Annotated in this window: 44 protein-coding genes (2 of these 44 cut by a window edge); 30 read left to right on the top strand and 14 right to left on the bottom strand. The window is 48.2% G+C overall.

Annotated elements, in window-relative coordinates; translation table 11 throughout:
• Window positions 1-25, top strand: partial view of a malto-oligosyltrehalose synthase gene (treY, locus tag JUB14_RS22255; protein WP_207509034.1) — the end only. It extends 4,205 nt beyond the left edge of the window; the window shows 25 of its 4,230 coding nt (coding positions 4,206-4,230); the start codon falls outside the window, past its left edge; it ends in the stop codon at window positions 23-25.
• A 79-nt stretch (window positions 26-104) separates the two neighbouring features.
• Here the strand turns inward: treY and JUB14_RS22250 are convergent, their stop codons facing one another.
• Window positions 105-2,327, bottom strand: coding sequence for a sodium-translocating pyrophosphatase (locus tag JUB14_RS22250; protein ID WP_207509029.1), 2,223 nt, complete (start codon window positions 2,325-2,327; stop codon window positions 105-107).
• Between the two features lie 215 nt (window positions 2,328-2,542).
• Between JUB14_RS22250 and JUB14_RS22245 the strand changes: the two genes are divergently transcribed.
• The 3 genes from JUB14_RS22245 to JUB14_RS22235 are packed head-to-tail and all read left to right on the top strand — an operon-like array spanning window position 2,543 to window position 10,069.
• On the top strand, window positions 2,543-5,032 hold the full coding sequence (locus JUB14_RS22245; protein ID WP_207509027.1) for a PIG-L family deacetylase: 2,490 nt from the start codon (window positions 2,543-2,545) through the stop codon (window positions 5,030-5,032).
• 48 nt (window positions 5,033-5,080) lie between these two features.
• Window positions 5,081-8,848 carry a hydantoinase B/oxoprolinase family protein gene (locus JUB14_RS22240; RefSeq protein WP_229368131.1) on the top strand — a complete coding sequence of 1,256 codons (3,768 nt, stop codon included), beginning with the start codon at window positions 5,081-5,083 and terminating at the stop codon, window positions 8,846-8,848.
• A 39-nt stretch (window positions 8,849-8,887) separates the two neighbouring features.
• Window positions 8,888-10,069: an Nramp family divalent metal transporter gene (locus tag JUB14_RS22235; protein ID WP_207509026.1), complete on the top strand. Its 1,182-nt coding sequence runs from the start codon at window positions 8,888-8,890 to the stop codon at window positions 10,067-10,069.
• Between the two features lie 8 nt (window positions 10,070-10,077).
• On the opposite strand, the gene JUB14_RS22230 is transcribed toward JUB14_RS22235, so the two are convergent.
• Complete coding sequence (locus JUB14_RS22230; protein WP_207509025.1) at window positions 10,078-12,150, bottom strand: TonB-dependent receptor; 2,073 nt, start codon at window positions 12,148-12,150, stop codon at window positions 10,078-10,080.
• A 192-nt stretch (window positions 12,151-12,342) separates the two neighbouring features.
• On the opposite strand from JUB14_RS22230, the gene JUB14_RS22225 reads away from it, so the two are divergent.
• Window positions 12,343-13,053 (top strand): hypothetical protein, encoded by a 711-nt coding sequence (locus tag JUB14_RS22225; RefSeq protein ID WP_207509024.1) that lies wholly within the window; start codon window positions 12,343-12,345, stop codon window positions 13,051-13,053.
• A 163-nt stretch (window positions 13,054-13,216) separates the two neighbouring features.
• Window positions 13,217-13,930 (top strand): hypothetical protein, encoded by a 714-nt coding sequence (locus JUB14_RS22220; protein WP_207509023.1) that lies wholly within the window; start codon window positions 13,217-13,219, stop codon window positions 13,928-13,930.
• Between the two features lie 116 nt (window positions 13,931-14,046).
• On the opposite strand, the gene JUB14_RS22215 is transcribed toward JUB14_RS22220, so the two are convergent.
• Window positions 14,047-16,320, bottom strand: a complete 2,274-nt coding sequence (locus tag JUB14_RS22215) for an aconitate hydratase (protein ID WP_207509022.1) — start codon at window positions 16,318-16,320, stop codon at window positions 14,047-14,049.
• Between the two features lie 310 nt (window positions 16,321-16,630).
• Between JUB14_RS22215 and topA the strand changes: the two genes are divergently transcribed.
• Genes topA through JUB14_RS22195 form a run of 4 tightly spaced genes read left to right on the top strand, consistent with a single transcriptional unit; the run spans window position 16,631 to window position 21,481 of the window.
• A complete protein-coding gene (topA, locus tag JUB14_RS22210) occupies window positions 16,631-19,000 on the top strand; it encodes a type I DNA topoisomerase (protein WP_207509021.1) in 2,370 nt (789 codons plus the stop codon).
• A gap of 6 nt (window positions 19,001-19,006) precedes the next feature.
• Window positions 19,007-19,708: an SIR2 family NAD-dependent protein deacylase gene (locus JUB14_RS22205; protein WP_207509020.1), complete on the top strand. Its 702-nt coding sequence runs from the start codon at window positions 19,007-19,009 to the stop codon at window positions 19,706-19,708.
• 29 nt (window positions 19,709-19,737) lie between these two features.
• The gene (locus tag JUB14_RS22200; RefSeq protein WP_207509019.1) at window positions 19,738-20,553 is read left to right on the top strand and encodes an aldo/keto reductase; all 816 of its coding nucleotides are present in this window, start codon (window positions 19,738-19,740) and stop codon (window positions 20,551-20,553) included.
• A 46-nt stretch (window positions 20,554-20,599) separates the two neighbouring features.
• A complete protein-coding gene (locus tag JUB14_RS22195; protein WP_207509018.1) occupies window positions 20,600-21,481 on the top strand; it encodes a bifunctional 5,10-methylenetetrahydrofolate dehydrogenase/5,10-methenyltetrahydrofolate cyclohydrolase in 882 nt (293 codons plus the stop codon).
• Window positions 21,482-21,566: 85 nt separating this feature from the next.
• Here the strand turns inward: JUB14_RS22195 and JUB14_RS22190 are convergent, their stop codons facing one another.
• Window positions 21,567-22,997, bottom strand: a complete 1,431-nt coding sequence (locus JUB14_RS22190) for an aldehyde dehydrogenase family protein (RefSeq protein ID WP_207509017.1) — start codon at window positions 22,995-22,997, stop codon at window positions 21,567-21,569.
• A 135-nt stretch (window positions 22,998-23,132) separates the two neighbouring features.
• On the opposite strand from JUB14_RS22190, the gene JUB14_RS22185 reads away from it, so the two are divergent.
• Complete coding sequence (locus tag JUB14_RS22185) at window positions 23,133-24,134, top strand: helix-turn-helix transcriptional regulator (protein WP_207509016.1); 1,002 nt, start codon at window positions 23,133-23,135, stop codon at window positions 24,132-24,134.
• Here JUB14_RS22185 and JUB14_RS22180 read toward each other — a convergent pair.
• The gene (locus tag JUB14_RS22180; RefSeq protein WP_207509015.1) at window positions 24,111-24,896 is read right to left on the bottom strand and encodes a hypothetical protein; all 786 of its coding nucleotides are present in this window, start codon (window positions 24,894-24,896) and stop codon (window positions 24,111-24,113) included. The genes JUB14_RS22185 and JUB14_RS22180 overlap by 24 nt on opposite strands.
• A gap of 30 nt (window positions 24,897-24,926) precedes the next feature.
• The gene (locus JUB14_RS22175) at window positions 24,927-25,997 is read right to left on the bottom strand and encodes an AMP-binding protein (protein ID WP_207509014.1); all 1,071 of its coding nucleotides are present in this window, start codon (window positions 25,995-25,997) and stop codon (window positions 24,927-24,929) included.
• 201 nt (window positions 25,998-26,198) lie between these two features.
• Here JUB14_RS22175 and JUB14_RS22170 point away from each other — a divergent pair, with 201 nt between their 5' ends.
• From JUB14_RS22170 to JUB14_RS22110, 13 genes are all read left to right on the top strand, one after another.
• Entirely contained in the window at window positions 26,199-26,660 is a 462-nt protein-coding gene (locus tag JUB14_RS22170) for a DUF2452 domain-containing protein (RefSeq protein WP_207509013.1), read from the top strand.
• Window positions 26,661-26,734: 74 nt separating this feature from the next.
• Window positions 26,735-27,148: an EVE domain-containing protein gene (locus JUB14_RS22165; RefSeq protein WP_207509012.1), complete on the top strand. Its 414-nt coding sequence runs from the start codon at window positions 26,735-26,737 to the stop codon at window positions 27,146-27,148.
• Entirely contained in the window at window positions 27,135-28,733 is a 1,599-nt protein-coding gene (locus JUB14_RS22160; RefSeq protein WP_207509011.1) for a hypothetical protein, read from the top strand. The genes JUB14_RS22165 and JUB14_RS22160 overlap by 14 nt, the downstream gene beginning before the upstream one ends.
• A gap of 7 nt (window positions 28,734-28,740) precedes the next feature.
• Window positions 28,741-29,628 (top strand): class I SAM-dependent methyltransferase, encoded by an 888-nt coding sequence (locus JUB14_RS22155; RefSeq protein WP_207509010.1) that lies wholly within the window; start codon window positions 28,741-28,743, stop codon window positions 29,626-29,628.
• 49 nt (window positions 29,629-29,677) lie between these two features.
• Window positions 29,678-30,919 (top strand): tetratricopeptide repeat protein, encoded by a 1,242-nt coding sequence (locus tag JUB14_RS22150; protein ID WP_207509009.1) that lies wholly within the window; start codon window positions 29,678-29,680, stop codon window positions 30,917-30,919.
• Between the two features lie 27 nt (window positions 30,920-30,946).
• Window positions 30,947-32,902, top strand: coding sequence for a threonine--tRNA ligase (gene thrS / locus JUB14_RS22145; protein WP_207509008.1), 1,956 nt, complete (start codon window positions 30,947-30,949; stop codon window positions 32,900-32,902).
• Between the two features lie 99 nt (window positions 32,903-33,001).
• Window positions 33,002-33,553, top strand: coding sequence for a translation initiation factor IF-3 (gene infC, locus JUB14_RS22140; protein ID WP_207509007.1), 552 nt, complete (start codon window positions 33,002-33,004; stop codon window positions 33,551-33,553).
• Window positions 33,554-33,679: 126 nt separating this feature from the next.
• Window positions 33,680-33,877, top strand: coding sequence for a 50S ribosomal protein L35 (gene rpmI, locus JUB14_RS22135; protein ID WP_207509006.1), 198 nt, complete (start codon window positions 33,680-33,682; stop codon window positions 33,875-33,877).
• Between the two features lie 107 nt (window positions 33,878-33,984).
• On the top strand, window positions 33,985-34,329 hold the full coding sequence (gene rplT / locus JUB14_RS22130; protein ID WP_207509005.1) for a 50S ribosomal protein L20: 345 nt from the start codon (window positions 33,985-33,987) through the stop codon (window positions 34,327-34,329).
• A 145-nt stretch (window positions 34,330-34,474) separates the two neighbouring features.
• Window positions 34,475-35,104, top strand: a complete 630-nt coding sequence (locus tag JUB14_RS22125; RefSeq protein ID WP_207509004.1) for a hypothetical protein — start codon at window positions 34,475-34,477, stop codon at window positions 35,102-35,104.
• 427 nt (window positions 35,105-35,531) lie between these two features.
• A complete protein-coding gene (gene dnaK, locus JUB14_RS22120) occupies window positions 35,532-37,451 on the top strand; it encodes a molecular chaperone DnaK (RefSeq protein WP_207509003.1) in 1,920 nt (639 codons plus the stop codon).
• Window positions 37,452-37,614: 163 nt separating this feature from the next.
• The gene (locus tag JUB14_RS22115) at window positions 37,615-37,824 is read left to right on the top strand and encodes a hypothetical protein (protein WP_207509002.1); all 210 of its coding nucleotides are present in this window, start codon (window positions 37,615-37,617) and stop codon (window positions 37,822-37,824) included.
• A 2-nt stretch (window positions 37,825-37,826) separates the two neighbouring features.
• Window positions 37,827-38,651, top strand: coding sequence for an SDR family oxidoreductase (locus tag JUB14_RS22110; protein WP_207509001.1), 825 nt, complete (start codon window positions 37,827-37,829; stop codon window positions 38,649-38,651).
• Window positions 38,652-39,114: 463 nt separating this feature from the next.
• Here JUB14_RS22110 and JUB14_RS22105 read toward each other — a convergent pair whose 3' ends face one another.
• Together JUB14_RS22105 and JUB14_RS22100 are read right to left on the bottom strand one after the other, a co-directional pair.
• Window positions 39,115-39,807, bottom strand: a complete 693-nt coding sequence (locus tag JUB14_RS22105) for a YiaD family glycine zipper/OmpA-like lipoprotein (protein WP_207509000.1) — start codon at window positions 39,805-39,807, stop codon at window positions 39,115-39,117.
• A 36-nt stretch (window positions 39,808-39,843) separates the two neighbouring features.
• Entirely contained in the window at window positions 39,844-40,503 is a 660-nt protein-coding gene (locus tag JUB14_RS22100; RefSeq protein ID WP_207508999.1) for a porin family protein, read from the bottom strand.
• Window positions 40,504-40,816: 313 nt separating this feature from the next.
• Here JUB14_RS22100 and JUB14_RS22095 point away from each other — a divergent pair, with 313 nt between their 5' ends.
• On the top strand, window positions 40,817-41,677 hold the full coding sequence (locus tag JUB14_RS22095) for a TspO-related membrane protein (protein ID WP_207508998.1): 861 nt from the start codon (window positions 40,817-40,819) through the stop codon (window positions 41,675-41,677).
• Between the two features lie 5 nt (window positions 41,678-41,682).
• Here JUB14_RS22095 and JUB14_RS22090 read toward each other — a convergent pair whose 3' ends face one another.
• From JUB14_RS22090 to JUB14_RS22070, 5 genes are all read right to left on the bottom strand, one after another.
• Window positions 41,683-43,767, bottom strand: coding sequence for a tetratricopeptide repeat protein (locus tag JUB14_RS22090; RefSeq protein ID WP_229368129.1), 2,085 nt, complete (start codon window positions 43,765-43,767; stop codon window positions 41,683-41,685).
• A 357-nt stretch (window positions 43,768-44,124) separates the two neighbouring features.
• The gene (locus JUB14_RS22085; protein ID WP_207508997.1) at window positions 44,125-44,574 is read right to left on the bottom strand and encodes an RES family NAD+ phosphorylase; all 450 of its coding nucleotides are present in this window, start codon (window positions 44,572-44,574) and stop codon (window positions 44,125-44,127) included.
• Window positions 44,575-44,577: 3 nt separating this feature from the next.
• On the bottom strand, window positions 44,578-45,018 hold the full coding sequence (locus tag JUB14_RS22080) for an Xre family toxin-antitoxin system antitoxin (RefSeq protein WP_207508996.1): 441 nt from the start codon (window positions 45,016-45,018) through the stop codon (window positions 44,578-44,580).
• Between the two features lie 199 nt (window positions 45,019-45,217).
• Window positions 45,218-45,799, bottom strand: a complete 582-nt coding sequence (locus tag JUB14_RS22075) for a DinB family protein (protein WP_207508995.1) — start codon at window positions 45,797-45,799, stop codon at window positions 45,218-45,220.
• Between the two features lie 127 nt (window positions 45,800-45,926).
• Window positions 45,927-47,858 carry a glycoside hydrolase family 13 protein gene (locus JUB14_RS22070; protein ID WP_207508994.1) on the bottom strand — a complete coding sequence of 644 codons (1,932 nt, stop codon included), beginning with the start codon at window positions 47,856-47,858 and terminating at the stop codon, window positions 45,927-45,929.
• 194 nt (window positions 47,859-48,052) lie between these two features.
• Between JUB14_RS22070 and JUB14_RS22065 the strand changes: the two genes are divergently transcribed.
• The 5 genes from JUB14_RS22065 (at window position 48,053) to JUB14_RS22045 (ending at window position 56,074) form a co-directional block, all read left to right on the top strand.
• Window positions 48,053-49,798, top strand: a complete 1,746-nt coding sequence (locus JUB14_RS22065; protein ID WP_229368127.1) for an alpha-amylase family protein — start codon at window positions 48,053-48,055, stop codon at window positions 49,796-49,798.
• A 12-nt stretch (window positions 49,799-49,810) separates the two neighbouring features.
• The gene (locus tag JUB14_RS22060) at window positions 49,811-51,355 is read left to right on the top strand and encodes an MFS transporter (RefSeq protein WP_207508992.1); all 1,545 of its coding nucleotides are present in this window, start codon (window positions 49,811-49,813) and stop codon (window positions 51,353-51,355) included.
• Window positions 51,356-51,847: 492 nt separating this feature from the next.
• Window positions 51,848-54,088 (top strand): bifunctional alpha,alpha-trehalose-phosphate synthase (UDP-forming)/trehalose-phosphatase, encoded by a 2,241-nt coding sequence (locus JUB14_RS22055; RefSeq protein WP_207508991.1) that lies wholly within the window; start codon window positions 51,848-51,850, stop codon window positions 54,086-54,088.
• A gap of 79 nt (window positions 54,089-54,167) precedes the next feature.
• Window positions 54,168-54,968, top strand: a complete 801-nt coding sequence (locus JUB14_RS22050; RefSeq protein ID WP_229368125.1) for an N-acetylmuramoyl-L-alanine amidase-like domain-containing protein — start codon at window positions 54,168-54,170, stop codon at window positions 54,966-54,968.
• Window positions 54,969-54,988: 20 nt separating this feature from the next.
• A complete protein-coding gene (locus JUB14_RS22045) occupies window positions 54,989-56,074 on the top strand; it encodes a mechanosensitive ion channel family protein (RefSeq protein WP_207508989.1) in 1,086 nt (361 codons plus the stop codon).
• A gap of 351 nt (window positions 56,075-56,425) precedes the next feature.
• On the opposite strand, the gene JUB14_RS22040 is transcribed toward JUB14_RS22045, so the two are convergent.
• Window positions 56,426-57,671, bottom strand: the 3' portion of a protein-coding gene (locus JUB14_RS22040; RefSeq protein WP_207508988.1) for a sensor histidine kinase. The gene runs 122 nt beyond the window's last position; 1,246 of the gene's 1,368 nt are visible here — the last part of the coding sequence; its start codon lies beyond the right edge, outside the window; it ends in the stop codon at window positions 56,426-56,428.

Here is a 57,671-nt window from a genome sequence, read left to right as displayed (position 1 = left end):
GACTCAGATCTATAATCGTGATTAAGTATTGACAGATCAATAAATAAAAAGAGCGGCCTCACCGAATATATGGTGAGGCCGCTCTTTTTATTGGTAGTACTCATTTATCTAACTACATCCTTCCATTCTACCTGAGCAGAATTCTTTTCAGTAGCTGCCACCTTAGGGGCTTCTATTTTGATACTGCTGTCTTCAATAAATTCCTGATCGGTTACCTCCTCCACCGCTATATGCGGAGCTATTACCAGCGACACTATCGACATAAGCTTGATCAGGATGTTCATAGATGGACCAGACGTATCCTTGAAAGGGTCTCCTACGGTATCACCCGTAACGGCGGCCTTATGTGGCTCTGACTTTTTGTAGTACATCTGCCCGTTGATGAGTACGCCTTTCTCAAACGACTTCTTGGCGTTATCCCAGGCACCACCGGCGTTATTCTGGAAGATACCCATCAGTACGCCCGATACAGTCACACCGGCCAGCGTACCACCCAGTACCTCAGGTCCGAAGATAAATCCAACTACTACCGGTACAATCAGAGCAATCAGACCCGGTGCGACCATTTCACGGATGGAAGCCTGCGTGGAGATGGCTACACACTTCTCGTATTCTGGCCGAGCGGTACCTTCCATGATACCCGGTATCTCACGGAATTGGCGACGTACTTCTTCCACCATTTTCATGGCGGCACGTCCTACCGCAGCAATGGCCAGCGATGAGAAAATAAAGGGAATCATGGCCCCCACAAAGAGACCTGCCAGTACATTGGCCTTATAGATATCTATGGCATTAATACCGGCTACTCCGCAGAAGGCCGCGAAAAGTGCCAGAGAAGTAAGAGCGGCAGAAGCAATGGCAAAGCCTTTACCCGTAGCCGCAGTCGTGTTACCAACGGCATCGAGTACATCCGTACGGCCACGTACCTCTTCGGGAAGGTGCGCCATCTCGGCAATACCACCGGCGTTATCCGCGATAGGGCCGAAAGCATCGATTGCCAGCTGCATGGCCGTAGTAGCCATCATACCGGCCGCGGCGATCGCTACTCCGTAAAGACCTGCCAACTCGTAGCTGATAAATATACCGGCTGCCAGTACAAGAATGGGTATAACCGTCGACTCCATACCTACCGAAAGACCACCAATAATATTGGTAGCATGACCCGTAGATGACTGATTTACGATAGACTGGACCGGACGCTTACCCATAGCGGTATAGTACTCTGTAACGGCCGACATAATCGCTCCAACAATAGAACCCAATAGTATAGCCCAGAAAACATCCAGCGAAGTAAACTCTACCCCACGCAGCGTCAGACTATCTTCAGGTAACATCCATATTGTAAGCGGATAGGAAACGATCAGCGTAATGATAATAGATGCCCAGTTACCACGGTTCAGCGCTCCCTGTACATTTCCATTATCATCACCCACCCTTACCATCAACATACCGATTATAGAGGCCATCAGCCCTAATCCGGCTATTACCATCGGCAAAAGAATGGGTGCAATCCCACCGAAGTTATCGGGCTGCCGGGCTATGATTTCGCGTCCAAGTACCATCGTTGCCAGAATGGTTGCCACATATGATCCGAACAAGTCGGCTCCCATACCGGCCACGTCACCTACGTTATCCCCCACATTATCGGCAATGGTCGCCGGATTACGCGGGTCATCTTCGGGAATTCCGGCCTCGACCTTACCTACCAGGTCAGCACCAACGTCAGCGGCTTTGGTATAGATACCACCACCGACACGGGCAAAGAGCGCGATAGATTCGGCACCCAGTGAGAAGCCTGCCAGTACCTCAAGTACCGTTTCCATGGGCAAGCCATTTACATCGTTGCTGTCACCCACAAACATGTGGTATAACACGATGAACAGGACACTAAGGCCTAATACCGCCAGACTAGCTACACCGATACCCATTACCGAACCACCGGTGAATGATACCTCAAGCGCTTTGGTAAGGCTGGTACGAGCCGCCTGAGTTGTACGAACGTTAGACTTCGTGGCAATGTTCATTCCGATGTACCCGGCAAAGGCTGAAATAAACGCCCCGATAACGAATGCTATCCCAATGTACCAACTTGAATTTTCTACTAATGTACCCGACCAACCCAGCAGGATACTCACTATGATACCAAATACAATAAGTACCCGCCATTCGGCTTTAAGAAAGGCAAGGGCACCATCCGCAATGGCATCGGCAATCTCCTTCATTCGGGCATCACCGGCATCCTGCTTCACCACCCAGCCTCTTTTAAAAAACATAACCAGTAGACCAACCAGTCCTAATACTGGTACCAGATAAGTAATGTTACTCATGCGTTAATACGATTGGTTAAGTGTTTAAGAATCAAAATCATGTAAATATAGATTTTGCCATTTCATAAAAAAATGCTTTCAGAGCTCAAATAGATTATTTTTTATACTTTTTATGAAATATTTAAGAATCCAAAAATGATTATTGCATCTTTACCCTTATAGTCAGTAGATTACGTCTTTTTACCTCTAATTTGTCCTTACTACCCTTGTCCAGAATGAAAAGCATTTTTCGCAAATCATACCTTTTTTTCCTACTCCTACTTATTCCCAAAGCTTACTCTCAGTCACCCGCCGTACCTTCCAGCGAGATTCTTCAGAATCTTAAAAAGCTGAATATGCTGGGGTCTGTCCTGTACATAGCTGCTCATCCGGACGACGAGAACACGCTGATGCTGGCCTACTTATCCAAAGATCGCCTGGCCCGAACAGCATATTTATCCTTAACGCGGGGTGATGGCGGTCAGAACCTGATTGGAGCCGAGCAAGGCTATAATATTGGAATTATACGTACGCAGGAACTCCTGGCCGCACGTCGCATCGACGGGGCTGAGCAGTTCTTTTCCCGCGCCTATGATTTTGGCTATTCCAAGACCCAGGACGAAACGCTGAACTTCTGGGATCGTCAGAAAGTACTGGGTGATGTCGTATGGATGATCCGTAAGTACCAGCCCGACGTGGTCATTACCCGTTTCCCTCCTGATCCTCGTGCCGGTCACGGTCACCACCAAACGTCAGCCTTCCTGGCCGAAGAAGCATTTAAGCTGGCGGCCGATCCAAAATCATACCCGGATCAGTTGCAATATGTGAAGCCCTGGCAGGCCAAACGTATCGTATGGAACTCTTACAACCGGGGCTTTACCAACGAAGCACCTGCCGAAGAGAAAAGGCCTTACATAGCAGTGGAGCTTGGTGGCTTTAACCCACTACTAGGGAAATCATATACGGAAATAGCCGCCGAGAGCCGCAGCCAGCACAAAAGCCAGGGCTTCGGGTCCTCACCGGTACGTGACAATCGTACCGACTACCTGCTTCACACGGCCGGTGTACCCGCTCAGAATAATATGTTTGACGGAGTAGATACCAGCTGGGCCCGGGTACCAAATAGCGCAGCAGTAGCTCGTCTGGTCAAGGAAGCTATTACCAGTTTCAACCCCAGCAAGCCTGCCTCCTCCGTCCCTACGTTAGTTCGTATTCATAAAGAGTTGCAGAAGCTGGATCAGAAGAGTGTATTGGTACAAGCTAAGAAGCAGGAAGTAGAAAAACTGATCGAGCAGTGTCTGGGACTATGGTTTGAAACCAATCCTACGGAGTATTCGGCAGTACCGGGTACTCAGGTAGCTCTCAAAATAAATGTTGTTAAACGGGGAGAATACCCTGTAAAGCTGGTGGGACTACAATGGACGGGTCGACCTACTGATAGTACATTGAGTTCCAGTCTGGCCTTGAATAAAGCGGAGAATATCAGTATCATCGCCAAAATACCCGCCGATATAAAGATCAGCCAGCCGTATTGGGTAGAGAAACCTCTTCAGAAAGGAGTATTTCAAATAGATGACCAGCGCGCCATCGGCTTTCCTGAGAATACTTCCCAGACCGTTACCCAGTTTACATTTGAAATAGATGGACAGCGCCTGACTTATAGCCGTCCCTGGGTCTATAAGTTCACTGATCCGGTGGCCGGTGAGCAGTACCGCCCCTTTGAGATACGTCCTACGGTCACAACCAATCTGAATGAGCCGGTATACATTTTTACCAGCAGTGCTACTCAGAATGTACAGGTACTGGTAAAGGCGCAGAAAAAAGGAGTTAATGGGACTATAAAGTTACAGGTACCCTCCGGCTGGAAAGTAGAGCCTGCTTCTCAGAATTTCCAACTGGCGGACAAGTACCAGGAAGAAACGTTTACGTTCAGTATCACCCCTGCTAACCAGAACCAGGAAGTCATATTACGTGCGGTAGCCACGGTAGATGGTCAGAATTTCACTACCTCCCTCAAAACCATTCAGTACCCGCACATTCCTACGCAAACCATATTCCCTCCCGCCGAGGCCAGACTGGCTCGGGTGGATGTAAAGAACCTGGCTAAAAGGATTGGCTACATAGCAGGTGCCGGTGATGATGTACCGGCTGCTCTGCGCCAGATGGGTGCTACGGTGGTGATGCTGACCGAAGGTGAACTCAGCAAAGACCTGAGCGGCTACGATGCCATAGTAGTAGGTGTAAGAGCCTATAATACAGAGGAGCGGCTGCGCTATTATCAGGATAAGCTGATGAACTACGTAAAGAATGGTGGTACTATGGTAGTGCAGTACGCGACGCCATTCGGTCAGAAGGTAGCTCAGCTAGGCCCCTATCCATTCAAGCTGAGTCGCGACCGGGTATCGGAAGAAGATGCGGAAATGCGTATTCTCAACCCTAACCACCCCCTACTGAACTTCCCCAACAAGATCAGTCAGAAAGATTTTGATGGATGGATACAGGAGCGTGGACTTTACTTTGCGGAGGAATGGGCACCCGAGTTCCAACCTGTATTTTCAAGCAATGATACCGGTGAAACGCCTAAGGAAGGTAGTCTGATTTATGCGCCCTACGGCAAAGGTCACTTTATCTACACAGGGCTTTCTTTTTTCAGGGAGTTACCCGCCGGTGTAACAGGAGCGTATAGGCTGTTTGCCAATATAGTTTCGGCTGGTAAAAAGGAATAATACGCTCGCGCTCATTTACAAGATCAGGCACATTAAACTTGTGTACAATTGACTGCCACCCCCATACCCTGGAAAATCTGGATTGACACCGGAGGTACTTTTACTGATTGCCTGGCCATAGCCCCAACCGGGCAACGGCACCGGGCTAAGGTACTGAGCAGCGGCTGCCTGCGTGGCCGGATCATCCGTAAGATAGACGCCAACTACTACGAATTTGATGCCCCCTGGCAGTACCCTGACCACCTGCTGGAAGGCTACCATTTCCGCCTGCAGGGCAGCACCAACACCACAAAGTTGCTGTCTATTAACTACCGGAACAGGACAATTACATTAGAAGATAATCTAACGCCGTTATCAAATATAGATTTTGAACTTTTTACGGGGGAAGAGGCTCCTGTATTAGCTACCAGGCTTGTCACGGGTACTTCGCTCAAAGCGTTGTTCCCCCCCCTGCACATGCGACTGGGTACGACCAAGGGAACCAACGCCCTACTGGAACACAAGGGGGCTAAGACACTACTGCTCGTCACGCAGGGTTTTGAAGACCTCCTCCGGATCGGGACGCAGCAAAGGCCGCACCTGTTTCAGCTGGATATACCAGAGCCTACCTTACTATATGATGCAGTAGTAGGGATCAATGAAAGGCTTGAACCGGATGGATCAGTACATACTCCACTGACACAAGAAGTGCTGGAACGACTGAAAGAGTATTGCGTAGAGAATACGTTTGAATCAGTAGCAGTATCTCTGTTGCACTCCTATCGCAACCCGGCGCACGAAGAGCGTATAGCAGAGTACCTGGGAGCGGCTGGCATTCGCTATGTTTCCCAATCGGCCCAGCTATTCCCCGGTCTGCACTACCTGAGACGCACGCAGACGGCAGTGATCAATGCCTACTTATCTCCCGTACTGGACAACTATCTCCGACGTATCCGAAAATCACTGGGCGACGCTCAGCTTAAAGTGATGACAAGCGCCGGTGGTCTGGTGGGGGCTGGTACATTTCGTGCAAAAGACAGCCTGCTGAGTGGCCCCGCCGGTGGAATGGTAGCCGCTACCTCCTTGGCGCAGCGCCTGGGTTTTGATAAGGTACTTACCTTTGATATGGGTGGTACCAGTACTGACACCGCCCGCATAGCCGGTCGGCCGGATATAAACTACACAACCCGCATCAATACCCTCGAGATGCACAGCCCAGCCCTCGCTATCGAAACGGTGGCAGCCGGTGGTGGATCTGTTTGCTGGTACGACGGCTTCAGCCTGCGTGTAGGCCCGGAGAGTGCCGGAGCCAGCCCCGGCCCGGCCTGCTACGGTGCCGGAGGACCTTTGACCCTAACGGATGTTAATTTGCTCTTAGGTAAGATGGATGCCACCCGATTGGGCATACCTATTCATACTGAATATGCAGCTGAATCCCTACGAAAATTACAAGACGATATAACCTACAAGAGTGGCAGTAATCTGTCAAGTCAGGAGATCTTGTTAGGACTGGAACGGATTGGGAATGAAAAAATGGCTGATGCCATTCGTCGCATATCCGTAGCCAAGGGGGTTGATCCGAGGGAGTACGCCCTGCTAACCTTTGGTGGTGCCGGTGGTATGCACGGATGTCAACTGGCTGAGATACTAGATATACAGCAAGTGATCATTCCTTTTGACGCGGGACTATTCAGCGCCCTGGGAATGGGCGAAGCACAGGTAAGCCGGATCGTATCTGCGCAGGTTTTGCAGAAATGGCATAAAGCCATACTCCAACTCCCGGAAATTATTGAAGAACTACGAGCCAGAGGTACTGAGGAAATCCGACGAGAGTCTGTACTAGAGACTGAAACCGGATTTTGCTCCGCCTTCCTCCGGTACAGCGGTCAGGAAAGCAGTATCGAAATACCCTATCAGGGAGAAGGTACCCTTCAACTTTTTGAAAAACACTACAAGTCACAGTTTGGCTACCTGCCCCAGAACAAGGAGGTAGAAGTAGAGAGCATCCGGATGATGATCCGGGAGAAGAGTAAGGAACAGCATGTGGTTTCCCCTTCCCCCAGCTTCCAGGTTGTTCAGCCTAAGCTTAGAGTCTCCTCACCTTACATATCGGATACAGTGGTCGGAGTATACGATTGGGAAGAGCTCGCTCCCGGCGATATCATTACAGGTCCGGCCATCCTGCGTAATGTTACCTCCACCTCCTATATACCCGAAGGCTGGGAAGCTGTTACCCAATCAACGCGAGATATAATCGTCACCGATAAAAGAACTACCCCAGCGGCCACCACTCACCATACCCGCGAAGTAGAGCTGGAGCTATTTACCAATCGCTTCTCTGCCATCGCCGAAGAAATGGGTGCTCAACTGCAGCGTACGGCCTTTTCGGTCAATGTGAAGGAGCGGCTAGACTTCTCCTGCGCCCTGCTGGACCCGAATGGGGAGCTCCTGGTCAACGCGCCGCATATACCCGTCCATCTGGGTAGTCTGGGAATATGTACCCGGTTGGTAAAGGAGGTAGTAGAGATAGGATCGGGAGATGTAGTCATTACCAATCACCCCAAATACGGCGGTTCGCACTTGCCGGATGTCACACTCATAGCGGGAGTATTCACAGAAGATGACCAATGCGTAGGTTACGTTGTCAACCGGGCTCACCACGCCGAAATAGGTGGTAAAAGGCCGGGGTCCATGCCGCCCGATGCTACCCGGCTTCACGAAGAGGGGGTGGCCATTCTGCCGCAGTACCTCGTAAGGCGGGGCGAAATGCAGTGGGAAACGATAAAGAAGCTCTTTACTGAAAGCCCTTATCCTACCCGCATGTTGACGGAGAACGAAGCCGATATTATAGCCGCTCTGTCAGCCCTCCGGCGGGGACAAGAGGATCTGCTCAAACTGGTGCATGAGCATGGTATCCGGAAAGTAATCACCTACATGCAGTTGCTGAAAAGGAGTGCCACCCAGCAGGTAACGCAGTCGCTGAGACCATGGGTAGGCAAGCAGCTGAAAGCGGTGGAGTACATGGACGATGGACGTCGTATCGCTCTACAGGTAGCAGTTGAGCCAAACCGTGTACTCTTTGATTTTACGGGTACCTCCAAGGTTCACCCTCAAAATCTGAACGCCAATATTTCCATTATTTATAGCGCTATCCTCTATGTCCTGCGCATACTGGTAGGAAAAGAAATACCGTTAAACGATGGACTAATGAATCAGGTGGAACTGGTACTACCGGACGACTCCTTTCTTCACCCCCACTTCGAAGATGATCCCACACAATGCCCGGCCGTGGTAGGTGGCAATACCGAAGTAAGCCAACGACTGGTAGATACACTGCTAAAAGCGTTTGGTCTGGCGGCCTGTAGCCAGGGTACTATGAATAACTTCCTGTTTGGGAACGACCGCTTCGGGTACTACGAAACCATCGGTGGCGGAGCCGGAGCCGGACCGGGCTTTAACGGACGCTCGGGTGTACACCAGCATATGACCAATACCCGCATCACCGATCCGGAAGAACTGGAACGTCGCTACCCGGTGAGGCTATGCAGGTTTGGTATCCGTACAGGATCAGGCGGAGCGGGCAAATGGAAAGGCGGTGATGGAATCATCCGGGAACTGGAATTTCTTGAAGATCTGGACGTAACGCTTATTGGCCAGCACAACCATTTCTCCCCCTACGGACTGGAAGGAGGCGAAGCGGGTAAGGCCTCAGCCATTACCTTTGTACATTGGAAAAATGCGCAGGAAAAGTCTCCCGCTATCTGCAGCAAGCGCGTCTTAGCCGGTGAAAGAATCATTATAGAAACTCCCGGAGGCGGTGGATATGGTCAGGCCTAAAAGCAAAAAAAATAACCAGATAAACTCCCGCCTGATCACATGAAGTCTCTTTCCCTTCGCTCCGGCCTTTCTGGTCTGCTTTTCTGGTCGGTGATTTCAGCGGCCTTCATTGGCCCCGGCACCGTCACTACCTGCGGTCTGGCGGGAGCGTCGTATGGTACTTCCCTGCTGTGGGCACTGGTATTCTCTACGATTAGTACTATCCTGCTTCAGGAAGCCGCCGCCCGCATTACCATCGCATCGGGTAAGAACCTGGGAGAATTATTATCCATCAGGCACGGTAACCGGGGCAATACCATTAACTGGCTCCTGGCGGCTGGGGTCATAACCGGATGCGCGGCCTACGAAGCCGGTAACATTCTGGGAGCAGTAGCGGGATTACAACTACTCCTCGACGTCCCAGGGTGTATTATGACCCTACTGGTAAGTTTATTAGCCTTTCTCTTTTTATCCATCAAATCTACTACCCTGCTCTCCCGTGTCCTCGGCATGGTAGTCTTTCTGATGGGAATTGCCTTTGTGTGGGTAGGGTTTCAAAGTATATCTTCGGTCCCACGCCTGCTTCATGATGCTATTGTCCCCACCTTTCCTGCCGGCTCGGCCCTGGTCATTACCGGACTGGTAGGTACCACTATTGTTCCCTACAACCTTTTTCTGGCTTCGGGTATCGGTCAGGGACAGTCGGTACGAGAGATGAGGCAGGGAATCCTAATGGCTGTACTTATTGGAGGTATTATCTCCATAAGCATCTTGTTGGGCGGAACTCTGATCAAAGACACATTCAGCTTTGAAAGAGCCTCCGAAGTACTGGCTGCCCGATTTGGCCCTACGGGTAATATACTCTATGCCATTGGCTTGTTCGGAGCAGGATTTACATCCGTAGTGACGGCTCCATTCGCAGCAGCTATCACCGCCCGTACCTTATTAAAAAGTACACCCAGTCAAGCTGACTGGGTGTGGCGGGGTGTTATTCTAATTGGACTCTTTTTTGGGCTACTAAATATCAAACCCATTCCTATTTTCATTGCGGCTCAGGCTGCCAATGGGTTGCTGCTTCCGTTTGTGACCTGGCAGATCATCAGGACGATCAATGATCCTGAGCTGCTCCCGGCTGAGCACCGCAACTCTTGGGTCCAGAATCTGTTTCTCTACCTGATATTCCTTGTTACGGTACTGCTGGGCCTGAACAGCCTGATCAATTCTGTCAAAAACTTCCTGTAGACCCTACTCTACCAGCGCCAGCCGGCTTTAATACCCAGCCAGGCATTCTGCTTGGGAGTGGCATTGTAGTAGCGGCTACCAAAGGCATTCAGGTCAAAACCCAGGCTGTATAAATCCGCTTTTACCAGTTCGGCCGAAGCGGATAGATCCGTATAGAAGTGGCTGCCCCAGTTGCGTTTCCAGCTTCCCCGCACTACAAACTGATCATAAGGAGAAGCCTCCACCGTATTGGCATCATTCAGGTATACATTACCTCCGTGCTGGTAAGTCAGGTACAGCGAAAGACCATAAGCAGCCTCCACATCAAGACCCGTAGCATGACTTAGCCGGGGTATCCCCGGTAGTAGATTGCCAGATAGTTGCGCATCGCCCTGCTGAAAATCCACAAAGCGGTAATTGGTATAGGTACCATTGTGCCAGGCGCGGATGTTGTTAAGAGCTCCTACACTACTGGTATAAATATTATAACCTACCTGCCACTCTACCCCATTCTGACGGGTACGACCTGCATTGACGAAGTACTCAGATCCATCCTCGTTGGCGCGGCGTACGATAGCTTCCCGTAGACCAAATGAATATAGATTCACCTCACCCGATAGTCTGCGACCGGCCCGACGTATACCAATCTCCCGATTAATTCCCCGCTCCGCTGCCAGATCTGTGCGGAAGCCACCGGCCGAGGGACGAATCTCTTGTAGGGTGGGTGGCGAGAATCCCTGGCTATAACTGCCGAATACCGCCCAGTCGTCTCCAATCTTTTTCAGGATAGCCAGACGCGGCGCCAGCTCGGCTTTGAAGTTCTGTTGCTGGCTGTTGTAGGGAGCCGGAAAGAACTTACCAAAATCATAACGAAGGGTGTTATAGCTCAATCCTACGGTAGTGATCAATCCATCCAGGGGCTCAGCTTCCAGCTGTGTAAAAGCCGATAAGGTACCTGTCATGAGTTCTTCATCAGTCAACAGAGTACCGGTAGTACCTTTGATATTCTCAAACGTGCGCTGAATAGACTGCAGGTACTGAGCTTCGATCCCACTGGTCCAGGTAGCATTCCAGTTGCTATTGTCAAAGCTGTACCGCCACACATTTCTACCTCCCAGTCCCAGCTCAGTACGTTTCTCCTGATTACTGATGAATGGGTTCCTAAAATCATTGGTATTCAGGTACAGCGACAGGGTCTGAGTCCAGCGGGGCGACAACCGATAGTCGTAGCTTCCCCCCAACATGGCGTAGCGGGTGTATACACCTGCTTGTTGCTCACGGCTGCCGGGTAGTACCCGCGTGGGTTGTCGTGACATCTTAGGATCTATCTGGTACTGCTCCAGGGTGATACCGCCGGGGGTCTGGTAGTGGAGGTCGGAGTAAAGGCCTAGAAGAGACAATGATCCCCGCTCACTCAGCTGATTCGTTAGTGTAAACGTTACGGCATCGCGTACCATAGCGCTATGCTCCCGGTACCCTTCCTGTTGCTGGTGGCCATACAATACCGAAACACCTCCAGCCTGAACCATGGTGTTCCGGCTATGGAAGCCATATTTTCCAAAACCCACCTGTTGCTCAACCCGCTGAGTACCTGCATTGCCGGATGGTGTCGAGAGCAGCACCACTCCCCCGGTACCTGCGCCGTACAAGCTACTCCCGGGGCCTTTGATAATTTCCATCCGCTCCACCGAAGCAAAGTCCAGAACGTTGAGGGACGTGTTACCGCTTGCATCGGTAAAAGGTATTCCGTTCCAGTAAAACTTCACATTACGCACCCCGAATGGCGAACGCAGCAAGCTTCCACGTATAGAAAACCGGTAACTTCCGGGTGACCTTTCCTCCATTCTAACACCGGGAGTAGTATTAACAGCGTTAATCCAGGTCGTAGAGGCAAATCGCGTCATGAGTCGTGGCGTCACGACGTTGATAGCAGCCGGTGTTTCCAGCAGCGATCTTCTGGTTTCGTAGGCATTGACAGTAACCTCTTCCAGCTGATTCACCCGTAGCGTATCATTCTGCGCCTGGAGTGAATGACCTAATAGTAAAGTTGCCAGCAGTGTACCTGAGCAAAGTAAAGTACTAGTTTGATCGAATAAAGACATCGGTTTTGGTTTAGAAAAGTAAGGGGTCAAAGTTCATTAACTATTCCTAATCAAACAAATGTTATACCACCCCATAAGTACCCCGTTTTTTACTATCCGGTAAAGCCTGTTCTGGAAGATGATGGTACTTTTGTCCTAGTATATCGTTGAATCCAACCGGCCTGTACCGGGTAATTATTGTACCATTATATCATGCTCCCTTCTCAGTTCACTCTTAAAGTAGTTATTGCCAGTGCTCATTTAGTTATTGCCTGTTCCTCTGCCAGCCTTGCTCAGTCCCGTAATAACAGCGCGGACACCACTACAGTCAATTATGATGCTAAGCTCATTCAGAGAAACTACTGCTATCCATCCTTCATTACCAGCACCGTCACATTTAAAGATAGCAGCGTAGTACAAGCTCCACTTAACTACAACATGTTGCTTAGAGAAATGCACTTTCTTACCGAAGCAGGTGATACGATGGCACTGGCCAACGGTGGTGGCATTGCGCATATCCAGATAAAGGAGGATCTGTTCCAGTTCGTAGCCCCTTATGGTTTTCTATGGATTGTTGCTTCCTTTAGGAATCTGAACTTATCGGCTCAATTAATGACTGAAACAAGAGTCGTAGGTTCTGGTACGTTGGCTAAAACCGTCATGATCGCAATGGATAAGGATAGCACAGGAAGTACCCGAATCAGAGACATGCGGGGACAGACCATTTATGCTCACCTTACACACTACTTCCTGGTGGATAAAAATAGTACGCCTTATAAAGTCAGCAAGCCTAATCTACAAAAGCTGTACCCCAATTATCGCAGGGAAATCAATCAGTACATTAATAAGAATAGTAATAGCCTGACCAAAAGAGAGGAGCTTATCAAGCTCTTACAGTACGTTGATCAGCTTTCTGTTCAATAGTCTGTTTATTGTATTATTCTTCCTGATCCGGCAGCTACTCTTGACGGCTCTCACTTTGCCGCCTTCTTATTAATCATAGGAACAGGTAACTTTAGACGTAGTCCTACTTTTAAGGTAAGACTATTTTTTCTCCCATTCTTTGTCGCTATAACTCCACTCAGCTATGAAAAAAATCTTATTATTGACCGCGATCTGCTCATGCTATACGTCACTCCTTTGGGCTCAATCACCTAACATCATACGGGTAAAAAATGTAGAAGATCTCAAAAAGTCGGTTTCGGCTAAAGATCAATACCGGTACCCTAATTTCACTCCGGGTACAATCTCATTCTTTAACGGTCCTCCGGTAGATACCAAGATAAACTTCAATGTACTTCTGAATGAAATGCAGTTCCTAAATCCTCGTGGTGATACCCTGGCTCTGGCCAATGAATTTACAATCAAGAATATCAAAATCGCAGATGACCAGTACCTGTATAACCCTAAGGTAGGGTTTGTAGAAGTAGTGAATGATACCGAAGGGGTAAAACTTGCTATTCACCCCATGCTGATCCAGGTACAAAGTGAAAAGATGGGAGGCTATAATCAATCATCCGGCGCTTCTGCAATTTCACGCTACAAAACCTTTTCGGATCAAAATGGAAGGGTGCAGCATCTGGATGTAAAAGGAGATATTCTGCTGGCAAGACATGAAAATTACTATCTGGTAGATAAGAATAATGCCATCTATCTGGCTAATAAGGGTAGTCTGCTGAAACTATATTCGGATCATAAAAGGATACTTAATGAGTACTTGAAGGAGCACAAGACTAACTTTAACAATAAAGAAGAGTTGAAAGCCTTATTGAAATACAGTAATGAGCTGCCAGCTAAGTAATGCTGAAACTTTAACAACTAAGTAAAAAAGAAGAGCGGCAGCCTATACGGGCTGCCGCTCTTTTATTGATCTGGCTATTTAATAACAGGCACGCAAATACCTCTCTATCAATTAGCTTACTTACCAGCTTCTACCTGCTTACGAATGATGTTCAGCGCTGAACCAGCCTTGAACCACTCAATTTGCTGCTGATTATAAGTATGGTTTACCTGAATCTCGTCCGTCGAACCATTCGCGTGGTGTAGTACCACGGCCAGCGGCTGGTTAGGAGCGAAGTTCTGCAGACCTACGATATCAATGGTATCGTCCTCATGGATCTTGTCGTAATCGTTAGGATTAGCGAAAGTCAGAGCCAGCATACCTTGCTTCTTTAGGTTGGTTTCGTGGATACGGGCAAAAGACTTCACCAGGATCGCACGAACACCTAAGTGACGAGGTTCCATAGCGGCGTGCTCACGGGATGAACCTTCACCGTAGTTTTCATCACCTACCACGATAGTACCGATACCGGCAGCTTTGTAAACACGCTGCGTAGCAGGTACTTCACCATACTCATTGGTAAGCAGGTTCTTCACGCTATTGGACTTATCATTGAATGCGTTGATAGCACCAATCAGCAGGTTATTGGAAATATTATCCAGGTGTCCACGGTACTTCAGCCAGGGACCAGCCATTGAGATATGGTCCGTAGTACACTTGCCTTTTGCTTTGATCAGCAGCTTTAGTCCGGTAATGTCAGTACCTTCCCACTCTTTGAAAGGATCAAGCAGCTGCAGACGATCTGAAGTAGGGCTTACCAGTACCTGTACCTGGCTTCCATCTTCGGCGGGGGCCAGGTAGCCAGCATCTTCAACGGCAAACCCACGTACCGGCAATTCAATACCCTGAGGCTCATCCAGCATTACCTGCTCACCATTTTCGTTGGTCAGCGTATCAGTAATAGGGTTAAAAGTCAGGTCGCCGGCAATGGCAAAGGCTGTTACTATTTCGGGAGAAGCCACAAAAGCATGCGTACTGGCATTACCATCATTACGCTTGGCAAAGTTGCGATTGAAAGACGTAATGATGGAATTTTTACGCGATGGGTCATCCATGTGACGAGCCCACTGACCAATACATGGGCCACAGGCATTTGCCAGTACTACTCCACCTATATTCTCAAAAGTATTCAGGATTCCGTCACGCTCGGCAGTATACCGCACCAGTTCCGAACCAGGTGTGATTGTAAATTCAGCTCGAGTTTTAAGGTTTTTGGTTGCGGCCTGAGCGGCTACGGAAGCCGAGCGGGTCATATCTTCGTACGAAGAGTTGGTACATGATCCGATCAGCCCTACTTCCAGGCGCTCCGGCCACTCATTTTCCTTAACTGCCTGAGCAAATTTAGACAAAGGCCAGGCCAGATCCGGAGTAAAAGGTCCGTTGATGTAAGGCTCAAGCGTCGAAAGATCCAGTTCAAGTACCTGATCGTAGTAAGCCGCAGGATTGGCGTATACCTCTTCGTCTGAACGCAGGTGCTGACGCACCGCTGAGGCTGCTTCTGCAATATCTCCTCTTTCAGTGGCCTGCAGATAGGAAGCCATCTTGTCATCAAAACCAAAGATAGAGGTAGTTGCACCTACTTCGGCACCCATGTTACAAATGGTAGACTTACCAGTACATGACAGGCTTTCGGCTCCGGGACCAAAGTATTCAATGATATATCCGGTCCCCCCTTTTACAGTAAGCTGCCCCGCCACCCAAAGAATAATGTCCTTGGCAGCCGTCCAGCCACTTAACTTACCAGTCAGTTTGACTCCGATCAGGCGAGGCATTTTGAGCTCCCACGCCAGACCAGACATTACGTCGCTGGCGTCAGCACCACCTACCCCGATCGCTACCATACCCAGACCACCTGCATTGGGCGTGTGGGAGTCAGTACCTATCATCATACCACCAGGAAAGGCATAGTTTTCAAGTACTACCTGGTGAATAATACCAGCACCCGGCTTCCAGAAGCCTATACCATATTTGTTAGATACGGAGGCCAGGAAGTCATACACTTCACGGTTTTTGTTATTGGCACTTTGGAGATCCTGCTCTGCTCCGTTTTCAGCCAGGATCAGGTGGTCACAGTGTACTGTTGAAGGAACAGCTACCTGAGGGCGACCGGCCTGCATAAACTGTAAAAGCGCCATCTGAGCGGTAGCATCCTGCATAGCTACTCGGTCGGGTGCAAAGTCAACGTATGATTTACCGCGCTCATACGCCTGAGCCGCGTTTCCTTCCCAAAGGTGCGAGTATAGAATTTTTTCAACCAGTGTTAAGGGACGACCTACCACGTTACGGGCAGACTCGATGCGTTCCCCCATACGGGCGTACACGCCCTTGATCATGTCTATGTCAAATGCCATAATTATTGTGAAAGATTACTTTAATTTAAAAGACGCCTAAAATTACAAAATTCCCCGTAGGTTACCGGCTTCGCGATTCTTTTTTGCTAGATTTTTATCCGCTTTATCTTGATTATTTTCTATTTTCTTCTAATTACAATAGTATTTACTATCAGCGGACAAGAATTAAAAATAGCTCTCAGAACCATTACAAAATTTTACACTCTCAGAAAGAATGTAACAATCCATTTGGAGAGGCTGTTTACAATTATGTTAGTTTCTGATCTATATTTGAGCCATCTTAGCGGCAATACCATTAAATAAAGTTACTATGTCAAAGAATCTGGTGATCGTAGAATCACCGGCGAAGGCCAAGACAATAGAGTCCTATTTAGGAAAGGATTTTACCGTAAAATCTAGCTTTGGGCACGTTCGGGACCTACCTGAGCATGATATGGGTGTAGATGTTGAGAATGGCTTTAAACCTGTTTATGAAATATCAACTGATAAGGTTAAAGTAATAAATGAGTTAAAAAAATTAGCCAAGGAAGCCGAAGTAGTATGGCTGGCGACGGACGACGACCGCGAAGGAGAAGCGATATCCTGGCACCTCAAAGAAGCTCTGGGGCTGCCGGACGATACAAAACGGATCGTGTTCCGGGAAATCACTAAGTCAGCGCTTCAGAATGCCATTCAACGCCCCCGAAGTATAGATCTTGATCTGGTAAATGCCCAGCAGGCGCGCCGTATTCTGGACCGCCTGGTAGGCTATGAGCTTTCGCCGGTACTGTGGAAGAAGATTCGTATCGGTAAGTCATCCCTGTCAGCCGGTCGGGTACAATCCGTAGCGGTTCGGGTTATAGTGGATCGTGAGCGTGAGATTGATGCTTTCCAGTCGAAGAGCAGCTATAAGGTTACGGCCCGTTTTGATTTAGGAAATGGCAAGGTACTTAATGCCGAACTGGCCAAAAATTTTGAAAAAGAGGCTGATGCGTATGCCTTTCTGGAGAAGTGTGTTCAGGCCGAGTTCTCTATTAAAAATCTTGAAACCAAACCCGCCAAGAAATCTCCCGCGCCCCCATTTACTACTTCTACTTTACAGCAGGAAGCATCCCGCAAGCTGAGTTTCTCGGTGTCTCAGACCATGACCATCGCTCAGAAACTCTACGAAGCCGGTAAGATATCGTACATGCGTACCGACTCGACCAACTTGTCAGAGGAGGCCATGGGCAAAGCTAAGGACCAGATTATTAACGAATACGGCCAGGACTTTCATCACAGACGTACTTTCAAGACTAAGTCCGAATCAGCGCAGGAAGCGCACGAAGCCATTCGCCCGACTGATTTCTCTACGCTGGTAGCCAGTAAGGATCGTAACGAGCAGCGACTCTATGAACTAATCTGGAAACGGGCCATTGCCTCTCAGATGGCCGATGCCCAGCTTGAGCGTACTACCGCAACCATTGGTATATCTACTACCAAAGAAGAACTGGTAGCGCAGGGTGAAGTGATCCGGTTTGAAGGATTTCTGACCGTATATATGGAATCCAGTGATGATGATTCGGATGAAGAGCAAAAAGGGATGCTGCCGCCCCTTAATATAGGACAACAGCTCAACCTCTCGGATATGAAAGCCACCGAGCGTTACAGCCGTAACCCACCCCGCTATACTGAAGCAAGTCTGGTAAAGAAGCTGGAAGAAATGGGTATTGGACGTCCCTCTACCTATGCACCTACCATCTCTACCATTTTGCGCCGTGGCTACGTGGTGAAGGAAGACCGCCCCGGACAGGAGCGGGAATTCAAGGAGCTTACGCTGAAAGATAATGAGATCAAGGCGAAGGTCAGTAAAGAAACCTACGGTACCGAGAAAGCCAAGCTATTCCCGACCAGTACGGGTATGATCGTGAATGACTTTCTCGTAAATCATTTCCAGGATATTGTTGACTTTTCGTTCACGGCCAACGTAGAGAAAGACTTCGATAATATTGCCGAAGGGAAAGTACCCTGGCAGGGGATGATCGATAACTTCTACAAAGGCTTTCATAAAAAAGTAGCCGAAGCCGAAGGTGAAAAAATAGACCGGAGCCTGACCACCCGCGAGCTGGGTGAAGATCCTAACTCCGGCAAGAAAATATCAGTCCGGGTAGGCAAATACGGTCCGTACGTTCAGATCGGAGATGTGGAGGACGAAGAAAAACCCAAGTTTGCCAGCCTTCAGAAAGGCCAGCTCATGGAAACCATTACGCTGGATGAAGCCCTTGAACTCTTTAAACTACCCCGTGAGGTAGGTTTCTACGAAGACAAGGGAATGGTGGTCAACATCGGTAAGTACGGTCCCTACGTCAAACACGACGACAAGTTCTTCTCCCTCGCGCCTACGGATGATCCCATGGCCGTGACCGAAGAGCGACTTATTGAGATTATCCAGGAGAAGCGTAAACAGGAAAGCAACCGGATCATTCGTGAGTACGACGAAAATCCAAATGCCAAGGTACTGAACGGCAAGTACGGACCCTACATAGCCTTCGGTAAGCGTAATATAAAAATACCCCGTGGTACCGAACCGGCCTCCCTCACCTATGAGGATGTGCTGAAGCTGGCCGAAGGTACTGAAGAAAAACCCGCTGCCGCCAAAGCCAAGGGAGGTCGTAAAACAGCCGCAGGTAAAACAGCTACTAAGAAGACCAAAAAGGATTAATTAACTATGGCTACGGGGGAAGCGAATAAGAAGCTGGTGGTCTTGTCAGGAGCCGGGATCAGTGCCGAAAGCGGCATCAAAACATTCCGCGACAGTGGCGGACTGTGGGAAAACCACCGGGTTGAAGATGTAGCTACCCCCGAAGCCTGGCAACGAAACCCGGCGCTGGTACTCGAGTTCTACAACCAGCGCCGCCAACAGGCCCGCACCGCCGAGCCCAATGCCGCCCACCGCATACTGGCCGAACTGGAAGACCATTTTGACGTAACCATCATTACGCAGAACGTGGATGATCTGCACGAAAGGGCTGGTTCATCGAAGGTAATTCACCTGCATGGCGAACTATTTAAAGTAAGAAGTACTAAGAATCCGGAGCTGGTATATACGCTGGAAGGAACGGAGCTAAATCAAGATGACTTGTGCGAATTAGGTAGTCAGCTTCGTCCGCATATCGTGTGGTTCGGTGAAGAAGTACCTATGATGAAAACTGCGGTGGAGATTGCGGAGCAGGCGGATATCTTTGTCGTAATAGGTACTTCTCTGGCCGTCTATCCAGCCGCCGGGTTAATCTACTACGTACGTGGTGGTGCTCCCATCTATATTATTGACCCGTCTATGCCGGAGGTTTCCCTACGATCTAATATAACTTTTATTCAGGAGAAGGCTACAGTCGGCGCTGCCCGACTCAAAGACTACCTTCTTCAATAACTGCCTATATTTCAACTAACTGAACTACTATGAAAACCAACGTTCTATTAAATAACGGTGTTAAGATGCCCCTGTTAGGGCTTGGCATCTATGCTCCCGGTGAAAAGAATGAGGTCCGAAATGCTGTATCCCATGCTTTGGAATTAGGGTACCGGTTGCTGGACACCGCCAGTATTTATCAGAACGAGGAAGAAGTAGGTCAGGGATTCAAAGACAGCGGACTCGCCCGGGAGAAAGTATTCATTACCTCCAAAGTGTGGCGTGACGAGCAGGGCTACGTCCAAACCTTACGTGCTTATGACAAGAGCCTGAAAAGGCTTCAGACAGATTATATCGACCTGTACCTGATCCACTGGCCGGTGCGTACAGGGTTAAAAGAAACCTGGCAGGCGCTGGAACAGCTATACGAAGAAAAACGGGTGAAGGCCATCGGTGTATCCAACTACTACGAGCCCCATCTCAAGGAGCTGTTTGAGTATGCCAATGTTATACCGGCGGTCAATCAGTTTGAGTTTAGTCCCTTCCTGTACCTGCCCAACGTAGTTAACTTCTGCATCGATCACAAGATCCAACCCGAAGGTTACGCTCCGCTGGTACGTGGTGAAAAGGCCCAACATCCGGTACTGGTTGACATTGCCGAAAAGCACCGGAAGTCTACTTACCAGGTCTTGATTCGCTGGTCCATGCAGCACAACGTGGTTACGATACCTAAGTCGGTGAATCCGGATCGTATCAAGGCCAACTTTGATGTATGGGACTTTCAGCTCTCTCCCATGGAGATGGACTCCCTGGATCAACTGCACGATGGTACACGTGTGGCTGATGATCCAATGACCTACTTATAGTACCCGATCCTTATTAAACCAAACTACCTCTTATTTAACAAATCGCATGCAACTCCTTGACGGAAAACTGATTTCCTCGCAGATTAAAGCCGAAATCAAAACCGAAGTTGATTACTGGACTTCCAAAGGTGGGAAAAAGCCTCATCTGGCCGCTATACTGGTAGGGAACGATGGTGCCAGCGAAACCTACGTAGCTTCCAAGATCCGGAGCTGCGAAGAAATAGGCTTCACCTCTACCCTTCTACGCTTTGACTCAGACGTTACCGAAGCTGAACTACTGGGTGCCGTAGAGCAGCTTAATAATGATCCTGACGTAGATGGCTTTATTGTGCAGCTTCCCCTGCCTAAGCACATCACTGAGAATACCATCATGGAAGCGGTACACCCGGCTAAGGATGTAGATGGCTTCCACCCTATCAACGTAGGTCGTATGTGCAAGGGGCTTCCGGCTTACCTGTCGGCTACTCCTTTCGGAATCATCGAAATGCTAAAGCGGGCGGATATCGAAACAGCTGGTAAGCACTGTGTCGTGATTGGTCGCAGTCAGATCGTAGGCTTGCCCATGAGTATCCTGATGCAACGCAATACCTACCCCGGTAACTGTACCGTCACCATCTGCCATAGCAAAACACAGAATCTGAAAGAAATCTGTAAGTCGGCTGATATTCTCATCGTAGCCTTGGGCCGTCCTGAATTCGTAACGGCTGAGTACGTGAAAGAAGGTGCCGTAGTGATAGATGTAGGGATTAGCCGGGTACCTGACGCTAGCAAGAAGAGCGGATTTGCTATCAAAGGCGACGTCAACTTCCAGAATGTAGCTCCCAAAGCCAGCTTTATCACACCAGTACCGGGTGGTGTAGGACTCATGACCATCTGTGGCCTACTTACCAATACCCTAATGGCTGCCCGTAAGGAAATCTACAAATAGCATTCAGACTTACTATAAAAGCAGCAGGAATCACCGTAGTGGTTCCTGCTGCTTTTATAGTAAGTCTCCCTACAATTTAACTACCTTACAGGTACTTCACCATAAAGTTGAGCAGTTTATGGATCTTGTCCGTGTAGGGCGGGTAAAGAAACTTAGCAGTACCAAACTTCCTCTTCATGACACCTTTGGCGTTGGAGAACTCCTGGAAGCCAAAGAAGCCATTCGACTTGCCAATGCCACTGTTATTCACTCCGCCGAAGGGTATCTCATGGTTGCCAAATTGAAATAGCAGCTCATTCACCAGGGCATTACCGGCGCTGGTATTGGAGAGAACATAGTCAGTGTTCCGGTCACTCCTGCTGTGTACATATAGCGCCAGTGGCTTTTCGTGCGCGTTGATATAGTTAACTGCCTCCCTGAGGTCCTGGTACTCTATCACCGGCAGCAGCGGGCCGAAGATTTCCTCCTGCATTAGTTTCATGGAGTCGTTGACACCGGTGATAAGGGTAGGTTCTATGAAGTTATCTCTGGCTATGGTTTTGCCACCCAATTCTACCGAAGCTCCCTTATTTACAGCATCATCCAGGTATAATTTCAACCGCTGAAAGTGACGGTCGTTCACAATGCGGGCGTAGCTATCAGAGTCTTCAGTAGCTTTTCCGTCTACATTGTACATTGAAGTAACCGCCTTCCTAAATTCCTCTACAAATCGGTGCTTCACCTCAGAATGGACCATCACATAGTCGGGAGCAATGCAGGTCTGACCATTGTTAAGAAATTTACCCCAGGCAATTTTCTGCGCTGTAGCGGCTATATCGGCCGTTTCGTCCACTATGGTAGGGGATTTACCTCCAAGCTCGAGTGTAACTGAGGCCAGGTGCTCCGCCGCCGCTTTCATCACTACTTTCCCGATCTGAGGGCTACCCGTAAAGAAGATATGGTTGAACGGCAGCGCCAGTAACGTCTGCGATACTTCTACACCTCCCTCTATGACAGCTACTTCTTCGGGTGGAAATACGGCTTTCACTACCTTACGGACAAAAGCCGATGAATGCGGAGCGAGCTCCGAAGGTTTGATGATAGCCACACAACCGGCGGCAATGGCAGAAACAAGAGGCTTCAGAGCCAGATTAATGGGGTAATTCCAGGGAGAGATGATCAGGGCGTTGCCCTTCGCTTCGTACTGTATATAGCTACTGGTACCGATGGCTCCCATGGGAGTAGCCACCTTCTGAGGCTTCATCCAGCGGCGGAGGTGCTTGCAGGTATATTTGATTTCACTGGTCAGGACGTAGATCTCGCCCAGCATGGTTTCGGCCGCTGGCTTTTTAAAATCTTTGTAAGTAGCCTCCTGCGCCTCTTCCAGGTGGTTGATCAGGTAGTGGTACAGCCGGTTGAGTCGCTCGATCCGCTCAGCGGCGGTAGTCTGCACCATTTTGTGTACATACTGCCTTTGTTTATCAAACAGCTCGTGGGCCTCCTGCTGTATATCCTGTTTTACTAATGGTACATCCATAGCTTATCTTTTACTTTCTAAGATACAGAGTAAAAAGTAACAATTACGATAAAAAATGAGGTAATAGCTTGCTTAAATCAGCTTTTACTAAATATTTTGTCAAAATCCTTTATATTGCTTTAACAAGCAACACCTATGAGTATCGTAAGCAACAACATAAAATACCTACGCCGGCTGAATGGTCTGACCCAGGAGCAATTTGCCCGTAAAATAGGAATTAAGCGTTCGCTACTAGGTGCCTATGAAGAAGCGCGGGCTAACCCCAACCTGACAAACCTGAAGAACATGGCGCTGGCGTTTGGGGTGTCGGTGGATAATCTTCTGAAGAATGATCTTCGGAAAATCAGGGAAACACCTGAACTTGGTCTTCCCTTAAACTCTGTTCATCAGACACCACCGCCACCTCCCCCGCTGATGAACGAACCGGCTGCCCCCCAGCCTTTGTCAGCCATACTTGATAAGTATCAGCGCCCTAGGCCTACCCTACGTATGGTGTCCCGTCAGGTGGCTCTGAAACCTGTTCACACCGGCAATCCATCAACTTTCCATCGGGAGTCACCATATCAGGCTAAGTCTGGCTTTCAGCCTCCTCAATTCAACAATCAATACGACGGAGGAAACAATAACGGAGTCAGCAAGCACGATGACCATCAGCTTACCCATCAGTCTATCCAGTGGGTCAAGGGTAGTATGGTGTCTGAGTACCTACACAATTATCAGAATAGCACTTTCCTGAACCGGCTACCGACGTTTCAGCTACCTAACCTGCCATCGGGCAACTACCGGGCTTTTGAAGCGGGTGATGACTTCACGTTTCCGGGAGCGTTACTGGTGGGTGCGTTTGTAAGAAACTGGTACGATATCAAAGACGGCACCAACTACATATTTGTCCTCCGTAACCAGGGGATCCTATACCGGCGGGCGTACAATCAGGTCAAGATAAAGGGGATATTGCTACTGAGTTCGGACATCAGTAGTGTACCCAGCACCGAAGTTTCTATTAAGGATGTGCTGGAAGTGTGGGAAGTAAAAGCTTTTGTAAGTCTGAGACTCCCCGAACCGGCCCCATCAGTGGACCGGATCAGGGAACTAGTAGACGAACTACGCCAGGAACTAGACCGCAACGCGTCGTTCTAGTTTATCAAACAGGTTTTCGATCTGCGGCAGTACTTTACTCTTGGGGGTAGGATTCAGCACGGCCTCACCAAGCTTGTACCATAGTCCATCACCAGTCGTGATATAAGTACCTTCATGAGTAGGCCTGGTTTCCGTAGCCTGATCAGACATAAACTCCGCCTTGAATACGGTACCCATTACCTCTTCCAGCTTTTTCCAGTCCATCTGTTCCCGGGGCTGCTTATCCAGCTGAATTGAAAAGGTCTTGTTAACAAAGGAAGCATTGAGGCTAATGCTGGTTTCTTTTTGGCTGTTAATGCGCAGGTACTCCATTTCAAACTGGTTCTCCCGGCCGGCGGCTTCAAAGATAGCCTGCATCAGTTCCTGCAGGAAGTACGCCCAGGTTTCTTTATCCTCCGGACTACCTGACTCCGCATCCCCCTGCTGAGTCATTACCACCTCAATAAATTCTTCCAGTTCGTTCTCCTCAGCCTCCTGTACGTACTGGCTATGCGTAAGAATGGAGTTCAGCTCCGACACCCACACCTGGGGCAAATTTCCCTGCCATGAGAAATCATCATTCAGGGTAAATCCTTCCCCTATGATTTCGTCCTCGTCAAGCTCTTCCCGATCAAGGTATTTCATGTCGAACTGCAATTGTATACCACCTCCTTCGGCAGGAGTTATACGCATCGTGTAATAATAAGCATAAGGGGCAGGTACTACGGGGGCAGTTTGATAGTTGATCAGTACCTCATCGTATCGCAGATGTTCAGTTCTCATGAAAGGTATCGTTGTATTTCAAAATTGTGTTTATTCATCTACTTGTTTCAGCAATGCTACCGTACGCCTCCTGTCAACTTTATCCGTTGGAGTCTTAATAAATTCATCCACGAAGTAAATATGCTTTGGAACCAGGTATACCGACTCTCTTTGTTTGATCTCATTACAGACATTGTCGGTCGGGAAATAGACATCACGATTCTTTACCACCAGGATTAGCCTCTGCCCTAGTTTTTCTTCCGGCTCAAACCAGCTGAAACAGTCAAAAGGACACCCAATGTCATATAAAATCTGTTCCACCAGTTGATCCACTTTGTCCAGTGGTATCTTGATCCCTCCGGAGTTTATTACATGGTCAACCCGCCCTATCCAGCGGAAGGTCCGATCTGAGGTAATCTCTACCAGGTCGTTGGTCTGAACGGTCTGATGGAGTGTCATCGGGCCCGATACGTACAAGCATCCACGCTGGTCTACGCCAAAATCAACTCCATCCAGTAGTGTAAAGTCTTCGCTCTCATTCTTTCCGTTCAGGAGCCGCAAGGCTACGTGTGATACCGTTTCGGTCATGCCGTAACTCTGGTATACGGATATGTTCAACCGCCGGATCTGCTTATGTAATGCCACCCCAACCGGAGCCCCTCCCAGCAGTACTTTGCCGAGGCTGCTGACCCGTTTGCGGGTTACCTTGTTTTCAAGTATAGTAGATAACTGCAGGGGTACCATCGCCACGAAGTCAAAGACCTGCTCAGTGGGTACCTGCAGCAAAGGATTACCCGAAGGCTCTACTATGGTCAGGTCCCAGTCCAGTTCCATCCCCCGTACCAGCATCATAACCCCAGCAATATAGCGTACATTCAGACACACCAGCGCACGGGTACCTTTGGGTAGTTGTATAGCTTTACCCGTTAGGTGCGCACTGCTTACCAACTGCTCACGAAGCAAGTTGATCGGCTTGGGTTGTCCGGTCGACCCGGACGTATGCAACTGGTAGTGGGGCTGATTTTCGGACCAGGAGTTCAGGAAATCATAGGCCAACCGAAAGTACTCAGGCTCGGGTACAGCCTGCGACGCGACTAATCTTCGGTTGGTATGCCAGTGCATAAGAGACTTGTACTAGTGTAGGTATTAAGTGTGTATAGCCCAGCCATTCCATCAATGACCATATAAGACTCTTGTCTGGTAAGGCGGAAGATAAGTGGACCAGGTATTACTTTTTAAGTATTTTTTTGGCCCGAAAGTTAATCAATAGTTTTTGAAGGTAAGAGAAACAATACTTAATTTCGGCGACGCAAAGGAGGTACTATGGCAGATCAGGAAGAAGAAAATGATAAAATTGCCCAGAATCCGGGCCTGATGGAATATGGACATACCGTAGGTGGAGCGGTGATACGTCCGGAAGATATGGGTAAGATCAAGAGCAGATCGGTACTGGCCATGCGTCAGCAAACAGACCTGCAGATGGCGCAGATCTACAAGCAGATGCAACTCCTGGCCGAGCAGGCTAATCTTATTAAAAACCGGATTGAAGTGTCGGAGCGGATCTATTCGGCCCAGATGAGCTTTGAGCCGGTCATCAATCATACCTATTACCTCTATGAGAGACCGGATGGCTCGGATGTACTGTCCATGATAGCTCCCAATGAGTGGGGCAAGTCCCGTCCTTTCCGCCGCTTTGTGGCCAAAGTATTTATGCTGGCCGACCATACCTGGGATGTTGAATATAATCCGGAAGACGCATCTGTAGATGTACAGCCCGGTTCCTGACTAAGCCATTCGGGGCTGTCGCCACCCACTATTCAAACTGTAAATCCTCTTAAAATATCTTCCCAATTACCTCAATGAACTACTGGATCGTTAAATCTGAACCATTCAAATATTCGTGGGATCATTTCGTTAATGAAAAGCGAGCCATATGGGATGGCGTACGGAACTATCAGGCGCGTAATAACCTGATGGCTATGAAGGAAAATGACCTGGTCCTGTTTTACCACAGCAACGAAGGCAAAGAAGTGGTAGGACTGGCCAAAGTAAGCCGGGAAAACTACCCCGACCCTACTACCGACGATCCACGCTGGGTGGTAGTGGAACTGGTGCCCGTTGAGCGGTTTCCCCGTACGGTCAGCCTTAGTCAGATGAAGTCCGATACCCGTCTCCAGGACCTGTCCCTCATTCGTCAGTCCCGCTTATCCGTCCTTCCCCTACGGCCCGAAGAATTTGATATAATCTTAGGTTTAGCCCATGAACAAAACTAATGCAATGCTAAAATCAGCATTCCTCCTGCTAGTAACGATTATACTATTACCTTTTCATTCCTTTTCGCAAGACGTCAAACGTATTGAACTGCCCGTTCCGGCTGGCAGCGAAGCCTACCAGACGATTCCTCTGGGAGAAAAGGGCGTACTACTGGTATCTAAGCCCACCCGCAGTACCTACAATGTTCAGAAGTTCGACGTCAATCTGGACCGCGTATGGTCTATTGACGGGGCTATCGAGTCCAACCTCGACCTGGTATCCTCTACATATGACGGACAGGCCGCCTATTTACTGTTCAGCCGGTTCAGGAGCAACAACTATCAAATTGTAAGGGTCAATATTGGTCCCGGATTTGTCGAGACGTTTACCATCAATACCCTCGATCGTTTCCAGATCACTGATTTCAAGACGCTGGGCAACTCAGTATTTATGGCGGGTATGGTTAAAGAAGAGCCAATACTGGTACACACCAACCTTCTCAACCTGCAGACTAAAGTACTTCCTTCGGCCATCCGGGGCTCCAGCGCCATTCAGTCCATTGAGATTGATACCACGCACCGCCTGGTCAATGTCAGCTTTGCAGTAAAGAAAGGAAAACAAACCCGGATAGTAGCCCGCTCCTACGATGAAACGGGTCAACTGAATTCTCAGGTTATGGTTGATCCCAAGGATGTTTACTCCCTGCTCAACGGTCGCCTACAGGTACTCAACGATTCAGTTAAACTGCTGATAGGTACCTACGGATACCGGAACATGCAGTCGTCCAATAACGCGGCTTCACAGGGTCTATTTATTAGTAAGATTGTAGACGATGAAGTCGAATACACCCAGTACCACAGCTTTACGGACTTCGACAACTTCTTCAACTTCATGAACGAAAGACAGCAGGAGAAGATGGAGCGCCGGATTCGTAAAAAGAAAGAAAGTGGTGGCGACCTTAAGCTGAACTACCGCCTGCTGGTGCACGATATTGTACAGAAGGACAACCAGTACATACTGGTTTCGGAGGTATTTTATCCGGAGTACCGTACCCAGAACCCCGGTATGTATGGCATGAACTCCTTCTGGGGTAACCCCATGATGTACGGCTCTCCCTTTGGCTATGGCTTGTACAACCCCTGGCTCTGGAATCCGTTGTATGGTCCCCGTGGCAGTTATAGCAATCAGGTATTCAACGGCTTTGTATATACCCATGCCATAGTAGCCGGTATCAGCAAAGACGGAAACCTGATGTGGGATAACAGTATCAACTTTGATGGGGTTAAAAGCATGGAACTACGCGAAAAGATAAATCTGCAGGTAACTCCCAAAGGTCTTACTCAGCTGGTGTACTCACATGACGGAGCGATCCGGAGCAAAATTATTAAAGGTGAATCCGTCGTGGACGGTGATCGTCAGGTAGCATTAGCTACAAGTATGGAAGGTGACAAGGTGCGCAAAACCAGTACCGACGACATCAACCACTGGTACGACAACTACTATCTGGCCTGGGGCGAGCAACGCATTGTTAATGCCTCGGCCGGCGATGCACAGAGCCGCGGTCGCCGTAATGTTTTTTATCTTAGCAAAATATCATTCAAATAAATAACTAGTGCTGCTACTTACCCCCACCCAACATACCGACTACGAACTAATAGATACCGGCGGCTTTGAAAAGCTGGAACGCTTTGGCCCCTATATATTGACTCGTCCCGAACCACAGGCGGTTTGGGATAAGTCTTTATCAGAGCAGGAGTGGGACAATCGTTCCAATGCTGTATTCAAACGGGACAAAGGCTCTCAGGAAAAAGGCCAGTGGCTTACTAAGGGCGATATGCCTGAGCGTTGGGTGTTCCAGTACCGTACCGGCAAGCTGCACCTGCGTACAAAGCTGGCGCTGTCGTCCTTTAAGCACGTAGGTTTGTTTCCCGAACAAGCTACCAACTGGGACTACATGACGGAGAAGCTATCCCTCATGCCGGTCGAAAAGCCCAATGTACTTAATCTATTTGCCTACACCGGAGGTGCCTCCCTGGCGGCCCGGGCGGCCGGTGCCGATGTTACCCACGTGGATTCGGTAAAGCAGGTAATTAGTTGGTCACGGGAGAATATGGAGCTCAGCGGCCTCGACAACATCAGATGGGTGGTAGAAGACGCCATGAAATTTGTAAAGCGTGAGGTACGCCGGGGCAAGCGCTACCATGGCCTCATCCTGGACCCACCGGCTTACGGACGTGGTCCTGACGGTGAAAAATGGCTACTCGAGGAACATATCAATGAGATGCTGGGACTATGTGCTCAGCTTATGGAGAAAGAGAACTACTTTTTTATCATTAACCTGTATTCATTGGGCTTCTCGGCACTGATCATCGAGAACCTGATCCGGGCCCACTTCGGAAAGGTACCCAATCATGAGTTTGGAGAGCTTTACCTGAAGGACTCATTCGACAAAAAGCTACCGCTGGGAGTTTTTTCCCGTTTTTCGGACCTATCCGTGTAAAATACATCTTAATTCGTCAACTTTGCAGTAATAAAAAGCTGACTAATTATTGAAATTTGTTTTTTGCTCGGGTATGAAGGGAAGTAAGTCCGCATTCAGCTCTGTATTAGTTCTTACCGCCTGTGCTTCGATAGGCTTTCTGGCTTCCTGTCAAAGTGATGCCCGTAATGCCACGCGCATACCTCCTACTCCTACTGCCAAGCTGAAGTCCGACTGGGATAAGGATGCCCTGGAAGCACTTACCAATAATATCAGGCGCCAGATAGACCTGGACGTTAACTACTTCAAGCGGGCACGCATCTACTTCGGAAAAGAAGATTACGAACAGGCGCTTTCTGATGTCAATGAAGCCATTGATTCGAAAGATAACGTGGGAGAGTACTACCTGCTCCGAGGTCAGGTCAATCGTGAACTTAACAATCTGGATGCCGCTCTGGAAGATGCGCAACGCGCTGAAGCACTCCAGCAGGACAACTCTGAGCTGTACATCCTGATGGCGGATATCCTGCAGGAGAAGGGCAGATTTCGGGAAGCTCAACGCTACCTCAACCGCTCTATGCAAATGTCGCCTTACGATGGTAGCGCGTACTATGTAAAGGGTATGCTGCAAAGCCGTATGGGTGATTCGCTGACCAGTGTTTCCAGCTTCAAGCAGGCCCTGACACTGAATCCACGCCTGCTCAGAGCCTACCGGCAAAACACCCGGATATTGAACACCCTGGGCGACCACCAAAGTGCCCTATACTACAATAATCTGGCACTAAAGCGATTCCCGAAAGATCCGGAGCTACATTATGAAAGGGGGCAAATCTATAATGCCACCAATCAACTGGATAGTGCTCTAATCAGTTACCGGAATGCCGTGGCCCATAATCCCGAGCTATCGGAAGCTTACTACCAGATTGGTAATATCAACACAAAGTATAAGCTGTACCAGCCTGCTCTGGATGCGTACCTAAAGGTACTGAAGAACCGGCCTGATTTTCCGGAGATTAATTACCTGGTCGGACTGACCTACGAGAGGCTTGGCTATGGCGAAAGGGCGGCGGAACATTATACCGTTGAGACCCAGCTCAATCCGGAGAACCAGCTGGCCAGTGCGGGAATCTGGCGGATACAGCGTAGAGAGGCAGCTCCTTATGTTCCCGCCCCTTCTTCTAATGTACCCCGGCAAGCCAGTGCAGAGGCAACCCGCCTGCTGGATACGACACGGGTTAAAATTAGTACCATTCAGCCACGCAGCTCCATCAATATGGGAACTGACTCAAGCCGAAAAATCATTATTAAATAATACATTCTGATTAATATAATTTCCTGAATGAACGATTCACCGAATATTAACATCACGCTACCCGATGGTAGTGTGCGCGAATATCCAAAAGGGGCAACCGGTATGGATATAGCGCTGAGCATCAGCGAAGGACTAGCTCGAAATGTACTGGCTACCAAAGTAAATGGAGAAGTTTGGGATGCTACGCGCGCCATTGAATCCGATGCTGAGATAAAGCTACTTACATGGAATGACGACGAAGGCAAGTCTACGTTCTGGCACTCTTCGGCTCACCTGCTGGCCGAAGCGCTGGAAGCGCTGTATCCGGGTGTTAAGTTCGGAACCGGTCCTTCTATCGAAAGAGGATTTTACTACGATGTAGATTTGGGCGAACATTCCATTTCTCAGGAAGATTTCCCGAAGATCGAGGCAAAGATGCTGGAATTGGCCCGTCAGAAAAACGAGTACATCCGTAAGCCTATCAGTAAGTCTGATGCTGTTACCTTTTTTACCGAGAAGGGAGACCATTATAAGCTCGAGCTGATTGACGGACTGGAAGACGGCTCTATTACTCTCTATACTCAAGGGAGCTTTACAGATTTGTGCCGCGGACCCCATATACCCGGTACCAGCTTTATCAAAGCCGCCAAGATTACGAATGTGGCGGGTGCTTACTGGCGTAACAACCAGGAGAACAAAATGCTCACCCGTATCTACGGCGTTACTTTTCCAAAGCAGAAAGAGCTGGATGAGTACCTGACATTGCTCGAAGAGGCTAAAAAGCGGGATCACCGCAAATTGGGGAAAGAACTTGAGTTATTTGCTTTCTCCGAAAAGGTAGGTCAGGGTTTGCCCCTTTGGTTACCTAAGGGAGCCATGCTGCGCGAGCGCCTGGAAAGCTTCCTGCGTAAGGCCCAGCTAAGAGCGGGGTACCTGCCGGTTGTAACACCTCATATAGGTAGCAAAGCTCTGTACGAAACATCAGGCCACTGGGAAAAATACGGCAAGGACTCATTCCAGCCTATCCGGACTCCCGATGCCAATGAGGAGTACATGCTCAAACCCATGAACTGCCCTCACCACTGTGAGATATACAAGACCAAGCCCCGCTCCTACCGTGATCTACCATTGCGATTGGCTGAGTTTGGTACCGTGTACCGCTACGAGCAGAGTGGTGAGCTCCATGGACTGACCCGGGTACGTGGTTTTACTCAGGACGACGCTCACATCTTCTGCCGACCCGATCAGGTGAAAGAAGAGTTTATCCGGGTTATCGACCTGGTACTATATGTATTCCGTACCCTGGGCTTCAACGATTACAGTGCTCAGATATCGCTGCGTGACCCGGAGAATAAGCAGAAGTACATAGGCAAGGACGAAGACTGGGATAAGGCCGAGCAGGCTATCATCGAAGCTTCGGCCGAACGTGGACTGTCTACCGTTACTGAACTAGGTGAGGCGGCTTTCTACGGTCCTAAGCTGGATTTCATGGTTCGTGATGCCCTGGGTCGTAAGTGGCAGCTGGGTACTATTCAGGTTGATTACCAACTCCCGCAGCGCTTCAACCTCGAGTACACAGGCTCTGACAACCAGAAGTACCGTCCGGTTATGATTCACCGGGCACCTTTTGGCTCCATGGAGCGTTTTATAGCTATACTGATTGAAAACACCGCCGGTCAGTTCCCGCTGTGGTTGTCACCCGATCAGATCGCTATTTTGCCTATTTCTGAGAAGTTTGCCGACTACGCTGACGAAGTATTCTTCAACCTGCAGGATCACGACATCCGCGGATTTGTTGATCACCGCGATGAAAAGATAGGCCGTAAGATCCGTGACGCCGAAGTTACCAAGGTACCTTACATGCTTATTGTAGGCGAAAAAGAAGCGGCAGAGGGTAAAGTATCAGTACGTCGGAAAGGAGAAGGTGACTTGGGCTCGATGACCATTGAAGAGTTCGCTACCTACTTCCAGCAGGAAATAAAAAATATTCTGGCAACTTTTTGACTTTCTGCTAGTAATCAAATATATAGGCATTAATTTTGTAATTAACATTGGTTATATCTTATAATTCACTAAAAAATAGTACTCACCAAACCCGTAAATATGGCATTAAGACCCCCACGTCGAGTTAAAGTTGTTGAAGAGCCTTATCGTATTAATGAGCGTATAACAGCCCGGCAGGTTCGTTTGGTTGGCGATAACGTAGAGCAAGGCGTTTTTGATATCAATAAAGCAAGATCAATTGCCGAAGCTCAGAATCTGGATCTAGTAGAAATTGCTCCCACAGCATCCCCACCGGTATGTAAGGTGACTGACTACTCCAAGTTCAAGTACGAGCAGAAAAAGAAGCAAAAAGAAATCAAAGCCAAAGCGCAGAAGGTTGTTATCAAAGAGATCCGATTCGGTCCCAATACCGACGACCATGACTTTGAATTCAAACTCAAACATGCCATCAACTTCTTGAAAGAGGGTTCTAAGGTGAAGGCTTATGTACACTTTGTAGGTCGTACCATCGTATTTAAAGAACGTGGTGAGAACCTGCTGAACCGTTTCTCAGCAGAATTAACTGAGTACGGCAAAGTAGAAATGGAGCCTAAGCTGGAAGGAAAGCGTATGACCGTTATTCTGGCTCCACTACCTCCCAAATCAAAATAATAGTTAATATTCCTAAAATCGTGTGGCAGAGCCCAAAAGCTTCTGCCACACGATTTTTTATTTAATGAATAAATACGTAATTTTGCGGGCTGTTTTATTTTTATTAACCATTTAGACGTTTTTATCATGCCTAAAATGAAAACAAATTCAGGCGCCAAGAAGCGTTTCAAGCTGACCGGCACTGGCAAAATCAAGCGTAAGCACGCGTTTCACAGCCACATCCTGACCAAGAAGTCCAACAAGCGTAAGCGCGGACTGGTACAGACTGGTATAGTGGATGAGACTAACGAGGGCCGCGTACTTGCTCTTCTGGCCGTTAAATAAGGCCCCCTTTTATTATTTAATAATTGGTTTTTCGTTCAACCCGATTGTCGGTTCCAAAGTAAGTCTCTCTATAAAGTGAGCACCGACCGTCAAAAAACAGGTATACTATGCCACGTTCAGTAAATCACGTAGCGTCACGTGCAAGACGCAAGAAAATTATGAAAATGGCCAAAGGTTACTTTGGTCGTCGTAAGAATGTATGGACCGTAGCGAAAAACGCCGTTGAGCGTGGATTGCAATATGCTTACATCGGTCGTAAGCAAAAGAAGCGTAACTTTCGTGCTCTGTGGATTCAGCGTATCAACGCCGGAACCCGTGAGAATGGAATGTCATACTCAGCATTCATCGGTAAACTTAATGCCTCAGGTATCACGCTGAACCGGAAAGTACTTGCTGACCTGGCAATGAATCATCCGGATGCTTTCAAAGCGATCGTCGAAAGAGTTAAATAAAACAGCGAATCCCCACTCCGGTGGGGATTTTTTTTGCTCCCTCTCCCCGATTGATAACAAAGTAGTAGTTATTGATAGTTATTGATACAAGTTACTCGCCCAGCCTTAAGCTGAGCAGGTGGTACTAATCAAAACAACACTACTTATGTTAGATCAACTATTCAATCTCGTACAGGACCAGTCGCAGGATGCCGTCGTGAATAACCCGGCCGTTCCTGATAAGTATAATAAGGATGTTATGCAGAGCCTGATGGGCTCTATTACGGGTGGTATGCAGCAGGAGGTACAGAAGGGGAATCTGGATGGGGTTATGGGGCTCTTATCCGGCCGTACTGTACAGGGCAACAGCACCAGTATGATGTCCAATCCAATTGTAGCTTCAATATCCCAGATAGCTACAACTAACATCATGCAAAAATTCGGCTTGTCACCTGCCATAGCCAATGGAATCGTAGCGGCCGTACTACCGCAGGTCATGAGCCGCATGATCAACAAAACAAGTAATCCGAATGATTCGAGCATGGACTTCAACAGTATTCTGGGCGGTCTGATGGGCGGTGGTAGTGGCAGCGTCAATACGAGCTCAGCTCCTTCGCAGGGTAAGGGTGTAAACTTCAATGAAATAGGCTACGCTATGGCAGACGGCAAACTGGATATGAACGACCTGAAGCGTGTGGGAGGAAGTCTGTTTGGTGGCAACTCTGCCCAGTCCGGAGGTAATCAGGATAGTGGTAGTTTGGGTGGATTACTGGGCGGTCTTTTCGGAGGAAAATAACCTGCACTTACAGCTCAAACCTGTCAGTTTATCTAAATAAGAAGGAAGTATTCTGTCAACTTGTCCAGCATCTGGACTGTAATTGATAGAGTATTTTCTTTTTGTTTTTTGATGAGGACATACAATCTCAAAGCTCTTCCTCCTGTACCTCACTGATTGTAAGTCAATTCTACCAGCACAATCTACTACCAGCCTACCTTCCTATAGGTTTATCGGTACTATATGACATCAGCCGGATTCTTCTTCAAAGCAGTATGTCATCAGGGTTAAGAATTACAAAACCTATATAGCAGCACTCTATCCTAACCATACATTCTAAGTCAGACATTATGTCAATTTGTCAGAGCAAAAGGATACTGGTTCTATTGGTACGGGCTTTTTGGTAAGTACCAGTATATTATCGAACAAGCATAAACACGTATATACAATGGGAAAAATTATTGGCATTGACTTAGGAACGACCAACTCCTGTGTAGCTGTCATGGAAGGGAACGAACCCGTAGTGATCGCTAACAGCGAGGGTGCGCGTACAACTCCATCTGTGGTAGCATTTATGGACAATGGAAATGGTGAGCGTAAGGTAGGTGCCCCGGCCAAGAGACAGGCAATTACCAATCCTAAGCACACTATCAGTTCCATCAAGCGCTTTATGGGTAAGCGTTATGATGATGTATCTAGTGAAATGAAAACCGTGGCCTATGATGTTGAAAAAGGCCCTAATAATACACCTCGGGTTCGTATAGGCGATCGCCAGTACACCCCACAGGAGATCTCGGCCTTCATCCTGGTGAAGATGAAGCAAACGGCTGAAGACTATCTGGGACAGGAAGTAAAAGAAGCCGTTATTACAGTACCTGCTTACTTCAACGACGCTGAGCGACAGGCTACCAAGGAAGCCGGACAGATCGCCGGTCTGGATGTAAAACGCATCATCAACGAGCCTACTGCGGCTGCCCTGGCCTATGGTCTTGACAAGCAGCACAAGGACATGAAGATCGCTGTATTTGATCTGGGTGGTGGTACTTTTGATATTTCTATTCTCGAATTGGGTGATGGTGTATTTGAAGTAAAATCAACCGATGGTGATACGCACCTGGGTGGTGACGACTTTGACCAGGTAATCATCAACTGGCTGGCGGATGAATTCAAGAAAGACGAAGGTGTTGACCTGACTCAGGACCCGATGGCCCTGCAGCGTCTGAAAGAAGCCGCTGAAAAAGCTAAGGTAGAAGTTTCAAGCTCTACCCAAACTGAGATCAACCTTCCGTACATCTTCCCGGTAAATGGTATCCCCAAGCACCTGGTACGTACGCTTACACGAGCTAAGTTTGAGCAACTAGCTGATAACCTGTTCCAGCGTATGATGGAGCCTTGCCGCCGGGCTATGAAAAATGCCGGAATGAGCAACGGTGATATAGATGAAGTAATTCTGGTGGGTGGTTCAACCCGTATCCCTAGAGTACAGGAAGAAGTAGAGAAATTCTTTGGCAGAAAGCCATCAAAGAGCGTCAACCCTGATGAGGCTGTAGCCGTGGGTGCCGCTATTCAGGGTGGTGTACTGACCGGTGAAGTAAAAGACGTACTTCTGCTTGACGTTATACCTCTTTCGCTGGGTATCGAAACACTGGGTGGCGTATTCACCAAGCTGATAGAATCAAATACTACTATTCCATCCAAGAAAACAGAAACGTTCTCTACCGCTGCTGACAACCAGCCATCCGTAGAGATCCACATCCTGCAGGGTGAGCGCCCAATGGCTACGCAAAACCGTACACTGGGACGTTTCCACCTATCGGATATTCCGCCGGCACCACGCGGCATTCCTCAGATCGAAGTAACTTTCGACGTAGATGCCAACGGTATTCTGAACGTATCTGCCCGTGATAAGGGTACTGGTAAAGAGCAGAAGATACGTATCGAGGCTTCCAGCGGTTTGACCGATGCTGAAATTGCCCGTATGCGCGAAGAAGCGAAGGCCAACGAAGCGGCTGACAAAGCGGAGCGAGAAAAGATTGAAAAGATCAATGCTGCTGATACGCTGATCTTCTCTACTGAGAAACAGCTGAAAGAGTACGGCGATAAACTGTCTGCCGGCAGCAAATCAAATATAGAAAGTGCACTTGGTGAACTGCGTACTGCACACCAGAGCCAGGATCTGACTGGTATTGACTCAGCTATGGAGAAACTGAATGCCGCATGGCAGGCTGCTTCTCAGGAGATCTACGCCGCAGGTCCACAAGAAGGTGCACCAACCGGTGATGCTAACGGAGCCACCAATGGTGCTGCCAACGAAGGCGCTACCAGCGACGACAACGTTACTGACGTGAACTTTGAGGAGGTGAAATAATTCCCCTTCTGCTCTTGTAGAATCCTCACCACGTTGTTGGTGGGGATTTTTTTTTACCGAATTCCACTGAATTGTGAAAAAATGGTTACATCTGGAGCCTACTACCCTCATTCTCAGTCATGGTATTGTTTTTTAACATTAGAGAAGTAAAAATGAATAGCTTATGAAACCAATTATTAATTCACCGGAACTAACGTATTTGTCGCCCACGACGAGAGAAAGAGCCCTGATTATAGCTCAGCAGCTCGTAACAAGCCAGCGTTTGTCACCCAAGGAAGCTGTTTCTATGGCTATTTCAATGGCAAAAAATTGGGCAGTTAAGAATGTTAACCGCCGCGTCTGGAAACGTCTTAAATCTGCTGACAAAGAGTAAGTATGAGCGTAACCAGTAAAAAGTTTGATAATCAGGTAGCCATTGTGACGGGAGCAAGTAGCGGTTTGGGAAAGGCATGCGCGATTCATCTTGGAAGCCTAGGAGCCAAGGTAGTTGTTAACTATCGAAGTGGTAAAGAAGAGGCTGAGGAAACAGTAAAGGAAATAAAACAACGTGGTGGTGATGGTCTGGCAGTACAGGCGGATGTTAGTAAAGAGCAGGATATACTGAATCTCTTTAAAAAGACACTGGATACTTTTGGCCGTCTGGACATCCTGGTAAGTAATGCCGGAATGCAGGTTGATGCACCATTTCTGGATATGACCCTAGAGCAGTGGCAAAGGGTTATAGATGTGAATCTGACAGGTCAATTTCTCTGTTGCCGTGAAGCATCAAAGATCTTTATCAGGCAGGGTCGGGAAATGGCTGCTGAGGAGAAAAGTCAGAATGCTATTGGAAAAATAGTCATGATGAGTTCAGTACATGATATAATTCCCTGGGCCGGTCATGTAAATTATGCGGCCTCAAAAGGAGGATTATTAATGTTCATGAAGTCCATCGCTCAGGAGCTGGCTCCTTACAAGATCAGGATTAATGCTGTGAGTCCGGGGGCCATAAAAACTCCTATTAATAAGGAGGTATGGTCTGATGAAGAAAAATATAAAGAACTCCTGGAGCTGATTCCCTATCAGCGAATAGGAACACCCGAAGATGTAGCCAAAGCGGTAGCGTGGTTAGCTTCTGATGAGTCAGATTACATCCATGGCGATACGCTGTATATTGACGGTGGAATGACATTATATCCGGCTTTTTCGGATAACGGTTAACGGCTGGGCACTGAGGATGAGTGTATGAGTGATTATGAGTGAACAACCAGTCGTTTTAAAGCCTTGGCAAATTTTAGTCAAGGCTTTTTTTTGTGCCTTTACATACAAACTGGACTCTAATTTCTGTGTACCTCTTCTATATTGATATGAACACCTACCTTTAACTATTTCCTTTGATAGAATCAAGCCCTTAAGCTACTAGAAACTCCTTGTCCAGAACTCATCCATAAGCAAATAGAGCAAATAACGTCAAAGCATTTACAGTCTTATAGGTACACTGCATTGTAGTTCATTAAAGCAAATCTCACTATTTCAATACGCACTTTACGTAACTATTTTATATAATTAACAGGTACCTCCATACACTAGCAGCTAAGTTTATCATCACTCTTAATACAGCAGAAGCCCCAGCAACTATGGTCGCTGGGGCTTCTAAACTAATACTGATTATTGCTAAATATACTTATCGTAATGACATGGAGGTTTTACCCTGGGCTGCCTCTTTTTTCAGTTTTTCATTAGCCACAATCACTACTTCAACCCGACGGTTCTGCTGACGTGCTGTTTCGGTATCGTTATTTGTAACGGGTTGATTTTCTCCATAGCCAATAGTCTGCAAACGCTTCCGGGGCACATTGGATGAACGCAAATAATCCGCAACTGCTTCAGCCCTACGAGCTGACAAGCGCTGGTTATATTCATCACTACCTTTGCTGTCGGTGTGCCCTTCGATCAGAATTTCGGTATCCTCGTATTTTTTAAGAACCTCAGCCATCCGATCCAGATTAGCACGTGTTTCGGTAGTGACCTTATCTGAGTCGAATCCAAACAGCAGGCCCGAGTCGAAGGTCATCTTGATCCCTTCGCCTACACGCTCTACCTTGGCTCCTTCTACTTTTTGCTCAAGCTCTTTAGCCTGCTTATCCATATAGACACCGATAAGAGCACCGGCCGAGCCTCCCACCGCAGCACCAATGATGGCCCCAACGGCAGTGTTACCTGATCTTCTACCAATTACGGCTCCGGCGGCACCTCCGGTAGTAGCACCTATTATCGCGCCTTTTTCCTGTCTTGAAAACTTGCTGTTCTTACAGCCAGTAATAGTGGAGCCGATTATTAGTACAGCCGCCGATAATACAAAAGTTACTTTTTTCATAGCTTCATACATTTATTAACACCAGGCGTGTTATAATCAAAAAATTGCAAATCCAAGGGTAGCCTGCCACAGGTTACCTTTACGCATCAACTGCGAGTTCAGATTTGAGTCACTGGTCTTGATGACATTGCTTAGGTTGCCTTCGTAGCGCAGGTCCAGGCTAAGATTACCAATATCAAAACCTACCCCTGCCTGGTACCCAAGCGCCGCCCGGTTAAGATTATCACGGGCTGATTGTGCACCTATCTCATTCAGGGCCTCTCGCAGGCCCTGGTTCTGTGCAACCTGTAAGGAAGCAATCGGACCAGCATTGAGACGAAGTACTTCTCCGATTTTAATACCTAATAGTACAGGTACGTCAATATTAGTAAACCGTACATCTACCTGGTTCTGGTCATTGGAGATACCATCTCTATATACATTGAAAGTCCCCCCCTTCTGTGAGAATAGTAACTCAGGCTGAATAAATAAGGTATTACCAAAACGAGCGTAAGCCCCCCCTACAAAACCGGTAAGACGAGTTTCGTTATTCCCTATACGTATGGAGGGATCATTGGTATTGTACACATCCTCACCTCGTAGGGTAGATAGATTAGCTCCACCTTTCAGTCCTAATTTGAACGAGCGTTGTGCCATAGACACACTAACCGACATAAGCAGTGCAATGGCTAATAGATAAATTCTTCCTGCTTTCATAAATTACATTATAAGTTTAGTGTTATTACCACACAAGTAAATATCTATTCCATGTTTAGTATTTTTGGACTGTGAGAGGGTACGGCCAGTGGGCTAACTACTTAAAATATAGCCACAAACTTCGTATAGCGCATATAGTTCACCACCTCCTCCCCCTTATAGCTTGGACTTTTCTTAGGTACTGATTCTAAAAAACAAGCGGGGAAAATTGTGAAAAACAGGGGAAGTAAGTACCCACCTTTCTGCCGGGTAGTACATCAATCCAAATGGAATGTCTTTAGTAGTTGTATTATTGATACTATAAAATAAAGTCATGGAGAAGCCAATATATATACATAAGGAGCCGGAATTAGCTTCCACTCTGAGCTCAACCCGAGTGTGGCAAGTACTTAATCTGGTAGGATTTGTCCTGATGGTAGTAGTGAACTATCTGGCCAACGCGGTACCTATCAATGGTCAGACTACGGGTGCGATCTCTGACAAATACCCTAATTTATTTGTACCCGCCGGCGTAACGTTCTCTATCTGGGGAGTCATCTATCTGGCACTGGGGGCCTATACGGTGTATCAGGCATTACCGCTTATCGGCAAGAGGAAGGACGATGCCAATCTTATTACCAACAGTACGAGTGGCTGGTACTTCTATACCACCCTGCTCAACGCCTCCTGGATACTGGCCTGGCACTACGAGCTCTTCCCGGTTTCGCTGGCTATCATGCTGATGCTTCTGGTGAGCCTGTTACGGATCAACTTCGGGCTGTATAACATACAGCCTTATCTGACCAAGACAGGCAGTTTTCTTACCAAAGCTTCGTTCGGACTTTATCTGGGTTGGATTTGTATAGCTACCATAGCCAACATGACAGCATGGTTGGTAGCTATTAACTGGGAAGGCTCCGGACTTGCACCCGAAACCTGGGCATTTATCATGATTCTGATTGGGATGCTGATTGGATGGTATACTTCCGGGGCTTTGTCTAATGGATATATCGCTCTGGCTGTAGCCTGGGCTCTGACAGGTATCTACCTCAAACGCTCGGAGGCCCCTGACGACCATACCAGCTTACTGTATCTATCAAGTATAGGGGCTGTGCTGTTGGCACTGTATGCGATGTACTCCCTATTCTTTTCCCATCAGAATCGAAAAAGGCTTAGCCACTCCACCGGAGAGTAGTGGTATCAGAATATAATAGGACACTTAGTACCTGACCTTCTGGACCGGCCGGGCATATTCACCCTTTGAGACCGGTACTTAGGCTTCTTATCCCGCTTGATCCCAAACTTCTTGGGTTCATAAGGCATCAGTTTAAAATCGTACTCTGGTATGAAGTAGTCTTCGGCGTAGGTGTCAACGGGCAGAGGCAGATAGTGCCGTCCCGGAAAGTACAGGGTATCGTACTCGTAGTCATAGAGGTATATTGTTACGAATCCGTCCCGGCTGTACTTGATACCAATGTCTGAATAGGGGCCATCGTCTCTGGCGGAGGCTACGGCTTTGGCCAGTTCTTTATGCTTACCATTTTGAAGCAAAGCCATATTAAATTGAAATACCTTATGGGACGAGTCTATCCCCAGGGCTACTCCCATGTAGTATTTAGCGTCCTTCATCCGCTCCATACCAGCGTATAGCACGCCTGTATTATTAAGAGCGCTTTTATCCTGATGTATCCTATAGCTCTGCTGCGCCTCATCGTACTTTTCCCAGTACCGGTATACATTGCCTTGATTAACGTTGTAAAACTTACGACTGGGCGCCATACGCATAGCTTCGTTAAAGTCACTTTGAGCCTGCTGGTATTGGATATCAGCGTCCAGACGCTGCATTCGCTGCTCATGCCGGTTACCAAGGTATGCCTGCACTATCCCCCGGTTATTGAGGAGGTAAGGTACAGTTGGGTTAGCCTTAATCAAACTGTCGAACAGGGCAACAGATTTATCCAGCTGATCATTTTCCAGAAGTACTACCCCCCAACCATTATGAGCCTTGAGATTGGTGGGATTCAGTCGAACAGCTTTCTTGAATACATCGTAACTCTTGGTAAACATGTCGAAGTGCATGAGCAGGTTCCCGTAGTTACTCCACATCCGGTCGTAAGACTTCTCATAGTTAAGGGCCTTACTCAGATACTGTCCGGCCTCCGAATAACGTCTTTGATCTATCAGTACCCCACTCATACCAGCCAGTGCTTCGTACCGGGCTCCATCCAGCCGGATGGCTTTCTGGAAATCCTGCTGGGCAGCGGCGGCCTTACGGGTGTAGTAGTTGCTGTATCCCCTACTGACGAATACATCAGCCAGGGCGCGGTTATTTTCATCAATAAGCGGTTCGGCTCTGGCAAAATCCTCCAGGGCCAGTTCGTACTCCTTAAGACCGTAATGTACCAAAGCCCGTCCCAGGTAGGCCGACAGATAAGTGCTATCTGCATTTAGTATACGTTCAAAAATACCCTTCGCCTTGGCGTACTCGTGCTTGCTTACCAATACATTGCCCTGCCCACACAAAGCGACCTTGTCGTCTCTGAGCGTGTTAGCTGCCAACTGATAGTAGCGTTGGGAGTCGTTTAGTTGCTGTAATCCATAGTGGGCGTGCCCCAGTCCAAGGTAGGCATTGCCGCGAAAGGCTTTGTCTTCGGACTCAATGTACTGCTCAAATATATGCCGGGCCGCCCCAAACCGGTTCAGCGAAAGCAGCGCATTAGCGTATCGGATCTGGGCTTTGGGGTGCAGCCGGGCTACTTTTTCAAAATCATTAACGGCTCTTTTGTCCTTACCCAGCTGCATCAACAGGTCTCCCCGCTGCAACCGGTAAGCGATCAGCTTGTCCTTTTGCTTGATGGCTGCCGTTAACTCATCGACCGCCTCTTCGGCTCTATGGCTGGCTTTATAAAACAGAGCAGTATTGTAGTTCCATTTACCGGCCGTATTACCATGGGGTGTCTGGGTGGCGTAAGCCAGTCCTTCTTCGTGCAGGCCTTCCAGCCCGTAAGCTACCAGTGCATTCAAGCCAGCATACTTGCTTTCAGGATTATTATTGAGGTCTCCCCGTGCAGCCGGATAGTGGCGGCTTAGCAATCTGATCAGTCCCCGGTTGTAGATGTACCTGGGGTTTCCGTCGGCGGGCTCCATGGACTCCATGAGCCAAAGGCCCTTGCTGTGGCTACCTGCCAGAGTCTGCAGTACCGCTTCATTACTGATTCGCTGTAGGGAGTCGTTACGGTCGTAGTTTATACGATGGTAGGCTTCGTAGGCTTTCTGAAGTTCCATCAACCCTCTGCGATACTCTTTGGTATGCAGCAGAGCCGGGTTATTGTCTTCAAAAGATTGGTTGAAAATTGGTAATAGCCGCTCAAAAATTTGCTGGCACTCCCGAAACTCCTGCGCTGTGCTTCGAGGGCACACGCACAGAAGTAAAAGTCCAGCAACCAAAACATTCCTTAAGTTAATGTTTTCCCTCCCCATGTTGTAATCAACTTCCGACACTCTAACCTACTATAAAATCATATAAATATCAACTTGCAGGCATATCAGGAGGCTTTTTTAGTACTTATGTCCAATTTTTTATTCAATATTCAATATTTATATACTATTATAGGTCGCTACCTGCAAATATAAGCCTGCCTCCTACTTAAGGCGTTTGTCAAACTGTACAGGCGCTACTCCTACTACCCTGGCCAGGTTGTGTTGTGGGTGCAACGGATTGAGCAGATAATTGTATTCGTTGATGGATTGAGCGGAAGGTACTTTAAGAATCCAGCTATCACCGTCGCGAATCCATTCCTCAGTGTAGTCAGCCAAAGCATCGGGATACGGAAAGTTCCACCAGTCCTGCGGCAGTTCGTCAGGGGTCAGGAGTTGTATAGTGGCCCCATCCGGTACTTCAATGGTAACCAGTACCTGATTTTTAGGCAGAATAACAGAATTGGCAAGAACCTCCAGCTTGGCTAGTGACACGTGCTCGGAGGTATAGAGTACCCGCGTACCCCGGCGATGCCAGCGGCCATTGCCGTAGAGGCAGCCGGTAGCCATAAGATCATACGCATAGGTATCCCTGGTAATGCGGTAAAGCAGCATAGATTAGGAGTAGAGACCGTGCTCAATCCGGAACAGGATGTCCATGACCTCTTCGCGACCAAGGGACGAATTGAGTATCTCTACGGGCTTGCGGTTGCCGAGGGCCAGGATCGGCGTATTGAGCCAGAATTTGAGGGCTTCCTCATCTTCAAACACTTCCAGTCCCTTGGCTATGATCGTTGAAAGCTCAATGACCTTTTCGCTCTCTTCGGATGAAAGAGCGGTTTTATTTTTAATCCGGCGCTGAAAGGTACTTTCGGACAGATTCAGCAAGCGGCTAAACTGTTTGTTAGAAAGATCGAGGCGCTGCTGTACACGCTGCGCTACCGAGATAGAGAACCCTTTCTCAGCGGCACGTATAAAATCGAGGGTATTATCCACCCCTACCTGCAGGAATTTCTTTCCTCCCAGTATAGCTACGACCTGACTTACCGATACCTGCATACTATCAAATGATTATTCGAGAACTGTCAATTGAACGTAAATATATTTAAAAAATTTTAAACTCAAAATATCATACCTGTTGTCTACCAGGTAGTAAGCTGTCTGACGAGGTAGAGGGAGGCTTAAAAAAGCGATTAACTTGGGCTTTAATAGCCGTTAACTAACTTGTCGGTGTTAGAAAACTGGATAATTGGCTCAATTAAGCCATAGGGAAGTCCGGACGCTGAATTACCCGCAGGGCCTGATTGATGTGCCGCTGAGTATGCGCTGTTACAAAAATAAGTACATCACCAGCCCGGAACTTAAGCCAGTTGAAAAAAGGAGAGATTACTTTTGACCCTTCCAGGTCCAGCCGGGGCGTTTGTGGGAGCAGCTCCAGATAGAGGTTTTCCAATTCAACAAAACGATCAAATACCGACTCCGGATCAGGATTGGCCCGAGGACGAGCCATGGCTGGTGCCGGTAGTTTCCAGGTAGAGGCCGGATCGAGTGCTTTGAGCATAAGCTTCCCGTTCTGACTCATCGTAAAGCGCTTCTCGGGCGCAGCCGGTACGGTGCGCGGTACATCGTCTACTTTTTTCTGAATCTGCCGGATGTAGTACGTATGGGTCAGGTTGAGGTGGGCCAGGCACTCCGTAATGCTCCAGCTACCAGGCGCAGGCTTCCAGGTTTTCTGGCTATCTGACAGCGGAGCCAATTGATTATCTAAGGTAGCCAGGATGGTCCGATGCTTTTGAGAAAGTTCTTCGACTAAGTCAGCAATTATATATTCGGTTTTCATGAAGTAGTAAATAGGAATAGGTTAAATAGGGTCAGGTATAGTGGGAGTGTCCGGTCAGGCAGATAAAGCTTTATAAAAAAGCAAAAGGGTGAGCCGCTCACCCTTTTGCTTACTATAGTAATCCGTATCAGGGCATTAGCTCCAGTACATAGGTAGACTTAGGAGCCAGCTGAATGCTGCCTACCACCGAGATGGTCTCGTCCGTGATCACATTGCGGCCTTTGGTCGCGCTCTTGATCCTTTCTGAATAGCGATTAGTCGGAAGACTGTACGCGGTATCACCGGTATTGGAGATGATCATGATGGTCTTGTTATCATCGTACCGGAAGTACGTGTACACATTATTTTCGGGCAGGTACTGCATCAGCTTACCCGAGTGCAGTGCAGGCGTATTTTTGCGGTAGGTAGCCAGCTTCTTCACATAGTTAAAGGCATCGTTTTCGGCCTGGGTACGACCGGCAGCTACAAACTTATTCTCCTGATCGCCGGGGAAACCTCCCGGAAAGTCTCTGCGTACTTCGGCGTCGGAAGGGTTTTTGAAGTTCTTCATCAGGATCTCGGTGCCGTAGTAGAGTTGAGGGATGCCCCGGGTAGTCAGCAACCAGGTAATGCCCATACGGTACTTCTGGATATCCTCTCCCACTACCGACAGGAACCGGTCCATATCGTGGTTGTCCAGGAAGGTGACCAGTTTGGTCGGATCTTCGTACACATAGTCCTGACCGAGCGTCTGGTACAGGCGCTGTACGCCTTCGTTCCAGCCGGGCTTCTGGTTCAGCGCGTCCATCATGGCGAACTGGAGCTGGAAGTCAACCGAGCCGGGCAGATTGCTCTTGAAAGAGAGCTGCAGGTTGTTGCGCTGGAAGTAGGCCTGATTCAGTACGCTGTTCACCCAGTTTTCTCCGAATATGTGCAACCGGGGATACTCTTCCAGTAGGGCCGTGTTGCAGCGGTTCATGAACTCAAGGTCATTGTACATGTAGGTATCAATTCGCCAGGCATCAATGCCAAAGTTCTCGACCGTCCAAATGGCGTGCTGGAGCAGGTAGTTACCTACATAAGGGTTAGACTGATTGAGATCGGGCAGGAAAGGGACAAACCAGCCCTCGGCGGTTACCTTACGGTCTATGTCCGAAGCATAGGGGTCTACCAGCGGCTGATCCTTGTAGGAGGTGTTGGTGTAGGCAGGCCACTGGTGCAGCCAGTCCTTCATGGGCAGATCTTTAATGAACCAGTGGTTGACACCTACGTGGTTGTAGACGGCATCCTGCACTACCTTGATCCCGTTGGCGTGGGCTACTTCCACCAGTTTTTTGTAGGCTGCGTTCCCGCCCAGGCGCTTATCCACCTGGTAGTGATCCGTAAATCCGTAGCCGTGATAGGCGCTCCGCATGGCTCCGCCTTCGTCAGTCAGAGGCTGATCATTTTCGATGATAGGGTTTAACCATAAGGCAGTTACACCCATTTCCTTAAAGTAATCCATGTGGTTGATGATCCCCTGAAGATCCCCTCCGTGGCGCAGGAATGGGTTGCTCCGGTCGGCTTTGGTATCGGCCATGTCCGCGAAGCGGTCATTAGAAGGATCGCCATTAGAAAACCGATCCGGCAGGACCAGGTAAATAAAATCCGACTGATCTACCCCCTGCGCTTTCAGGTCGCTGGTACGAGCCCTTAGCTCATAGGGGACAGCGGTACTGGTCTTTTGTGTGCTGGTACGACGACCTTTTCGGACCTGTACATTCTTAGTCAGTACCAGACTAAAGGTACCGGGGCGGGCATCGGGACCTACCGTCAGATCAACAAACAGGTAGTTGGGATTTTCGACAGTATCGACTTTTTCCAGCCGTACTCCCGGATAATTTACTTCAATAGTACTACCTGCCAGATCTTTTCCGTACAGCAGCAACTGGAGCCTCGGCTCCTTCATTCCCACCCACCAGTTGGTAGGTTCGACACGCCGTACCTGCAGGTTCTGGGCAGAGACTGAACAGTTTAGTAGTACAAAAAGTAATAAAAGGGAGAGAATATTCCTGAACAACACCCGTGAGGTCATTTTCATATTGTTAAGTGATAGCTAAATTGAGTATCAAAATAAAGCATATAGTCTATTTTATCGCAAATTAATCCTGTTTACATTTGATTTCTTAACCTATTTCTAAAATGTTAAAAAAGCTGTCGATATTGGTGCTTTTCTCACCATGGCTCCTGCTCGGAGCCTGTAGTACCAGTAATGATAACCAGTCTAACCAACTTATGGCTACACAAGTACAGGATCACGACAAATTAGTAATCTACCAGATCTTTACCCGCCTGTTTGGCAACCTGAACACCACGAACAAATTCAATGGAACCCGCGATGAAAACGGCGTAGGGAAGTTCAATGATATAACCAATGCTGTGTTAAATGAGCTTAAAACCTTCGGAGTCACCCACGTTTGGTACACCGGCGTTATCGAGCACGCCACCATGACAGATTATACAGATTATGGCATCCAGCAAGACCATCCTCTGATAGTCAAAGGGATAGCCGGATCACCTTACGCCGTTAAAGATTATTACGATGTTAATCCGGACCTGGCAGTGAATGTGAAGGAGCGGATGAAGGAATTTGAAGCCCTGGTCGAGCGCACCCACTCCAATGGCCTGAAGGTACTTATTGACTTCGTTCCCAACCATGTAGCCCGGCAGTACCACTCGGATGCCAAGCCCGCCGGGGTGAAGGATTTCGGAGAAGAGGATAATACTACCGTACCGTTTGCTCCTACTAACAACTTCTACTACATATCAGGTCAGGACTTCCGGGTACCTGAGGGGGTAAAGGCCCCTGTCGAGTTTTCGGCTCCCTACCAGGAAAGCCCCGCCAAGGCTACGGGTAATGACGTGTTCCAGGCCCAGCCTACGATCAACGACTGGTTCGAAACCATCAAGCTCAACTACGGCGTCGACTACCTGAATGGCCGGAGCAAGCACTTTGACCCAATACCCTCGACCTGGCTGAAGATGCGCGATATACTCACCTTCTGGACCCGTAAGGGCGTAGATGGCTTCCGCTGCGACATGGCCGAAATGGTACCGGTGGAGTTCTGGGCGTGGGTGATCCCCGAGATCAAAAAGGTAAACCCGAAGATTATCTTTATCGCTGAAATATATAACCCGGCTGAGTACCACAACTACATCCGCAACGGGCAGTTTACGTATCTGTACGACAAGGTAGGCCTGTATGATGCTGTACGCCGGCTCATGGAAGGCAAAGGTACCGTAGAAGACATCACACGGGTATGGCAGAAAGAATCGGGTGATATAGCCCAGCACATGCTCCGCTTCCTGGAAAACCACGACGAGCAGCGGATTGCTTCCAAGTACTTTGCCGGTGACCCGCTTGCAGCTATTCCGGCCATGACTCTGAGCGCTACCCTGCATACGGGTCCCCTGATGATCTACTTTGGTCAGGAGGTAGGTGTGAATCCTACACAGGCGGAAGGGTTTCAGGGAGAAGACGGTCGCACTACCATTTTTGACTACTGGGGTGTACCGGAGTTTCAGCAGTGGGTCAATGGAGGCAAATTTGACGGGGGTAAGCTTTCTCCTCAGCAGAAAGAGTTGAGAGACTTCTACCAGCGCCTCAACCACTTCGTACTTAATAATGAAGCCATCTACCGGGGCAACTTCTTTGACCTTCAATATGCCAATGTAGATGGACAAAGCTCGGACTACGACAAGACGCGTGTGTACAGCTACCTGCGCTATACAGACGAGCAGAAGCTATTGTGTGTGTATAACTTTGACAAAAGCCGGATAATAAATACTTCGGTACATATTCCGGAAGGGGTAGTCAAAGATTCGCTGGGGCTGGACCTGGCTGCTTCGTATCAGCTCAGGCAGGTATTCCCGGCCAACGATAATGTAAAGGTTGTAACAGGTAGTGCTATGGGCTCTGAGGGAGTACCTGTAAGCCTGCCTCCCATGTCAGTCCGCATATTTGAGATTTCTAAAAAATAATCCACTCTATATATGGCAGTTTCAGCATCTTCCCCCCAGGTGTCACACCGGCAGAAGCCCCGACTCGGCTTCCTTGACATCTGGAACATGAGCTTTGGCTTCCTGGGAATCCAGTTTGGCTTTGCGTTACAAAATGCCAACGTCAGCCGGATTTTTGAAACTCTGGGAGCTAATGTGGATGATATACCCATTCTTTGGGTAGCCGCTCCACTCACGGGCCTGATCATCCAGCCCATCGTCGGGTACTTCAGCGACCGCACCTGGACCCGCCTGGGTCGTCGTCGCCCCTACTTCCTGGCCGGAGCTGTATTGGCATCACTGGCCTTGTTTGTCATGCCCAACTCACCTACCCTCTGGTTTGCCGCGGGTATGCTCTGGATCATGGATGCCTCCATCAATATTACGATGGAACCTTTTCGGGCATTTGTAGGAGACAATCTCCCCTCCGAACAACGTACCACTGGCTTTGCCATGCAGAGCTTCTTTATCGGTACCGGAGCGATCGTAGCTTCCTCCCTGCCCTACATCATGACCAACTGGTTTGATGTACCTAACCAAGCCGGTGAGGGAGTTATTCCTAACTCCGTAAAGTGGTCATTCTACCTGGGAGGTGCGGTGTTCCTGGCGGCAGTGCTTTGGACGGTTGTAAAGTCAAAAGAGTATCCTCCCGAAGAACTGAACAGTTTCGAGGAAAATGCGGAGGAGGCTCATGCAGGTACTTCACCTGCCATCTCTGCGGCTCATTATACGGCTACGGGTAAGAAGCAAATCCGGAAAGGGAGCATCATTACCCTAATAGGACTGGCGCTGACGGTATGGCTATCTACGCAGAATCTCAACAAGGAGCTGTACGTGTTTTCATTAGGTACCGCTATCGTTGGATTGCTTTTTATCGCCTCGGGCTACCTGCAGAAGATCAGCCGCTACGAAAATGGCTTCGTAACCATTATGAATGACTTTGAGAATATGCCTACGACTATGAAGCAGCTGGCAGTTGTGCAGTTCTTCTCGTGGTTTGCCTTATTTGCCATGTGGATATATATGACACCGGCCGTAACAAGCTGGGTATACGGTACCACCGACACCACCTCCAAACTCTATAACGACGGGGCAGATTGGGTAGGTCTTTGTATGGGAATATACAACGGAGTTGCCGCTCTGGTGGCCTTTGGTATACCGGTCCTGGCCCGACAGACAAGCCGTCGCGTCGCGCACCTGGTTTGTCTGGTAGCCGGTGGGGCAAGCTTGCTTTCGATTTATTTCCTATCGGATCCTACCTACCTGATGGTTTCGATGGTAGGCATTGGTATAGCCTGGGCCTCCATTCTCTCGGTACCTTATGCTATGCTGGCCGGTTCACTACCTGCCAGTAAAATGGGCTACTATATGGGTGTATTTAACTTTTTCATCGTAATACCTCAAATTGTAGCGGCAGCACTACTGGGTTTTCTGGTCAAAGTACTATTCGGAGGAGAGCCCATTTATGCGCTTGTGCTGGGAGGTGTATCTATGATACTGGCTGGGTTGCTTAGCCTGCGTGTGAACGATCGCGATTAGAAGCTCATCAGGTAGCGGGGTCAATACTTCTGAAGTACTATATTTTGAGCTGGTAGTTTCCGTGCAGGAGACTACCAGCTCTTTTGTTTTGGGGGCCGGGATGTGTCCCTTCCGTGCAAACCTCAGTTCGTAGAATCAATTGCCCACCAGTAACAGAACTTATTAAATTACCTGACAGGCGAGTTTTCTTTGCTAATTAATTACCTATAAGAATCGTCTCTCGTGTTGTTGGAGTAACATTTTGCTCTTTCTGATGTATAAGTACCTGGAGCAGAGTATTCAGCTGAGAATAAGCCTATAAAGACTGAGTTATATACCAATTTTATAATGCCGATTTGGCATTGTCTTAGGTTTTAAGGTCCTGCTTTCCTATATTAGGGCATCATTAACCAAACATTATTCTGCTTCACGTCCCCTTCTCCACTTCGCTAAAACAATCTGGAATCTTAATTGTATAAATTTCAGATTACTATTACGGGACGCATCTTACTTATGGAAAAGTCTACAACGACCCCAAAAGGGAGGCTAATTTTAGTCGCCTATCGATTACCATTTAAGATTAAAAAGGAAGGCGACACGATCAATCTATTCCAGAACTCAGGTGGTCTGGTTTCGGCAGTACTGTCCTTGGCTCAGGGAAGAGAAAGTACCAATATTCAGTTTCATAGTAAAATACAGTGGGTGGGTTATACAGACAATACCCGTGAAGAACTGGAAGGCCAGGAACTGGAAAACGAAAACTTCAAGGCGCATCCGGTGTTCATTCCCGATGACCTCAACAACGATTACTACGAAGGATTCTGTAACGACCTGCTATGGCCACTGTGCCACTATTTCCCGTCACTTGCCAAATTCGAAGACCGATACTGGGAGGCTTACAAGGAAGCCAACATGCTCTTTTTCGAGAAGCTGTGTGATACCATCCAACCCGACGATACTATCTGGATCCATGATTATCAGCTCATGCTACTCCCTGACCTGATTCGTCAGCGGTTTCCTAACAATAAGATCGGCTACTTCTTCCACATCCCTTTTCCGTCCTTTGAGATATTCAGACTACTTCCACGTCGGTGGCGTGAGGCACTGGTAGACGGACTGCTGGGGGCGGATGTGGTCGGATTCCATACCAACGATTACGTTGAGAGCTTCCTGAAGGCCGTACGGATGATACTGGGCTATGGCAACAAGATGCATTACGTGCACCTAAACAACCGGATCGTAAAGATTGACTCCTTCCCCATCAGTATCGACTATGCTAAGTTTCACGAAGCCTTTGATGATCCGGAAGTTACCCAAATACGGGCTGATGCACGGAATTCCTTAAAGGAAAAGATTATATTTTCGGTAGACCGGCTCGACTACTCCAAGGGGCTGCTGCACCGGCTACATGGGTACGAGCGCTTCCTGGAAACATGTCCTGACTGGCACGCCAAGGTATCTTTTGTGATGGTAGTGGTACCCTCCCGGGATACCATAGAGCAGTACCAGCAAATGAAATCCGAAATAGATCAGACGGTTGGTCGCATCAATGCCATGTATGGTCGTATTGACTGGCAGCCGATCATATATCAGTACCGATCCATGCCCTTTGAAGAATTAGTGGGTATGTACACCGTCAGCGATGTGGCACTCATTACTCCCGTAAGGGACGGGATGAACCTGGTGTGTAAGGAGTACGTCGCCAGCCGAAAGGACCTACGCGGAGTACTTATCCTGAGCGAAATGGCAGGTGCAGCCGCCGAACTGGGAGAAGCCTGTATCATCAATCCAACGGATAATCTGGAGATTGCCACCGCCATCCGAAATGCGCTGGAAATGCCGGTTGAAGAACAGGCAAAGCGCATCAAAGCTATGCAAAACCGGCTAAGTGCGTATGATGTATTTACATGGACCAATGATTTTTTCACCCAAATGACTATGATGGAACAAGAACAAAACAAACTGCGTCAGAACTTCATCACGCAGCAGGATATGAAAGAGATTAGTAACAGCTTTAATGGAGCTTCTAACCGGATATTCTTCTTTGATTACGACGGCACGCTGGTTTCAATCATGCGGGAGCCCTCCGATGCTGTTATCAGTGATGAAATGAAGGAGCTGGTGAATGAATTGGCTAAGTCTAATACCGTAGTTGTCATTAGTGGCCGGGATAAGGCATTCCTCGAAAATGTCCTGGGTAATCTACCCGTACACGTGGTTGCAGAACACGGTGCCCTGGTCAAGACCCGCGAAAGCGGACAGTGGCACCTCAACGAAAGCTACGAAGATGGCTGGAAGGAAAATATCCGTTCCATCCTGGATCTATACGTACAGCGTTGCCCCGGTGCCTTTGTTGAAGAAAAGGAGACATCACTGGCCTGGCATTTTCGGACGGCTGATGATCAACTCTATGCACAAAGAAGGGCGCAAGAGCTAACCTGGCAGCTGAAGAGCTTTATTCAACCAGAAATGCACCTGCAGATCATCGAGGGTAATATGGTTATTGAAGTAAAAAAGACGGCCTTCAATAAAGGAACGGCAGCCCGCATGTTCCTGGATAAAGGGGACTATGACTTTATTATGGCTATGGGAGATGATACGACGGACGAGGATATGTTTGAAGCTTTGCCCGAAACAGCCTATACTATAAAAGTAGGTGATGCCCTATCGGTAGCCCGTAAACATATACGGAACCAGATGGAGGTTATAGATTTGCTAAAATCCATCCGGGATGGTCAGACTATAGCCAGGTAGACCAGCGTTTTTGGTACGTTATGATTTTATTTGATCTTCATTCGCAAATCACATAATCACTATGGTTCGCCCAATTAGTATGTTCATAGTGATCCTGATAGGTATAGGCTATGCCTCCGCCCAGGAAGATATACAGAAGGTATTCCGAAAACGCATGGAACAGCCCGCAGGGGGGACTATGGCCAGTCTGGTACAAAGAATGGCCCGGTCCTTCCTGGGTACTCCTTATGTAGCCTACACACTGGAGGGTAATCCTAAGGAAGTACTGGTATGCCGCTTTGACGGGCTTGATTGCACCACCCTGGTCGAGAATGCCATAGCACTGGCCGTTGCCAGACAAAAAGGGCTGGATTACCCCGGCTTTCAGCAGGAGTTGACCCAACTCCGGTATCGTGATGGTGTGATCAATGGCTATACCTCACGGCTGCATTACTTTGTGGACTGGCTTCACGAAAATCAGGAGCGGGGCCTGTTGACGGATGTTACAGCACAGCTGGGGGGAGTTCCTTATTCCAAGGATATTCACTTTATGTCTAACCATCCGAACCTGTATCCTACTCTGGAATCCGAAGATCAGTGGGAAAAAGTAAAGGAGATAGAAAAGGAAGTCAACTCCCGGAAGTACCACTACATCCCCCAGTATTCTATCCGTAAAGTTGAACCGCTTCTGCGCGATGGCGACATTGTAGGCATTACGTCATCCATTGATGGTCTGGACTGTAACCACCAGGGTATTGTTACCAAGATCGGAACCAGAGCTTATCTCTTACATGCTTCCACCACGGCTCAGAAAGTAGTATTGAGCACTCAGCCCCTGGCTGAGTACGTAGCTTCCATCAAGAAGCATACGGGTATTATCGTAGCCCGCATGGCCGAATAATTCTTCTGCTTTTCTATTGTATGAGTTTAGCTATTATCAAAGAATATATTTTTAACCGGCCTCCCTGGCTCATTTATTTGAGTACAGCCGCGGCAGGACTGGTTGTAGCATGGGTTGTGCTAACGCTAATAAAGTATCTTGCCCACAGACGTAGAAACCGAAAAGGTGGAAGTGTTCTGGGTATAGTGTCGTCCAATACAACCCTTGTACTCTACTTCTTTTTCCCGGTACTATTTCTGACGTTGGTATCGTACTACTATCGGTTTTATTTTCCAAAGGACTTCTGGTTTTTTCCAATATTCAAAATCCTGCTAATAGCAGTAAGTACCTGGCTTATAGTGCGGATAGTAGGTATATTTGAAAAGGTACTACTACTCAACCTGGATCTAAATCAACCAAACAACTACAACGCCCGACGGCTCTACACCAAGGTTCAGTTTATAAGGCGGTTAGTCAATATTTTCGTTGTTGTTATTGGTGTATCCATACTACTGCTAAGTTTTGATCGGGTTCGGCAGTATGGTGTGGGTATACTTACTTCGGCCGGTATTGCCAGTGTTATTCTGGGCTTTGCGGCGCAGAAGACCCTGGCCAACCTCCTGGCTGGTATCCAGATTGCCTTTACTCAGCCCATCAAGATCGACGATGCTGTACTTGTCGAAAATGAATGGGGGCATATTGAAGAGATCAATCTGACGTATGTCGTAGTGAAGCTGTGGGACCTGCGAAGACTGGTATTGCCTATTACCTACTTCATCGAAACACCCTTTCAGAACTGGACCCGCAACCAGGCCAGCATCATCGGTAATGTGCTCCTGTACCTGGACTACCACACGCCGGTTGATAAGCTCAGAGGTAAGTTATTTGAATTAGTAAACAGTAATACGCTGTGGGATGGTGAAGTCTGCAACCTGCAGGTCATAGATACCCAGGCCCAGTTTATAGTTGTGCGGTGTATCATGTCTGCACGCAATGCCGGAGATACATTTAACCTCCGCTGCCAGGTCCGGGAGAAACTGATCGAATACATTCGTACTGAATATCCGGAATCACTACCTGGTTTTCGTGTAACAGGGGTAGTTAATGATGAGATTGTTAAAAACTAAAAAAGCGCTCCCTCAACCAAGGGAGCGCTTTCTAATTATTAACACAACTCAACTAAATCTTATTTACCCGATGGAAAACGCTACCAATCACTTCCAAACGCGCTGCTAATCCTCATTTACCAGGAATCAAGCCATTACGGCTAGTATGCCGTGCCTATTTGGAGAGTATTATCTATATAATTACTCTTAGACCAGGGTACATCAAACTACTTCTGATCCTGAAGTACTTCACGCCTTTCAAGTCGCTTCACTATCCGATACATCATGTAGACAACTATCAAGTGATCAACTTGATACTACAAATTACCTCCTGTATAGTTAAGCTCACATTAAGCTCACATTAAAATCTGATTAAAATTGGGGGAGGGAAACGATGAAAGTACTACCTACTCCGAGGCTTGAATTAACGTGGATCTGCCCCTGGTGCATATCCACAATGCGTTTGACCAAGGCCAGTCCTATCCCGAAGCCATGGGTATTTTGGACAGAAGAAACCCGATAAAATGTGTCGAAGAGCTGGGGCAGATGCTCTTCACTGATCCCTACCCCCTGGTCCTTAAAATGTACCCGTATAGTCTTCTCCTTTACTTCCAGCAGTACCTCTACTTTTCTGTTTTCGGAATACTTACAGGCATTCTCCATCAGATTGGTAAAGGCCGTACGTAACAGGGTTTCGTCGCCTTCAAGCTGCAGATCTTCTTCGTTCTCCGGTATTTCATCATACTGAATCTCTACCTTGTATTCTGCATTCTTCTGCATTACCTGCGTCTGAGCCTGCCACAGCACCTCATCCACCCGGATTTTTCGGAACGAAGTCGAAACGTTTGACTCAGTACGCGCCATCTCTAATAGCCCATTCACTACGCTATTCAGATTCCTGACCTCCTCAAGTACTCGTTTAAGGGTCTCTTCGTACGCCTCTCCCGTACGCTTCTTCATCAGGGTCACCTCCACTTCACCCATAATTACGGACAAAGGAGTACGGAGTTCATGGGAAGCGTGAGAGACAAAGCTTTTTTGAGAAGTGAAGGCCAGCTCAATGCGATTGAGCATGAGATTAAATGTCGCGGCCAATTGATTGAGTTCATCTTTTTCGCGTCCTACCCGCAGCCTGTCGTACAGGTTTCCCGCCGAAATATTATTCACCTGCTTTATAATTTCAGAAACAGGTTTAAGCGCATCCTTCGCAAATAGCCAGCCCGCTCCTCCTACTACCACCAGGCTGATCAGCCAGCCATACGCCAGGATATCCCTCAGTCGGTTGAGCTTATTGAGCCCAATGATATCACTGGCATACGCGACTACCACCCAGGGCTTCTGACCTGGTTCGTGAATATGCCGGATCATAACTACCTCCTTACTATCTTCCCGAAGATGGATCTCGCTCCCTCCACGAACTTGGGCAAGTACTTGCTCTGTTACCGGAAAAGGTACTTTACCGCTATCATAAATTACCGAATCATTGCTATCATATACGGTGATCTCCTCGCCCATCAACACCGTACTGACCTTTTCTTCGATACGTTTAATATCTGAATCTGAAATACCTTCGATGCCTTCAATCAACTGGACAATGGTAGTCGCCCGGTCTTTGAGA

It is taken from the genome of Telluribacter humicola, assembly GCF_017355935.1.
GTDB lineage: Bacteria > Bacteroidota > Bacteroidia > Cytophagales > Spirosomataceae > Telluribacter > Telluribacter humicola.
This window is presented reverse-complemented; position numbering and strand designations above follow the sequence as displayed.

What these genes read in the sequence shown, in the direction of transcription:
- JUB14_RS22250 (WP_207509029.1), bottom strand. Translation starts at nt 2,327, where the DNA reads ATGAGTAACATTACTTATCTGGTACCAGTATTAGGACTGGTTGGTCTA.
- JUB14_RS22245 (WP_207509027.1), top strand. Translation starts at nt 2,543, where the DNA reads ATGAAAAGCATTTTTCGCAAATCATACCTTTTTTTCCTACTCCTACTT.
- JUB14_RS22235 (WP_207509026.1), top strand. Translation starts at nt 8,888, where the DNA reads ATGAAGTCTCTTTCCCTTCGCTCCGGCCTTTCTGGTCTGCTTTTCTGG.
- JUB14_RS22230 (WP_207509025.1), bottom strand. Translation starts at nt 12,150, where the DNA reads ATGTCTTTATTCGATCAAACTAGTACTTTACTTTGCTCAGGTACACTG.
- JUB14_RS22225 (WP_207509024.1), top strand. Translation starts at nt 12,343, where the DNA reads ATGCTCCCTTCTCAGTTCACTCTTAAAGTAGTTATTGCCAGTGCTCAT.
- JUB14_RS22220 (WP_207509023.1), top strand. Translation starts at nt 13,217, where the DNA reads ATGAAAAAAATCTTATTATTGACCGCGATCTGCTCATGCTATACGTCA.
- JUB14_RS22215 (WP_207509022.1), bottom strand. Translation starts at nt 16,320, where the DNA reads ATGGCATTTGACATAGACATGATCAAGGGCGTGTACGCCCGTATGGGG.
- topA (WP_207509021.1), top strand. Translation starts at nt 16,631, where the DNA reads ATGTCAAAGAATCTGGTGATCGTAGAATCACCGGCGAAGGCCAAGACA.
- JUB14_RS22205 (WP_207509020.1), top strand. Translation starts at nt 19,007, where the DNA reads ATGGCTACGGGGGAAGCGAATAAGAAGCTGGTGGTCTTGTCAGGAGCC.
- JUB14_RS22200 (WP_207509019.1), top strand. Translation starts at nt 19,738, where the DNA reads ATGAAAACCAACGTTCTATTAAATAACGGTGTTAAGATGCCCCTGTTA.
- JUB14_RS22195 (WP_207509018.1), top strand. Translation starts at nt 20,600, where the DNA reads ATGCAACTCCTTGACGGAAAACTGATTTCCTCGCAGATTAAAGCCGAA.
- JUB14_RS22190 (WP_207509017.1), bottom strand. Translation starts at nt 22,997, where the DNA reads ATGGATGTACCATTAGTAAAACAGGATATACAGCAGGAGGCCCACGAG.
- JUB14_RS22185 (WP_207509016.1), top strand. Translation starts at nt 23,133, where the DNA reads ATGAGTATCGTAAGCAACAACATAAAATACCTACGCCGGCTGAATGGT.
- JUB14_RS22180 (WP_207509015.1), bottom strand. Translation starts at nt 24,896, where the DNA reads ATGAGAACTGAACATCTGCGATACGATGAGGTACTGATCAACTATCAA.
- JUB14_RS22175 (WP_207509014.1), bottom strand. Translation starts at nt 25,997, where the DNA reads ATGCACTGGCATACCAACCGAAGATTAGTCGCGTCGCAGGCTGTACCC.
- JUB14_RS22170 (WP_207509013.1), top strand. Translation starts at nt 26,199, where the DNA reads ATGGCAGATCAGGAAGAAGAAAATGATAAAATTGCCCAGAATCCGGGC.
- JUB14_RS22165 (WP_207509012.1), top strand. Translation starts at nt 26,735, where the DNA reads ATGAACTACTGGATCGTTAAATCTGAACCATTCAAATATTCGTGGGAT.
- JUB14_RS22160 (WP_207509011.1), top strand. Translation starts at nt 27,135, where the DNA reads ATGAACAAAACTAATGCAATGCTAAAATCAGCATTCCTCCTGCTAGTA.
- thrS (WP_207509008.1), top strand. Translation starts at nt 30,947, where the DNA reads ATGAACGATTCACCGAATATTAACATCACGCTACCCGATGGTAGTGTG.
- infC (WP_207509007.1), top strand. Translation starts at nt 33,002, where the DNA reads ATGGCATTAAGACCCCCACGTCGAGTTAAAGTTGTTGAAGAGCCTTAT.
- rpmI (WP_207509006.1), top strand. Translation starts at nt 33,680, where the DNA reads ATGCCTAAAATGAAAACAAATTCAGGCGCCAAGAAGCGTTTCAAGCTG.
- rplT (WP_207509005.1), top strand. Translation starts at nt 33,985, where the DNA reads ATGCCACGTTCAGTAAATCACGTAGCGTCACGTGCAAGACGCAAGAAA.
- JUB14_RS22125 (WP_207509004.1), top strand. Translation starts at nt 34,475, where the DNA reads ATGTTAGATCAACTATTCAATCTCGTACAGGACCAGTCGCAGGATGCC.
- dnaK (WP_207509003.1), top strand. Translation starts at nt 35,532, where the DNA reads ATGGGAAAAATTATTGGCATTGACTTAGGAACGACCAACTCCTGTGTA.
- JUB14_RS22115 (WP_207509002.1), top strand. Translation starts at nt 37,615, where the DNA reads ATGAAACCAATTATTAATTCACCGGAACTAACGTATTTGTCGCCCACG.
- JUB14_RS22110 (WP_207509001.1), top strand. Translation starts at nt 37,827, where the DNA reads ATGAGCGTAACCAGTAAAAAGTTTGATAATCAGGTAGCCATTGTGACG.
- JUB14_RS22105 (WP_207509000.1), bottom strand. Translation starts at nt 39,807, where the DNA reads ATGAAAAAAGTAACTTTTGTATTATCGGCGGCTGTACTAATAATCGGC.
- JUB14_RS22100 (WP_207508999.1), bottom strand. Translation starts at nt 40,503, where the DNA reads ATGAAAGCAGGAAGAATTTATCTATTAGCCATTGCACTGCTTATGTCG.
- JUB14_RS22095 (WP_207508998.1), top strand. Translation starts at nt 40,817, where the DNA reads ATGGAGAAGCCAATATATATACATAAGGAGCCGGAATTAGCTTCCACT.
- JUB14_RS22090 (WP_229368129.1), bottom strand. Translation starts at nt 43,767, where the DNA reads ATGGAACTTCAGAAAGCCTACGAAGCCTACCATCGTATAAACTACGAC.
- JUB14_RS22085 (WP_207508997.1), bottom strand. Translation starts at nt 44,574, where the DNA reads ATGCTGCTTTACCGCATTACCAGGGATACCTATGCGTATGATCTTATG.
- JUB14_RS22080 (WP_207508996.1), bottom strand. Translation starts at nt 45,018, where the DNA reads ATGCAGGTATCGGTAAGTCAGGTCGTAGCTATACTGGGAGGAAAGAAA.
- JUB14_RS22075 (WP_207508995.1), bottom strand. Translation starts at nt 45,799, where the DNA reads ATGAAAACCGAATATATAATTGCTGACTTAGTCGAAGAACTTTCTCAA.
- JUB14_RS22070 (WP_207508994.1), bottom strand. Translation starts at nt 47,858, where the DNA reads ATGAAAATGACCTCACGGGTGTTGTTCAGGAATATTCTCTCCCTTTTA.
- JUB14_RS22065 (WP_229368127.1), top strand. Translation starts at nt 48,053, where the DNA reads ATGGCTACACAAGTACAGGATCACGACAAATTAGTAATCTACCAGATC.
- JUB14_RS22060 (WP_207508992.1), top strand. Translation starts at nt 49,811, where the DNA reads ATGGCAGTTTCAGCATCTTCCCCCCAGGTGTCACACCGGCAGAAGCCC.
- JUB14_RS22055 (WP_207508991.1), top strand. Translation starts at nt 51,848, where the DNA reads ATGGAAAAGTCTACAACGACCCCAAAAGGGAGGCTAATTTTAGTCGCC.
- JUB14_RS22050 (WP_229368125.1), top strand. Translation starts at nt 54,168, where the DNA reads ATGTTCATAGTGATCCTGATAGGTATAGGCTATGCCTCCGCCCAGGAA.
- JUB14_RS22045 (WP_207508989.1), top strand. Translation starts at nt 54,989, where the DNA reads ATGAGTTTAGCTATTATCAAAGAATATATTTTTAACCGGCCTCCCTGG.